This is a genomic window from Rhodococcus sp. ACPA1 (assembly GCF_002300195.1).
GTDB lineage: Bacteria > Actinomycetota > Actinomycetes > Mycobacteriales > Mycobacteriaceae > Rhodococcus_F > Rhodococcus_F opacus.
The window spans coordinates 1-55,639 of record NZ_NSDX01000002.1; the positions used below are offsets into that span (position 1 = coordinate 1).

58 protein-coding genes and 2 pseudogenes (1 of these 60 cut by a window edge) are annotated in these 55,639 nt (G+C 67.4%); 38 read left to right on the forward strand and 22 right to left on the reverse strand.

The features are described 5' to 3' along the window. From CJ177_RS06560 to CJ177_RS06575, 4 genes are all read right to left on the reverse strand, one after another. Nucleotides 1–1,370 (reverse strand): condensation domain-containing protein (locus tag CJ177_RS06560; protein WP_257014409.1); only part of this gene is annotated, 1,370 nt, incomplete at its 3' end. A 1-nt stretch (nt 1,371) separates the two neighbouring features. Continuing rightward, on the reverse strand, nt 1,372–4,254 hold the full coding sequence (gene pabB, locus CJ177_RS06565) for an aminodeoxychorismate synthase component I (RefSeq protein ID WP_095867462.1): 2,883 nt from the start codon (nt 4,252–4,254) through the stop codon (nt 1,372–1,374). A gap of 1,031 nt (nt 4,255–5,285) precedes the next feature. Continuing rightward, nucleotides 5,286–6,320 (reverse strand): LLM class flavin-dependent oxidoreductase, encoded by a 1,035-nt coding sequence (locus CJ177_RS06570; protein ID WP_095867463.1) that lies wholly within the window; start codon nt 6,318–6,320, stop codon nt 5,286–5,288. Then, the gene (locus CJ177_RS06575; RefSeq protein ID WP_095867464.1) at nt 6,317–6,955 is read right to left on the reverse strand and encodes a TetR/AcrR family transcriptional regulator; all 639 of its coding nucleotides are present in this window, start codon (nt 6,953–6,955) and stop codon (nt 6,317–6,319) included. The genes CJ177_RS06570 and CJ177_RS06575 overlap by 4 nt, the downstream gene beginning before the upstream one ends. A gap of 197 nt (nt 6,956–7,152) precedes the next feature. Between CJ177_RS06575 and CJ177_RS06580 the strand changes: the two genes are divergently transcribed. Then, nucleotides 7,153–8,355 carry an NAD(P)/FAD-dependent oxidoreductase gene (locus CJ177_RS06580; protein WP_095867465.1) on the forward strand — a complete coding sequence of 401 codons (1,203 nt, stop codon included), beginning with the start codon at nt 7,153–7,155 and terminating at the stop codon, nt 8,353–8,355. Nucleotides 8,356–8,940: 585 nt separating this feature from the next. On the opposite strand, the gene CJ177_RS06585 is transcribed toward CJ177_RS06580, so the two are convergent. The 3 genes and pseudogenes from CJ177_RS06585 to CJ177_RS47280 form a co-directional block, all read right to left on the reverse strand. Continuing rightward, the gene (locus CJ177_RS06585; RefSeq protein ID WP_095867466.1) at nt 8,941–10,023 is read right to left on the reverse strand and encodes an anti-sigma-D factor RsdA; all 1,083 of its coding nucleotides are present in this window, start codon (nt 10,021–10,023) and stop codon (nt 8,941–8,943) included. Next, a pseudogene (locus CJ177_RS48110) lies at nt 10,010–10,274 on the reverse strand (RNA polymerase subunit sigma); the annotation flags it as partial. The gene CJ177_RS06585 and the pseudogene CJ177_RS48110, both read right to left, overlap by 14 nt. A 213-nt stretch (nt 10,275–10,487) precedes the next feature. After that, nucleotides 10,488–10,652 carry a hypothetical protein gene (locus tag CJ177_RS47280; RefSeq protein WP_218835095.1) on the reverse strand — a complete coding sequence of 55 codons (165 nt, stop codon included), beginning with the start codon at nt 10,650–10,652 and terminating at the stop codon, nt 10,488–10,490. Nucleotides 10,653–11,338: 686 nt separating this feature from the next. Between CJ177_RS47280 and CJ177_RS06600 the strand changes: the two genes are divergently transcribed. Then, nucleotides 11,339–11,545 (forward strand): hypothetical protein, encoded by a 207-nt coding sequence (locus CJ177_RS06600; protein WP_025432377.1) that lies wholly within the window; start codon nt 11,339–11,341, stop codon nt 11,543–11,545. Here CJ177_RS06600 and CJ177_RS06605 read toward each other — a convergent pair. The 3 genes from CJ177_RS06605 to CJ177_RS06615 all read right to left on the reverse strand — a co-directional run bounded on the left by CJ177_RS06605 (nt 11,511) and on the right by CJ177_RS06615 (nt 13,773). After that, nucleotides 11,511–12,236 (reverse strand): class I SAM-dependent methyltransferase, encoded by a 726-nt coding sequence (locus tag CJ177_RS06605; RefSeq protein WP_005240704.1) that lies wholly within the window; start codon nt 12,234–12,236, stop codon nt 11,511–11,513. The genes CJ177_RS06600 and CJ177_RS06605 overlap by 35 nt on opposite strands. Nucleotides 12,237–12,367: 131 nt before the next feature. After that, a complete protein-coding gene (locus tag CJ177_RS06610) occupies nt 12,368–12,775 on the reverse strand; it encodes a hypothetical protein (protein WP_005240705.1) in 408 nt (135 codons plus the stop codon). Between the two features lie 23 nt (nt 12,776–12,798). Continuing rightward, nucleotides 12,799–13,773, reverse strand: a complete 975-nt coding sequence (locus CJ177_RS06615; protein WP_025432378.1) for a GlxA family transcriptional regulator — start codon at nt 13,771–13,773, stop codon at nt 12,799–12,801. 175 nt (nt 13,774–13,948) lie between these two features. On the opposite strand from CJ177_RS06615, the gene CJ177_RS06620 reads away from it, so the two are divergent. The 3 genes from CJ177_RS06620 to CJ177_RS06635 all read left to right on the forward strand — a co-directional run bounded on the left by CJ177_RS06620 (nt 13,949) and on the right by CJ177_RS06635 (nt 16,879). Beyond that, a complete protein-coding gene (locus CJ177_RS06620; protein ID WP_095867468.1) occupies nt 13,949–14,608 on the forward strand; it encodes a TetR/AcrR family transcriptional regulator in 660 nt (219 codons plus the stop codon). A 29-nt stretch (nt 14,609–14,637) separates the two neighbouring features. Next, entirely contained in the window at nt 14,638–15,831 is a 1,194-nt protein-coding gene (locus CJ177_RS06625) for a hemerythrin domain-containing protein (RefSeq protein ID WP_095867469.1), read from the forward strand. A 751-nt stretch (nt 15,832–16,582) separates the two neighbouring features. After that, nucleotides 16,583–16,879 carry an MTH1187 family thiamine-binding protein gene (locus tag CJ177_RS06635; protein WP_061042968.1) on the forward strand — a complete coding sequence of 99 codons (297 nt, stop codon included), beginning with the start codon at nt 16,583–16,585 and terminating at the stop codon, nt 16,877–16,879. Nucleotides 16,880–16,886: 7 nt separating this feature from the next. Here CJ177_RS06635 and CJ177_RS06640 read toward each other — a convergent pair whose 3' ends face one another. Further along, nucleotides 16,887–17,849, reverse strand: a complete 963-nt coding sequence (locus CJ177_RS06640) for a YafY family protein (protein ID WP_005240711.1) — start codon at nt 17,847–17,849, stop codon at nt 16,887–16,889. An 89-nt stretch (nt 17,850–17,938) separates the two neighbouring features. Here CJ177_RS06640 and CJ177_RS06645 point away from each other — a divergent pair. From CJ177_RS06645 to CJ177_RS06660, 4 genes and pseudogenes are all read left to right on the forward strand, one after another. Then, a pseudogene (locus CJ177_RS06645) lies at nt 17,939–18,354 on the forward strand (VOC family protein). Next, nucleotides 18,354–18,959: a YdeI family protein gene (locus tag CJ177_RS06650; RefSeq protein ID WP_005240713.1), complete on the forward strand. Its 606-nt coding sequence runs from the start codon at nt 18,354–18,356 to the stop codon at nt 18,957–18,959. Before CJ177_RS06645 ends, CJ177_RS06650 begins: the two are co-directional and overlap by 1 nt. A 51-nt stretch (nt 18,960–19,010) precedes the next feature. Beyond that, complete coding sequence (locus tag CJ177_RS06655) at nt 19,011–19,568, forward strand: DinB family protein (RefSeq protein ID WP_095867471.1); 558 nt, start codon at nt 19,011–19,013, stop codon at nt 19,566–19,568. Nucleotides 19,569–19,633: 65 nt separating this feature from the next. Then, a complete protein-coding gene (locus CJ177_RS06660) occupies nt 19,634–20,890 on the forward strand; it encodes a serine hydrolase (protein ID WP_005240715.1) in 1,257 nt (418 codons plus the stop codon). Here the strand turns inward: CJ177_RS06660 and CJ177_RS06665 are convergent. Beyond that, a complete protein-coding gene (locus tag CJ177_RS06665) occupies nt 20,887–21,282 on the reverse strand; it encodes an SRPBCC family protein (RefSeq protein WP_095867472.1) in 396 nt (131 codons plus the stop codon). The two genes, CJ177_RS06660 and CJ177_RS06665, sit on opposite strands and share 4 nt — an antisense overlap. A 156-nt stretch (nt 21,283–21,438) precedes the next feature. Here CJ177_RS06665 and CJ177_RS06670 point away from each other — a divergent pair, with 156 nt between their 5' ends. The 4 genes from CJ177_RS06670 (at nt 21,439) to CJ177_RS06685 (ending at nt 25,317) form a co-directional block, all read left to right on the forward strand. Further along, the gene (locus CJ177_RS06670) at nt 21,439–22,122 is read left to right on the forward strand and encodes a HemK2/MTQ2 family protein methyltransferase (protein ID WP_095867473.1); all 684 of its coding nucleotides are present in this window, start codon (nt 21,439–21,441) and stop codon (nt 22,120–22,122) included. Between the two features lie 232 nt (nt 22,123–22,354). After that, nucleotides 22,355–23,701 carry a pitrilysin family protein gene (locus CJ177_RS06675; protein ID WP_025432381.1) on the forward strand — a complete coding sequence of 449 codons (1,347 nt, stop codon included), beginning with the start codon at nt 22,355–22,357 and terminating at the stop codon, nt 23,699–23,701. A 35-nt stretch (nt 23,702–23,736) separates the two neighbouring features. Continuing rightward, on the forward strand, nt 23,737–24,843 hold the full coding sequence (locus CJ177_RS06680; protein WP_005240719.1) for an alcohol dehydrogenase catalytic domain-containing protein: 1,107 nt from the start codon (nt 23,737–23,739) through the stop codon (nt 24,841–24,843). A 33-nt stretch (nt 24,844–24,876) separates the two neighbouring features. Beyond that, on the forward strand, nt 24,877–25,317 hold the full coding sequence (locus CJ177_RS06685) for a YdeI/OmpD-associated family protein (protein WP_005240720.1): 441 nt from the start codon (nt 24,877–24,879) through the stop codon (nt 25,315–25,317). A gap of 21 nt (nt 25,318–25,338) precedes the next feature. Here the strand turns inward: CJ177_RS06685 and CJ177_RS06690 are convergent, their stop codons facing one another. Beyond that, on the reverse strand, nt 25,339–25,824 hold the full coding sequence (locus tag CJ177_RS06690; RefSeq protein WP_005240721.1) for a MarR family winged helix-turn-helix transcriptional regulator: 486 nt from the start codon (nt 25,822–25,824) through the stop codon (nt 25,339–25,341). A gap of 90 nt (nt 25,825–25,914) precedes the next feature. On the opposite strand from CJ177_RS06690, the gene CJ177_RS06695 reads away from it, so the two are divergent. The 5 genes from CJ177_RS06695 (at nt 25,915) to CJ177_RS06715 (ending at nt 29,634) form a co-directional block, all read left to right on the forward strand. Then, complete coding sequence (locus CJ177_RS06695) at nt 25,915–26,532, forward strand: TIGR03086 family metal-binding protein (RefSeq protein WP_095867683.1); 618 nt, start codon at nt 25,915–25,917, stop codon at nt 26,530–26,532. Between the two features lie 103 nt (nt 26,533–26,635). Next, nucleotides 26,636–27,394 carry a 4-hydroxy-tetrahydrodipicolinate reductase gene (dapB, locus tag CJ177_RS06700; protein WP_061701336.1) on the forward strand — a complete coding sequence of 253 codons (759 nt, stop codon included), beginning with the start codon at nt 26,636–26,638 and terminating at the stop codon, nt 27,392–27,394. Then, complete coding sequence (locus CJ177_RS06705) at nt 27,391–27,870, forward strand: hypothetical protein (RefSeq protein WP_005240724.1); 480 nt, start codon at nt 27,391–27,393, stop codon at nt 27,868–27,870. Before dapB ends, CJ177_RS06705 begins: the two co-directional genes overlap by 4 nt. 29 nt (nt 27,871–27,899) lie before the next feature. Next, on the forward strand, nt 27,900–28,358 hold the full coding sequence (locus CJ177_RS06710) for a flavodoxin family protein (RefSeq protein WP_005261169.1): 459 nt from the start codon (nt 27,900–27,902) through the stop codon (nt 28,356–28,358). A gap of 43 nt (nt 28,359–28,401) precedes the next feature. Further along, nucleotides 28,402–29,634, forward strand: a complete 1,233-nt coding sequence (locus CJ177_RS06715; protein WP_061701334.1) for a winged helix-turn-helix domain-containing protein — start codon at nt 28,402–28,404, stop codon at nt 29,632–29,634. Between the two features lie 4 nt (nt 29,635–29,638). Here CJ177_RS06715 and CJ177_RS06720 read toward each other — a convergent pair whose 3' ends face one another. From CJ177_RS06720 to CJ177_RS06730, 3 genes are all read right to left on the reverse strand, one after another. After that, nucleotides 29,639–30,073 (reverse strand): SRPBCC family protein, encoded by a 435-nt coding sequence (locus CJ177_RS06720; RefSeq protein ID WP_005240727.1) that lies wholly within the window; start codon nt 30,071–30,073, stop codon nt 29,639–29,641. A gap of 102 nt (nt 30,074–30,175) precedes the next feature. Further along, nucleotides 30,176–30,652, reverse strand: coding sequence for a toxin-antitoxin system HicB family antitoxin (locus tag CJ177_RS06725; protein ID WP_005240728.1), 477 nt, complete (start codon nt 30,650–30,652; stop codon nt 30,176–30,178). A gap of 27 nt (nt 30,653–30,679) precedes the next feature. Beyond that, nucleotides 30,680–31,492 (reverse strand): tyrosine-protein phosphatase, encoded by an 813-nt coding sequence (locus CJ177_RS06730; RefSeq protein ID WP_257014410.1) that lies wholly within the window; start codon nt 31,490–31,492, stop codon nt 30,680–30,682. A gap of 193 nt (nt 31,493–31,685) precedes the next feature. Here CJ177_RS06730 and thyX point away from each other — a divergent pair, with 193 nt between their 5' ends. The 6 genes from thyX (at nt 31,686) to CJ177_RS06760 (ending at nt 39,862) form a co-directional block, all read left to right on the forward strand. Further along, nucleotides 31,686–32,438, forward strand: coding sequence for an FAD-dependent thymidylate synthase (gene thyX / locus CJ177_RS06735; protein WP_005240730.1), 753 nt, complete (start codon nt 31,686–31,688; stop codon nt 32,436–32,438). Nucleotides 32,439–32,481: 43 nt separating this feature from the next. After that, a complete protein-coding gene (gene dapA, locus CJ177_RS06740) occupies nt 32,482–33,390 on the forward strand; it encodes a 4-hydroxy-tetrahydrodipicolinate synthase (protein WP_005240731.1) in 909 nt (302 codons plus the stop codon). Beyond that, complete coding sequence (locus CJ177_RS06745; protein ID WP_061042979.1) at nt 33,387–35,363, forward strand: ribonuclease J; 1,977 nt, start codon at nt 33,387–33,389, stop codon at nt 35,361–35,363. The genes dapA and CJ177_RS06745 overlap by 4 nt, the downstream gene beginning before the upstream one ends. A 25-nt stretch (nt 35,364–35,388) precedes the next feature. After that, a complete protein-coding gene (locus CJ177_RS06750) occupies nt 35,389–36,012 on the forward strand; it encodes a TIGR03085 family metal-binding protein (RefSeq protein WP_061042980.1) in 624 nt (207 codons plus the stop codon). A gap of 80 nt (nt 36,013–36,092) precedes the next feature. Beyond that, complete coding sequence (locus CJ177_RS06755; RefSeq protein WP_082764615.1) at nt 36,093–38,669, forward strand: DNA translocase FtsK; 2,577 nt, start codon at nt 36,093–36,095, stop codon at nt 38,667–38,669. A gap of 209 nt (nt 38,670–38,878) precedes the next feature. Next, nucleotides 38,879–39,862, forward strand: a complete 984-nt coding sequence (locus CJ177_RS06760) for a TerC family protein (protein WP_061043021.1) — start codon at nt 38,879–38,881, stop codon at nt 39,860–39,862. A 43-nt stretch (nt 39,863–39,905) separates the two neighbouring features. Here the strand turns inward: CJ177_RS06760 and CJ177_RS06765 are convergent, their stop codons facing one another. Both CJ177_RS06765 and CJ177_RS06770 read right to left on the reverse strand, forming a co-directional pair. Beyond that, nucleotides 39,906–40,190 carry a YciI family protein gene (locus CJ177_RS06765; protein ID WP_061701332.1) on the reverse strand — a complete coding sequence of 95 codons (285 nt, stop codon included), beginning with the start codon at nt 40,188–40,190 and terminating at the stop codon, nt 39,906–39,908. 73 nt (nt 40,191–40,263) lie between these two features. After that, the gene (locus tag CJ177_RS06770; protein ID WP_061701331.1) at nt 40,264–40,788 is read right to left on the reverse strand and encodes an amino-acid N-acetyltransferase; all 525 of its coding nucleotides are present in this window, start codon (nt 40,786–40,788) and stop codon (nt 40,264–40,266) included. A 117-nt stretch (nt 40,789–40,905) separates the two neighbouring features. Between CJ177_RS06770 and pgsA the strand changes: the two genes are divergently transcribed. From pgsA to recX, 13 genes are all read left to right on the forward strand, one after another. Then, complete coding sequence (pgsA, locus tag CJ177_RS06775) at nt 40,906–41,568, forward strand: CDP-diacylglycerol--glycerol-3-phosphate 3-phosphatidyltransferase (RefSeq protein WP_005240738.1); 663 nt, start codon at nt 40,906–40,908, stop codon at nt 41,566–41,568. Next, complete coding sequence (locus CJ177_RS06780) at nt 41,565–42,065, forward strand: CinA family protein (RefSeq protein WP_095867474.1); 501 nt, start codon at nt 41,565–41,567, stop codon at nt 42,063–42,065. Before pgsA ends, CJ177_RS06780 begins: the two co-directional genes overlap by 4 nt. A 71-nt stretch (nt 42,066–42,136) precedes the next feature. Further along, nucleotides 42,137–42,523 (forward strand): helix-turn-helix domain-containing protein, encoded by a 387-nt coding sequence (locus CJ177_RS06785; RefSeq protein WP_095867475.1) that lies wholly within the window; start codon nt 42,137–42,139, stop codon nt 42,521–42,523. Nucleotides 42,524–42,680: 157 nt separating this feature from the next. Continuing rightward, the gene (locus CJ177_RS06790) at nt 42,681–43,508 is read left to right on the forward strand and encodes a PspA/IM30 family protein (RefSeq protein ID WP_005240741.1); all 828 of its coding nucleotides are present in this window, start codon (nt 42,681–42,683) and stop codon (nt 43,506–43,508) included. An 18-nt stretch (nt 43,509–43,526) separates the two neighbouring features. After that, a complete protein-coding gene (locus CJ177_RS06795) occupies nt 43,527–44,357 on the forward strand; it encodes a hypothetical protein (protein ID WP_257014411.1) in 831 nt (276 codons plus the stop codon). Between the two features lie 191 nt (nt 44,358–44,548). After that, nucleotides 44,549–44,725, forward strand: coding sequence for a hypothetical protein (locus CJ177_RS47285; RefSeq protein WP_007296377.1), 177 nt, complete (start codon nt 44,549–44,551; stop codon nt 44,723–44,725). A gap of 16 nt (nt 44,726–44,741) precedes the next feature. After that, entirely contained in the window at nt 44,742–45,458 is a 717-nt protein-coding gene (locus CJ177_RS06805) for a PIG-L deacetylase family protein (RefSeq protein ID WP_005240744.1), read from the forward strand. A 278-nt stretch (nt 45,459–45,736) separates the two neighbouring features. After that, nucleotides 45,737–46,369: a TetR/AcrR family transcriptional regulator gene (locus CJ177_RS06810; RefSeq protein ID WP_095867477.1), complete on the forward strand. Its 633-nt coding sequence runs from the start codon at nt 45,737–45,739 to the stop codon at nt 46,367–46,369. Beyond that, nucleotides 46,366–47,910, forward strand: coding sequence for a glycerol-3-phosphate dehydrogenase/oxidase (locus tag CJ177_RS06815; RefSeq protein WP_095867478.1), 1,545 nt, complete (start codon nt 46,366–46,368; stop codon nt 47,908–47,910). Before CJ177_RS06810 ends, CJ177_RS06815 begins: the two co-directional genes overlap by 4 nt. 27 nt (nt 47,911–47,937) lie before the next feature. Beyond that, nucleotides 47,938–49,086, forward strand: a complete 1,149-nt coding sequence (locus CJ177_RS06820) for a glycosyltransferase (RefSeq protein ID WP_095867479.1) — start codon at nt 47,938–47,940, stop codon at nt 49,084–49,086. 33 nt (nt 49,087–49,119) lie between these two features. Beyond that, the gene (locus CJ177_RS06825) at nt 49,120–49,314 is read left to right on the forward strand and encodes a DUF3046 domain-containing protein (RefSeq protein WP_005240748.1); all 195 of its coding nucleotides are present in this window, start codon (nt 49,120–49,122) and stop codon (nt 49,312–49,314) included. A 145-nt stretch (nt 49,315–49,459) separates the two neighbouring features. Further along, a complete protein-coding gene (gene recA / locus CJ177_RS06830) occupies nt 49,460–50,503 on the forward strand; it encodes a recombinase RecA (protein ID WP_005240749.1) in 1,044 nt (347 codons plus the stop codon). Between the two features lie 9 nt (nt 50,504–50,512). Then, nucleotides 50,513–51,028 carry a recombination regulator RecX gene (recX, locus tag CJ177_RS06835; RefSeq protein ID WP_005240750.1) on the forward strand — a complete coding sequence of 172 codons (516 nt, stop codon included), beginning with the start codon at nt 50,513–50,515 and terminating at the stop codon, nt 51,026–51,028. A gap of 101 nt (nt 51,029–51,129) precedes the next feature. Here recX and CJ177_RS06840 read toward each other — a convergent pair whose 3' ends face one another. The 4 genes from CJ177_RS06840 to CJ177_RS06855 all read right to left on the reverse strand — a co-directional run bounded on the left by CJ177_RS06840 (nt 51,130) and on the right by CJ177_RS06855 (nt 54,442). Further along, nucleotides 51,130–52,029 (reverse strand): amino acid ABC transporter permease, encoded by a 900-nt coding sequence (locus tag CJ177_RS06840; RefSeq protein ID WP_005240751.1) that lies wholly within the window; start codon nt 52,027–52,029, stop codon nt 51,130–51,132. Further along, nucleotides 52,026–52,706 carry an amino acid ABC transporter permease gene (locus CJ177_RS06845; RefSeq protein WP_005240752.1) on the reverse strand — a complete coding sequence of 227 codons (681 nt, stop codon included), beginning with the start codon at nt 52,704–52,706 and terminating at the stop codon, nt 52,026–52,028. The genes CJ177_RS06840 and CJ177_RS06845 overlap by 4 nt, the downstream gene beginning before the upstream one ends. Before the next feature lie 92 nt (nt 52,707–52,798). After that, nucleotides 52,799–53,632, reverse strand: a complete 834-nt coding sequence (locus CJ177_RS06850) for a glutamate ABC transporter substrate-binding protein (RefSeq protein WP_005240753.1) — start codon at nt 53,630–53,632, stop codon at nt 52,799–52,801. Nucleotides 53,633–53,713: 81 nt separating this feature from the next. Further along, entirely contained in the window at nt 53,714–54,442 is a 729-nt protein-coding gene (locus CJ177_RS06855; protein ID WP_025432387.1) for an amino acid ABC transporter ATP-binding protein, read from the reverse strand. Nucleotides 54,443–54,652: 210 nt separating this feature from the next. On the opposite strand from CJ177_RS06855, the gene miaB reads away from it, so the two are divergent. Further along, on the forward strand, nt 54,653–55,639 hold the 5' portion of the coding sequence (gene miaB, locus CJ177_RS06860) for a tRNA (N6-isopentenyl adenosine(37)-C2)-methylthiotransferase MiaB (protein ID WP_095867480.1). Its footprint extends 531 nt past the window's final position; the window shows 987 of its 1,518 coding nt (coding positions 1–987); it begins with the start codon at nt 54,653–54,655; the stop codon falls past the right edge of the window.

Genomic DNA, 55,639 nt, shown 5'->3' on the forward strand with positions numbered 1-55,639 from the left:
GCGGGGTGTTCGGGGCCGCCGGTGCGGTCGAGCAGGTTCCGTCGTTCGTCGGCGTCGAGGAGGTCGAGGTCGCCGACCCGACTCCCCGCATCGGCAGAAAGGAAGCGGTCGAGAAAGGACAACAAGCGGTCGTGATGACATTTGAGAATGTCGTCGTCGTACAGGCTCGGGTTGGCTTGGAAGTCGATGTGCGTCGTGGTGCCGCCCACGCTCGGGTAGATGTTCACGAAAAGATCGTCGACGAGCCCGGAGGTCAACACGTGCAGCCGGCCGAGGTGCGGGCCGAGCCGGATCTCTCGGTCGGCCGGCATGATGTTGAGAGTCGGACCAAACGAGCGATTGCGGCTGATGTCCCTGCCGAGATCACGGCAGATGTCCTCACGGCGGTACCGCTGCCGCCGCAGCGCCCCGGTCAACTCGAGCTGGGCGGAGTGGATCAGCGCCCCGATCGTCACGTCCGCGCCCACCTCGAGTTGCAGCGGCACGACATTGGCCAACATCCCACCTGAGCGTCGCAGCGGCGCGGTCGTTCGGGCCGAAACCGGCAGACTGAGTACGATGTCCGATCTGCCTGTCATCCGGCACAGGAAGCCGGCAAGAGCAGCGACCAAGACCGTTGCCGCACTCGAGTTGTGCTTCGTTGCGGCCGAATCGAGCATTGAGGCTACGTCGTGTGACAAGGCCGCGCTGGCCACTCGCGGATGCGCCTCGACGGGCGCCGACCGCCCCGCCAGGCTCGCAGGTTCCGGCAGTCCCGAGGTCCGTTCCGCCCAGTACCGCCGATCCGCCTTGAACCGATCCGAGTTCCGGTAGGCAGCATCGATTTCAACGATCTGTGCGAGGTCCAGCACGCGGAGCGGCGGGGCCTCGACACGGGCAGCTGCGGCCGAGTACAACTCGGCAATACGCTGCATCAGCGTCATGGCGCCGTAGCCGTCGAGGGCGATGTGGTGAACGCGTGAGTACCAGTAGTAGTGCCGGTCGCCGACTCGGAGGATCGCCGAGACTGCGAGCGCATCGTGGAGGAGGTCTATCGGGGTGCTGAACTCGCTGCGCATCCACTGCTGCGCGGCGACGTTCGGGTCGTCCTCCGCGCGAAAGTCGATTCGCGGGATTCCGCTGTCGGAAGAATCGTCGACCAGTTGATACAGCTCACCGTCGTGATCGACCAGGCGTAAGAACCCGGAACCGAACTCCCTGGCCGCCACGCGACTCGTCGCCTCGAGCAAATCGATATCCAACTCGCCGAAGATCTCGACGTATTGCGCGATCGTGATCGGGAGCTCGCCGGCCAGTTGCTGGGCGAACCAGATTCCCTTTTGCGCGGCCGATAAACGGCATGCCTCGGACGGAAGGGCTCCCGAGCGCATTTCAATTCCTGGAGTCGGTGGTGGGACGGCGTCCACGACTCTTCTCCGATCTGCTCTTCGCACCAGGAGGCGTGCAAGGGTTGGGCTCGGGCCCGACCTCGGCGTGCTGGAGTTGCATGGATGTCCGCGCGCACGTGGTGTAGGCCGCGTCTCCTGCCTGATCGAAATGTGTTGCCACGTTGGCGAAGAACTTGTTCTCGTCGAGTAGTGCGAGCACTGTCGTGTAGCGGTCGGGACGGTGCTCGACGACGAGGCTGCCGCCCGCGTGCAGGAGCCGTGCGGCCGCAACAATCGTTTGCCGGGCGAGCTTCAGCCCATCTGTGTCGCTGACCAAGGCCCGTCGGCGGTACTCGCCGCACTGTGAGGGAAGGTCTTCGTCGTCGGGAATGCACGGTGGGCGGGCGAGGACCAGATCGGCCGTTCCGGCAAGGCCGGACAGTAGATTGGGCGTGCTGACGGCGCTTTCGTGAAGCACGATCGGGCTCTCGCCGAGGCGGATCTGACGTTCGATGTTGCGTCGCGCCACGTTCAGGGCTGTCGGATCCGCATCCACGGCATGTACACCGGCATCGGCTCGGGCATGCGCGATTGCCAGGGCGATTGCTCCCGAACCGGTGCACAGATCCACGACCACTGGAGTCGTGACATGTGAAATATCGGCGAGGGCCTCGGCAAGTACAAGTTCGGTGCTGGCCCTGGGTGCTGGCACACCGGGGCAGACCCACACTTCTACACCGCCCAGTTCGGCCCGCGAGAGTCGGCGCCTAGCTCGATCGATGGCGTCACTCGAGGTCTGCGGACCAACGCTGTGGGCGAGGGCGGGGGATCTGCCTGCGCTGATCGTGAGGGCCCTGCGCATGGCGGCCGCCTTGACCAGGGTCTCGGTGAACTCTTCGTCGGGGTCGGATAATGCGACGATGGCGCCCCCGATCCCGAAGCTCACTGTCCCGTTTCGGGACACCATGGTTCGGATGACGATGCTGAGGTCGGCGGTGCCGTTGATGGACAGCCAGCCGAGGGCGCCCGAGTACACACCTCGCGGCCCCTCCTCCAGCCGATCGATGATTTCCATGGTGCGTATCTTCGGTGCTCCGGTCATCGAGCCACCCGGGAAGCAGGCGCGCACACACGCGACTGCAGTCGCGTCGCTGCGCAGGGTCCCCCGCACCGTCGACACGAGTTGGTGGACCGGTGCGTAGGTTTCGACGTCGAACAATCGCGGTACGTGCACCGAACCGGGAGTGCAGACCCGTGAGAGATCGTTGCGCACGAGGTCGACGATCATGAGGTTCTCGGCCCGGTCCTTCTCGCTCGTCAGCAGGTCCTGGCGGAGCGCGTCGTCCGTCGCAGCGGTTGCTCCGCGCGGCCGGGTGCCCTTGATCGGCTTGGACTCCACTACCCGGTCGGCGTCCACGCGCAGAAACCTCTCGGGGGAGGCGCTGAGTATGTCCGCAGCCTCGAACCTCAGGAGTGCTGCGTAGGGCACTGGAGTGATCGATCGGAGGTAGGCGAAGGTTTCGACGGGGTCTATCTCGACATCGATCTGGGCGTGGTTCGTCAGGCACACTTCGTACGTTTCGCCGACCCGAATGTTCTCCAAACAGGTACGGATCTTGTCGAGGTAGGTTTCACGGTTGTGGCGCAGCGTCATGCGTGGGTCTGCCGCCGACCTGATGAGCGGCCGCGCGGGAAGCGCATCGTCGGTCGTGACGGGCAATCGGTTGATTACCTGGGCCGTACGGCGCATCCAGTCGCGGGTTTCGGGTTCGTGGGCGTGCCCGCTGAGCGCCAGCAGGTAGCAGCTGCCGTCGACGTGGTCGATCACGACTGCGCGGTCGGCGAAGACCAGGGCAGCGTCCGGTGTGTCCGCGGAGTGTTGCGCATTGCCGTCGGCTTCGGCCTTCAACTCGTAGCCCAGGTAGCCCACGTAACCCAGATTGAACGAGAACGGCAGGTCCGGCGATGGCGGCACAGCGCGGGCCCGCAACTGTTCGTCGAGATAGTCGAAGAATCGCACGCGTCGTGTGCCGGCAGGAACGCCGGAACGGTGCACCAGGACGGTGCCGTCCGCAACGTCGTACGTGATGTACTCGGCGCGTGGGCCAGATGCGTCGCCCATGATGGTGAAGCGGGCGTCCGACTCCACTGTGGAGCTGCCGTCGAGCCAAAAACTGTTGGGGCCGTCTGCGAACAGGCGCTCATACACCGTCTGTGGGTCGACTCGCCGATCTATCCGCCGTGTTTCCACCACGTATGGCGATAAGGTCCGCGGCCGACGTCGAGGCTTCGGTGCGGATCCCTTCCGGCGGGTCGGGGTGAGGTCACGGAAGTTGGCGAGGAGTTCATGTCCATGATCGGTGCAGACCGACTCCGGATGAAATTGCACCCCCCACAGCGGGCGCTGGCGGTGCCTTACCCCCATGAGGATACCGTCGGATGTCCACGCAGTTGGCTCCAGCTCGGCGGGGAGATCTTCGACGGCGAGAGAGTGGTACCGGACGACCGACAGGGGCGAGGGGAGGCCCGCGAACAATTCTCTTCCGTCGTGGAATACCTCTGAGTTGCGACCGTGCCTCGGCTCTGGTGCCAAGACGACATGCGCACCGAACAGTTGGCATAAACCCTGATGGCCGAGGCACACGCCTAGTGTCGGAAGCCCGCCCTGCAGAATGGCCCGCGAGCTGATGCCGAAGTCGCGTTCGCTTGCTGGGCGACCGGGCCCCGGAGAGATCACGATATTGTCGAACTCGGTCAGTTCGATCGCACGCCAGTCGACGTCGTTGCGCACCACCGTCGGCGGGCACCCGTTGACCTCGCTGAGAAAGCTGTAGAGGTTGTATGTGAAGGAGTCGTAATTGTCGATCAACAACGTCTTGGTGAACATCGTTTGCCCGGTTCTCGGCGTGTGAGGGATGCGACACTGCGGTGTCACTCGCCGGTGCACCGACGTGAAGAGGTCCCTCGAACTTATTGCAGGAGCTTCGTCTGAGCGCGCACCACCCGTGGCGCCTCCGGCACGGGGAAAGCTCGTGTGATTCATTGACTGGGGGCGTTGCCACCAAGACCTCTCGACGTGGCGGCCCCGTTGGGAGGCTCCGCCGACCTGAGGAAAACTGACCGGCTCCGCCTGAGTGCCGGCGATGCCCGCTCGTGCTTTCTTGGTGACGAGCCGGCCGGGGGACAACTGGGACCTTGTACCGTCGATCCGGTGGGCCTGGTGGACATGATCAATCCTTAGGAGGGCTATTTAGCCTGTCTATCAACGCAACCCGCCCAGGCCCCGACACGCCGCGCGATGCGCGCACTCCACCTTAAGTCACGAAAGTCTGTGGATACAAGGGCACCCATCCGGTCGTAATCCACAGAGCAAATGGTCGGTTCTATCCGCGGAGGGTGGCGGTGTGACCTGGAGCCTCCAGTCCACGAAAGTGATTGCGTCTCTTGGACTCAGCGTTGATGTGTCGAGTGTAATGATCATGAGGACGGAACGGCCGACCGCGACGATGGCGGGCGCGTTTCCCCGTTTCGCCGGTTGGGGACGGCGCAGCCGGGGATTGCATCGGCATGAAGCTTTCTGTACCTCGTGCGCGGTGGTATCGCCTGGCGGCAACTGCCGATCGAGTTCCCCCGGCCGGGACGGTGTACGCGGTCTTCGCCCGCTTCAGTCGAGCGGCGAGGACCTGGTGGGGGAGTGGGCGAGGTTGCGGGCACCAGCGGAGGTCGGGCGAGATCCGCAACAGTCACGTCGTCGAGGCGGAAGAGAGCGAAGAGACCGTGCAACCCTCGGGACCGTTGAGAGGCGAGATGTAGAGTCTTCCATAATTTGCCGATGACGATTGGTACGTCGATTACCTATCTGAACGCGAACTGTCCCAACAGCTTCCGTTCTCGGCGTTGCGCGAGCGGGCGGTAATGTCAGGGGTGTGGGCGCATGGTTTCGAGCATGTAGTCGAGTTCGGCGATGGTGCGGTGGGGTGGGAGGGTGAGGATGGGCATCTCGGCGCCTGCGGTGTACCAGTGCTGGAGCTGGTCTCGAGCGGTGTCGGGTGTGCCCCGGACGGTGAGCTCGTCGAGCAGATCCTGGGCTGCGGCTGGCACGTCGGTGGTGTCGTGGGTCGGGTTGCCGGCGAGCACGGCCTCGACCTGGCGGTGGTATCCCCGTTCGCTCAGCGAGCGGCGGTAGAGCGAGCCCATGCTGGTGAGGTAGAACGTGATCCACCAGGACGCGATCTCGCGGGCGGTTGCATGCTCGGCCGCGACGGCGGTGGGGATGGCCGGGCACACCAAGGGGCGTGTTGTGCGGCCGTTTCGGGCGCCCGCTTGCTGGAGCAGCTCGATTCCGTGGGGCAGCCACGACCGGGGGACCAAGAAGGGCGTCCAGCCGTCGGCCAGTTCGCCGGCGAGTTGGATGGATTTGTTGCCGAGTGCGGCGAGGTAGATCGGCAGGCCGGTGCGCGGGGCGACACCGAGTCGCAGGGGTCGTTGGTCGTGGGTTGCCGTCGGGCGAACCCGGTCGCCGTCGAGCAGTCGACGGACCTGTGCGGTGGCCGCGCGCAGCTTGGCGACCGGTGCGGTGAACGATTGGTCGTGCAGTCCTTCGACGAGCTGTGGACTGCTTGCGCCCAAGCCGAGGACGAACCGGCCGTGTGAGACCTGGTCGAGGCTGGTGGCGAGCATCGCGAGGGTGCCGGCGGTGCGGCCCCAGACGCTGAGCACACCGGTACCGATGGTGATTCGTTCGGTCTTGGTGGCGATTTCGGTGAGCAGGACGGCGGCATCCTGGCTCCACCCTTCGGCGAGGAAGAACCCGTCATAGCCGAGATCTTCGGCGCGGCGGGCGACGTGCAGTATCACCTCACGGCGCGTTTCGAGCGGGGTCACGCAGATACCGAGGCCGCGCCGGGTAACGCTGACGCCGGAGGCGAGGTTGTCGGCTGTGTGGGTGCTCATGCGCGGGTTGCCGTCCGTTCTGGTGTCGATGCTCCACTCGACAGGCGCGTGCGCACCGCGAGGCGGGCGCGGTCGAGATAGCGCGTGTCGGCGAAGAGATGGAAATATGAGTTGGCCGCCAGCAGTGTGCCTTCCAGCTCGAACGCGAGCTGGGCCGGATCGGTGTCGGTGCGCAACTCACCGGATTGCTGTGCGTCGCGTGCCGCCTGCGCGAGTGTCCCCATCCACTGGCGCTGGCACTCGGTGACGGCGTCGCGGACCGGGCCCGGCGTCTTGCCGTCGAACTCGGCCATCGCGGCGGCGAAGAAGCATCCCCCTGGAAAGACTCCCCGTTCGACATACGACAGGAACGACTCACAGAGGGCGGTGAGGCGTCGTATGCCCGGACCCGACCCGAGTGCCGGTGTGACCACCTCGCGCACGTAACGCCGGCGCGCGACCTCGATGGTGGCCAGCTGGAGGTCTTGCTTGGACCCGAAGTGGGCGAACAGCCCGCTCTTGCTCATCCCGGTCAGGCTCGCGAGATGCCCGATGGTGAGTCCGTCGAGACCGTCGACCGATGCGACGTCGGCGGCCGTGTCCAGCACGGTCTCCCGTGTCTTGGCCCCTGGGGTCGTGTTCCGCTTCTGTGCCATGAACTCATCCTAGTACAGCACGAACGATCGTGCTATCTTTGTTTTCAGTCGGCATTCGGGCCGGCCCGAAGAAGAAGGGGTCAGTGATGCCGTTCGTCAACATCAAGGTCGTCAAGGGAGTGTTCTCGCACTCGCTGCGGGGCAGCCAGTCGGCTAGCGATGCGCGAGATACGGGATTTCTGGTCGAGTGAGGCGTGATGTTCGACGTGATTGTGGTGGGCGCCCGGTGTGCAGGCGCGTCGTTGGCGATGCTTCTGGCGCGCGGCGGTCACCGTGTCGCGGTGGTCGATCGAGCGTCGTTTCCCAGCGACACCATGTCCACACATTTCCTGTGGCAACGTGCCGCGTTCCGACTGCGGGACTGGGGGTTGCTCGATCGGTTGCACGCCCGCGGCTGCGCACCGATCGAGCAGATCACCTTCGACGTCGGCCCGGTGCAGATGTCGGGTATCGGGCCGGGCGTCGAGGGGCAGACGGCCGCCTACTGCCCGCGGCGGACCGTTCTCGACACGGTGCTGGTCGAGGCAGCCGTCGAGGCGGGTGCCGAACTGATCGACGGCGTCGTCGTCGACGACGTGGTGTGGACGGATGGTCGCGTATCGGGCGTGCGCGGCCGTCGCAAAAGTGGCGGCGGCTCGTTGTCGTTGCGGGCACCGCTGGTCGTCGGGGCCGATGGTCTGCACTCGACCGTCGCGCGGCGAGTCGCTGCTCATGCCTACAACTACCATCCGCCGCTGACGTGCGTGTACTACTCCTATTGGAGTGGCCTCGGCGATGTGCGCGCGTCGTTCCACGCCAGAACCGGCCAGCTGATCCTGGTCTGGCCCACCAACGACGGGCTCACCTGCATCTACGTCGGTTGGCCCCGCCGGGAATTTGCGCGCGTCCGCACAGACCTCGACCGAAGCTTTCACGCCGCCCTCGATCTGGTGCCAGGACTGCGTGACACGGTCGCCTCCGGCCACCGCGAACAACGTTTCGTCGGTACCGCCGACCTACCCAACCAGTACCGAACGTCGGTCGGGCCGGGCTGGGCGCTGCTCGGCGATGCCGGCCACCACAAGGACCCCTCCACGGGGATGGGCATCGCCGATGCGTTCCTCAGCGCCGACCTGCTCGCGGAGGCCATCCACAGCGCGCGCGCCGGCCGTCCCGTCGACGACGCACTCGGCGACTACCAACGTCAGCGCGACCAGCTCACCGCCAACGGCTTCGAACTAGCGCTCAGCACGGCCCGCCTCGCGCCGCTCTCGAACGACCTCACGGCGTTCTACAGAGCGGCCGCGGCCCAACCGGAGGTCGTCGAACAGATCTTCGGCGTCCTCGGCGGATCGGTGCCCATCCGAGACGTCTACTCTGCGCCGAACATCGCGTCGGTCCTCGCGCAAACCAACGCATGAACGCACATTCCTCTCGCGTGGTCGATCGCGGAAACCGAGAGGCTGTGAAGAGGATCGGAAGCCGTCTCGGACTCCTGTGGTCGTCCATTCCGGGTGCGCTGATGCAGCGACACTCCGAGCGCTTCGTGGGCCGAGGCGAGGACCCGGGGCCGACCACTACCAGGCGCGGAGCTCACAAGCCGGTCCCGACGCTGTCCTCGACCGTGTTCCAGCCGAGGCGCCCACGACCGTGACCCTCGCCGGTGGGCAGCGCAGGGCGTCGGGGTCCTCGCCAGGCGGTGGCGGCGCCTCGAGCGCGTGCAGCCGGATCAACGCCTCGACCAGCGGCTTCGCACCCTTCCCAACGGACGCTCCGCAATGTATGTCTTACCTGTTCAGGGGCCTTGTGTCCGATGCCCTCGAAGATCAGCCTCAGTTCCAGAATCCATGTATCTCATGACATACGGATTCTGGAGAACATGGGCTTTCGAGATCCTGCAGGTGTTGAGATGGCGGGGCGAACGGGACGCCCGCGATGTTCACGAATCAGGAAGTGCACAGTGTTTTTGGGGTGTGCCGTGTCGCGCGTCGATCCGAAGGTGTTCCTCAGCTGGTCGGGAGCGGCGCCGAGGAAGGCTCCTGCGGTGGCTGGGTGGGCGGCTGTGTGGTCGGGTAGTCCGATGGCAGAGGCGGGGGCGGCTGTGTGGTCGGGTAGTCCGATGGCAGAGGCGGGGGCGGTTGTGTGGTCGGGTTGTCGGAAGGGACAGGCAGGGGCGGCTGCGGAGGCGGGACCATCGTGATGGTGGGTTCAGGGCTGGTGGACGGCAAGGTCTCGGGCGGGAGCGTGAGTGTCGTCGTGGGTAGCGGCGGCAGTGAAGTGGGCGGCAGTCCGGGAATCTGCAGGTCCGTGGGCAGGGTTCCCGGCAACTGCTCGACTCCCGGCGTCGTCGTGGAACCGGGTGTCCCCGGCGCGGTGGCCGGCAACTCGATGGTCTGCGTCGGCGTGTCGGTGGTGGTGGTACCGGGCGTCGTCGTCGCCGGCGGCGTGGTGGGAGCGATCTTCTCGACCTCCGCCGCGAGCTTCGCACGCCACACGTCGAGTTCGTTGCGCATGTCGGCGTCACGCACCCCGCCGGCACGGCCTGCGGCGCCCTCGAGCAGGTTCTTCGCCGCCTCCGCGTCGCCCGCGGCGATCAGCCGCTCGGCCTCCTGCAGCTGGGACGTGGTGTCGATCTGCGCGACGGTCGAATCGGCCTGCTGGCTGAACACGACCGACTTGACGCTCCACAGCGGATCGCCGGGTGCGGCGTTGTACGAGAAGATGGTGGCGCCACCCATGACGACCGCGATCGCGGCGGCAGCGCCTGCGATGGGTCGCAACAAGCGGAGCTTGCCGCGGGCAGCGCTGCGTGCGGAACGGGCGTCGGAGGCGTCGATCGCCGCGATCACGTCGTCGAGCAGCGGCCCGGTCGGCATCGGCGTCGCCACGATGTCGGCGCGCCAATTGGTCAGCAGAAGCGCGAGCTCGTACTGCTCCGGCGAATCCGTCGCGACGGGACCGCCACCGGCGATCGCGTCGATCAGCGCGTCGTCGCGGCGCACTGCCGCGACGTTCACCGGTGCGTCGTCTCCTGGGAGATCGGCATCGGGATTGCCGTTGCGCTTGTTGCCCCTGGCCAAACCTCTCACCTGCCCTCGTCACCCGCGAAGGCTCGTGTCGAGCCACGCGGACAGCTCCCGCTACTACCCACGGCCGCGGCCGTCTCCTCGGCTGACATACCGACCACGAGGCGGAGGATCGAGATCTCCCGGTGCTTTTCCGGCAGCGTGCTCAGCAGTTCGTTCATCTGCTTGCGCGCTTCCGAGTCCAGCGCCCTCTGTTCGGGTCCGTCATCGTCGGCTACGTCATCTAGTACGTCGGCGACGGGCTTCGACTTGTTACCGCATGTCAGAGAAGAGCGACAAGAAATCGGAGCCCTCCACGTCGATTGTGGGTTTCCCGGTGTCGGTCCGCACGCAGTCGGTTGCCGCACGACCACGCCCGTCGTATGTGGGCCGACCCCGGCGCACTCGGGCGGTCCTGAGGCCCTGGGCCGGGGTCGACGTTTTGCGAGGGCATTGCTTCTTGGGGGTGGAAGATCCTCCTGGTTGGATTATCCCACCAGCGGCCGGTACTCGGCGAGGCTCAACAGTTGCCACACCTCATGCGCTTCCCCACGCGCGGTCGCGTCGTCCGGCGTGGCCAGTTCGTGGTTCGCTGACCTCCCGGCCTGGCCGATGGTCCATGCGGCGACGACTGTGCTGGTGGCGGGCACCATCTCCGTCGCCTACACGTTCTTTCTGTCGACGTTCTCCGTCGTTCGCTGTGTCTATCCCATCTGTCTGCGCCACGGCCTCACGACTGCGTACGACACCGTCGTTCTTCGCGGGTTGCGCCGACGAACGACGGTATATCTGGCGGTGACCCCGTCCGTGCCGCTCGTCGGGGTGCTTGCCGGCTTCAGCACCTCGAGTCTGCGGAGCTTCCCCTCGTGCGCGATTCGGTCCTGGGCTTGTGCGCGGCCTCCGGGCTCGCGTTCGTCGCCGTGCAATGGTTGTACCGGAAGCTCGATGCCGACGTGCGCGTGCTGGAGCGGGTGGTCTAGCGCAGCCGTTCGATCCCGATGAGTGCCCTGGAGTTACGCTGGTGGTGCCCACATTCGTCTGCGCACGCAAGAAGCCGCCGGCACCTGACGGTGTCAGCGGCTTCGCTTCCTTTTCCAGGCGCGCTACGCAATGTAGGTCCGACCCGGTCGGGGGTGACGGTGCCCGCCAGTGCGCCTCTCGGCAAGTGGTCGCTCGAAGCGACAATTTTCAATGTGGTACCCGGGGCATCGGGTCGAACACCGTCGAGTGTGTCAACGGTTCGCGGTGCTGCGGTATTCCCTTCCCTGAAGGGCATCCTTCAGAGGTGCGCTTCGGCCCGTCGGCGCGCAGACTGGAACCAGGAGGTCAGGAGGTCGTCATGCGATTACTACGGGGCCTGCTCGACGTGGTGCTGGGCATCCTCACGGCCATTCTCGGCACGGTGCTGGGCATCGTCGCGGCGGTGGTATGGCTTGTCGGTGGGGTGCTCTGCGTGACAGTCATCCTGCTTCCTCTGGGCCTTCCCGTGGTGAGGCTGGCGCGCCGCCTCTTCACCCTCGCCAGGAAGCTGATGCATCTTCCCTGACGCGCAGTGTGAAGAAGATGAACGGCGCCTCACGGCTGAGCCGCTCGAAGTGTTCGGGGGAGCGATCGCGCACCGCCGCAGCGGGCCGCGGCTCCGAGATACGTTCGACGGTGAATCCCGCTGCGGTGAATGCGTCGAACATGGCGTGCAACGGCCTGTGCCAGAACTTCATGTGGAACGTCTCGCCGGACTTCACCCAGTCCTCGGTGAACTCGTACGTTCCGAGATAATCGCCCTGCCCGGCAAGCCTGAAGTCCACGAACGGGTGATGGGTCGAGATGACGACGTACCCGCCTGGCGCGAGTACCCGGCGGAACTCGGTCAACGGTCTCGACCAATCGTGGACGTAGTGCATCACCAACGACGCGACGACGACATCGAAGGTCGATGACCGGATGGGTAACTGCCGGTTGAGATCCGCCCGGATCAACGACACGTCGGGACCCAGGCGCGTTCGGGCGATCGCGAGCAGACCCGTGCTGAGATCGATGCCGGTGACGGCAGCACCGGCGGCGACGAGTGCGCGCGACAGCGCACCGCTGCCGCAGCCCGCATCCAGCACTTTCCGGCCTGCGACGTCGCCGACCAGCGCCAAGGTCGCGGGTCGCTCGTACAACGCGTTGTACACGTTGTTCCCGATGTCGGCGTCATACGCCGACGCGTACGTGTCGTAGTCGTTGAAGGTTGCCACGGTGTGATCATTGCGGATCGGCGCTACCGTTGTGCCCCGACCGCCGCGGTAGCCCTGGTGCCGCGCGGGGCATTCTGCAATGCGACCGGACTCATCAGCCGGTGGCGATGTCAGAGTTGCCAGGTGGGGAGTCAATGCGCCCCGACGTATTCCTCCCTGCGATGCAGCATGGCCACTGCCATCGCGGGGAGCATCAGCACATGGCCGGCGAGCATCAGGCCGTCGCCGGAGAGCAGGCCGAGCCAGAGCGGCGGGAACAGCACGACGAACGCGAGATACATCGCCAGCCCCATCTCGGCGATCGCCGGCCACGAATGCCGCCGCCAGGCCATCCATGCCGTCATCCCGGCGGTCATCGAGGTGGCCATCAGCAACGCATGCACTTCGACGTGCGCGTCGTCGCCGACAAGCATCGACAGGGGCGCGAACACGGCCATTCCGGCCAGCATCGCGAGAAGCATCTGCAGGTAGTGGACGACGAACGCGCGGTTGGTGAGGGCGGCACGCCACGTGGGGCGTGCCGAATCGACGGTGCTCACGACCTTCTCCTTGCACAGTGGGGTCAGGATGCGGTGGCGGCGAAGTGCCGCCGGTAGTGGTCGGGTGCGACACCGAGACGTCGCAGGAATGCCCGGCGCATCGTTTCGGGTGAGCCGAAGCCGCATCGGGTGGCGGCCTCGGTGACGAGGACGGGTTCGGACTCCAGAAGTCTCCGCGCTGCGTCGACCCGAACCTGCTCGACATACTCCGCGGGTGGTCGTCCGAGCTCACGGGTGAACTCGCGGGTGAAGTGACGCACGCTCATGTCGACCCGCCGAGCCAGCTCAGGCACCCGCAGGTCGGCGCCGGGTTCGGCGTGGATGAGGTCTTGCGCTGCCCGCACCGAGGGGCGTCGCGCCGGGGGATCCCATGTCGGCGCTGCGAATTGGCTCTGCCCGCCGGGGCGGCGCACGAACACCAGCAGCTCGCGGGCGATCCGCTGGGCGAGGTCGGGCCCGTGGTCGGCCTCGACGAGGGCGAGCGCGAGATCGATTCCGGCCGTCACCCCGCCGGAGGTCCACACCCGGCCCTGCCGCACGTACATTGCGTCCTCGTGGACGTCGACCGCCGGGTGCTCGGCGGCGAGCTGCCCGGCCCAGCGCCAATGCGTCGTGGCCGCAAGCCCGTCGAGCAGGCCTGCCGCCGCGAGGGGAAATGCCCCCGTGCACACCGACACCACGCGCTCGGCACGCGGTGCGGCACGTTGCAGCCAGGCGACGAACTCGGGGGCATCTCGCGCGGCCCGCCGCACGCCGAACCCACCGGGGACCAGCAGCGTGCCGATCGGCCCACGCTCGGGAAGGCATTCGGTGGCCACCAGGCCGAGGCCGCTGTCCGCGCGCACCGGACCGACCTCGGCGGCGGCGAGCCTGGTCGAATAGCCGCTCGCGCCACCGTCGCGGGTGAGCAGTGCGCCGGCAACGGAGAACACCTCGTGCGGTCCGACCACGTCGAGGGGCTGGTAGCCGGGGGTCAGGGCGACGAGCACGTCGTTCATGTATCCATCGTGCGCAGGCCGAAGCCATGGCGTCAATGACGGGTATCCCTCGGATTCGGCCATGGTGTGGTGTCCACGGATAGCCACTTCGGAGGAGCGAAGCGTGCTGACGTGCCCGCCCGGAAATCGCTTGAACAGTGTTGTATTGAAAACTTGTGCGTTCTAATATTGGGGTATGGCGACGGTCGAGTACGACTCTGCGGAGCCGGGCGGATCTGGGAGCCGGCGGTACCGCTCTCCGCTGCGTCGGATGCAGGCAGCTCAGACGCGGGCGGTCGTACTGGAGGCCGCCACCCGGCTGTTCGCCGAGCACGGCTGGGTCGCCACCGGGATGAGGGATGTCGCGCGGGCCGCGGCGGTTTCCGTCGAAACCGTCTACACGACGTTCGGATCCAAGGCGGACCTGTTGAAGTCGGCGCTCGAGGTCGCCATCGTCGGCGATGACGCACAGGTGCCGTTGGCCGACAGGCCCGTTTACACGGCGATCGGTACGGGGCGCACGACCGGCGACCGCATCGAGATGGGTGCGCGCATGATCGCCATGATCAACGAGCGCATCTACCGCCTGGCCATGGCAATCCGCCAGGGTGCGACGGCGGATGCCACGCTCGCAGCGGTGGCCGCCGACCTGGAGGGGCAGCGCAGGCGCTCGGTCGCCGACGTCGCAAACCTGATCATGGGCCACCACCCCGAGCCTGGTCAGGTCGACGAACTGTGGGTGCAAACCCACGATCAGGTCTATGCCCTGCTCGTGGACGAATGCGGTTGGAGTCGCGTCCGCTACGAGTCATGGCTGATCGACCGCATCGCAGAAATCTTCGACCGCCCGGTGTGACATACGGGCACCATTGTCTGGAGTAGGTCATGACAACCGATACTCGGCCTCCCGCCGACACTCGCATCATGCGCATCGTCCACAGCGCGCTGCGCCGCGATATTGCGCGCGCCGCGCAGGTGCTGCGCACAACACCTCCGCCCGCGCAGACTCAGCGGGTCGCCCTCGCCGATCATCTCGTGTGGATGATGCATTTCCTGCACCTGCACCACAGCGGCGAGGACCGTGGACTGTGGCCGCTGGTTCGCGAGTTGAACCCGGCCGCCGGAGCACTGCTCGACGCGATGGACGCCGACCACACGCGAATCGGCCCCGAGATGGAGCGGGTCACCGCTGCGGCAACCGAGTACCGTGTGCATCCGGCTGCCCGAGAAGACCTTTCGCGTTCCCTCGCCGCTCTCGAACAGGTTCTGCTGCCGCACCTGCAGCGCGAAGAGGACGAGATGATGCCGGTCGTCGCCCGCACCCTGACCTGTCGTCAGTGGGACGACGTGGAGCAGCAGGTCTTCATCGCCTCGAAGACCAAGCGGGAGCTGGGGATCGAAGCGCACTGGATCGTCGACGGTGTCGATCGGGAAGACTACGACGTCACCGTTCGCAAAGTGGATCCCGCCACCCGGTTCATGCTGCTCCATGCGTTCAAGCGACCCTATCGGCGGGCATGCGCCGCTCGGTGGGGCGCCGACCTCGACGTGAGCCCCCGGCTCCACCAGCCAGTCCGCACCGAGGGCTCGGCAGAACTGTGGATCGATATCCCGGCCCGGCAGCTGTACGACGCGGTCGCCGACGTCACCCGCATCAGCGAACGGAGCCCCGAGTGCCGCAGCTGCGCGTGGCTACCGGGACGGTCGCCGGGGACCGTGGGCGCCCGATTCCGGGGGCACAACCGCGCACATCACATGCGCTGGTCCCGGGTCTGCGAGGTGACCGCCGCCGATCCGGGGAGGAAGTTCGAGTTCCACACGGTGTCGGATCGGCGCAACCCGCTGTACCACGACTCGACCACCTGGTCATACACATTCAGAGCGGACGGCGACGGGACCCGGGTGACGCACGCGTATCGGATCGACGTACTGCCGTACCGCCCGCTGCTCTCGCTCTACTCACGCCTGCAGCCGCAGCACCGGGACATGCGGCCGCAGATGCAGCAGAATCTCGAGGCGCTGCGGCTGCAGGCGCGCGCCGGCACGCTTAGCGGGTCGTCCCTGCCCCGAACGGCCTAGTGCCCCTTACTCACTGCTATCTGCAGGTGGGGCGTCAGGGTTGCGGTGAGTCATGCTGTGGTCGGCCAGGGTCGGGCGCTTGTCGGCGGGTGCGGATTCTCTTGCTTCGCTACTGTCGCAGCCGCGCGCTTCGGCGGAGACCTGGTGCTCCCAGTACGCATCCGATCGTGCCCGTGGTGCCCACGGAACTCCCATGCGAAGTCCTCTCTGTGCGTGTGGCTGGAGGAGATCGCTCTTCCTGTCACGTAGATCGCGCGGGTGGCGGCTTGTCGCGCCACTGCCGAGCCTCCTGGGTGTCTTTCCTTTGTACGCCTCGGCAGTGAGTTCTGTCGTGCACAGCGGACCGGGTCGGTGACTTTGCGGCTCGGCTATTGGGCGAATTGGGCGTATCGGCCGGCGCGCTCGAGCTCGGGTTCATTGCCTTATCCGGATATGCGGGGTAGACCTGAGGTACGGATCCACGGCAGACCAAGGTCGAACCGGAAGAGAAGATTCCACCTCTCGGTCGTGGCACCCAGCACGAGTTGTAGGCACCCACGCAAAAAGCACAGCCCACTAACTGGGCTCAGCGCGGCGGGCTTGCGTCAGACGGGGGGATGTCCGACGCCGAGGCCACATTTCACCCCGCGCAACCATGCAGCTTGGTAACCAGACGTTCGTGCTCGCGGGCGGCGTCCCCTTGATCAGGGGCGCCGTCCGACGTGTGTCTGTGGAACGCCGCGAAGTTTCGATGCCCGGAGAAGGAGAGCGCATGCTGGTGGCATTCAGCGTCAGCCCGATGGGCGGGGACTCCGACAGCGTCGGTGCCGCGGTCGCCGCGGCCGTGCGGGTGGTCCGCGAATCCGGGCTGTCCAACGAGACCACGTCGATGTTCACCACCGTCGAGGGTGAGTGGGACGAGGTGATGGCCGTCGTGAAGCGTGCGACGGACGTTCTGCTGGAACAGTTTCCGCGGGTCAGTCTCGTTCTCAAAGCGGATATCCGGCCGGGTCGCAGAGATCAGCTGCGAACGAAGGTCGAGACGGTGGAGCGCTACCTGACCGACTGACGCTCAGTCAGGCTCCCCGACCGTGCTCGCCGGGATACCGGCGGGCGAGTTCCTCGCCGATCCGGGCGAGCTCGGCCCGGACCGATCGCGGTTCGAGCACCTCGACCGTCGAACCCCAGCCGGCGAGGTTCCGGGCGATATCCAATGGGGTCGGGGCGGCGAGGCGGATCCGGGCGCGACCGTCGTCGTCCTCACCGTCCGGGTGGCAGTGCCGCCCGAAGTGATCGCGCAGGATCGGCACGAATCTGGTGTCGATGAGCACGGTCGCCCAGGTCGTCGAGCGACGCTGTTCCACCTCGCCGACCACTTCGTCCCACGCCGCGGCGAGTGTGAAGTCGTCGGGGCGCTCGGCGGGCTGCTCGGTCGATTCGGCGTGGACGATCCGGTCGACTCGGAAGGTCCGCCGGCCCCGTTCGGTCCCGGCGAGGAGATACCAGATGTCGTCTTTGTCGACGAGACCCCACGGGTCGACCAGTCGCTCGGACCGTTGCCGGGCGCTGTTCGTGTAGGTCAGGCGAACTTTCCGCCGCCGGATCACGGCGGCCTGCAGCAGGTCGACCATCTCGGGCCTGCGGCGATCGCGTTCGCCCCAGCGGGTGGGATCGATCATGGTGGCGCTGGCGGCGGCCTCGGCGTCGGCCCGGAAGGTCTGCGGCAGCGCCCGCACGAGTTTGCGCAGCGCGGCCTTGGCCTCGCCCGAGACGGCGGCCGCCGGGCCGACCAGCAGGAACAGCGCCTGTGCCTCGGTCGCGGACAACCCGCTGAGGTCGGTGCGAGCGCCGCCCACGAGCGACCATCCTCCGCCGCGCCCGGACTGCGGATACACCGGGATGCCGGCGGCGGACAGCGCTTCCAGGTCACGGCGGGCGGTGGCGACGGACACCTCGAGTTCGTCGGCCACTTCGGCGGCGGTCACCCGACCTCGGGACTGCATCAGCAGGAGGGTGGCGACGAGTCGGTCAGCGCGCATGTCTCGAGTTTCCCTCGGAAAGTGCTCAATTGGTGAGCACTTTGGGTCGGAGGATGGGTGTTGTCACCGACCGAGGAGAGGAACCACCCATGTTGCGAGGACTCACCACCGTCAACTTCTACGCCGACGACCTCACGGCCGCCCAGGCCTGGTACACCGAACTGCTCGGAATCGAGCCGTACTTCGTGCGCTCGGTGGAGGGGGCGCCCGCCTACATCGAATTCCGGATCGGCGACTACCAGCACGAACTCGGCATCATCGACAGCCGTTTCGCGACGCCCGACCGGTCACGCGAAGCCGAGAACACGATGACCTACTGGCACGTCGACGATCTGGAGGCGAGCGTCGAGCGGCTGCTGTCCCTGGGGGCCGCCCTGCACGGAAAGCCAGTCGAACACGGGCCGGGATTCGTCACCGCGTCCGTGGCCGACCCGTTCGGGAACATCCTCGGCGTCATGTTCAACCAGCCTACCTGGACATTCTGGCTGCACAGGCAGGCGCGTGATGGACACCCACGACGTGAACACCGTCGTCGCTCGCACGACCGCGCAATGGCGTGCCTGGCTTTCGGAGAACTGCCGGACCGAGAAGGAGGTCTGGCTGATCATCCACCACAAGGACAGCGGAACGCCGAGCCTGCGATACCACGAGGCGATCGAGCAGGCCCTGTGCTTCGGGTGGATCGACGGCCTGCACCGCAGACGAGACGCCGGCAGTTCTCAACTGCGCTTCACGCCGCGCACCCCGCGCAGCACCTGGAGCGCGGTGAACCGGCGGCGCGCGGCGGACATGATCGAGCAGGGACTGATGACCGAGCACGGTTACGCCGCCATCGATCTGGCCAAGGCCAAGGGGACCTGGGAGAACACGGCGAACGGGGACAGCTCGGTCGTCCCCGGCGATCTGCGGGCAGCGTTCGGGCGAAACGACGCTGCACGCGCGAACTTCGACAAGTTTCCGCCGTCTTCGACACGGCTGATCCTGGAGTGGATAGCGTCAGCCAAGAAGCCGGACACGAGGCAGCGGCGGATCGAGCGGACGGTCGCGCTGGCGGCGATGAACCTCCGGGCCAATCATCCGGGGGTCCGGGTCCCGGACGGTGTGCGGTAGCCGTCCCGAAACCACTGTCCCGATCGGCGACAACGAGAGGGGAGTCAGGACATGGACTGGCCGCACGAACTTGCCGACCAGCTCAGCTGGCACTGGGAGCATCAGTTGCGTTCCCGGCTGGAGGGGTTGACCGACGAGGAGTATTTCTGGGAACCCGCGCCCGACGGCTGGAGTGTGCGCCCGCGCGGGGAGTCGCAGGCGCCGGTCCAGGCCGGAAGTGGCGCGTTCACCATCGACTTCGCCTTCCCCGAACCGGACCCGCCACCGGTCACCACCATCGCGTGGCGGCTCGGGCATGTGATCGTCGGCGTCTTCGGGGTGCGGATCGCCAGTCACTTCGGCGGGCCGCCGGTCGACTATCCGACGTTCGAGTACGCCGGCACCGCGGCTGAGGCGCTCGCGCAACTCGACGAGAACTATGCGGCCTGGTCTGCGGGTGTCCGAAACCTCGGAGTCGAGGGGTTCGCCCGGCCGTGCGGCCCCAACGAGGGGCCGTTCGCGGATTATCCGATGGCGGCGCTGGTGTTGCACATCAACCGGGAGGTCATCCATCACGGCGCCGAGGTGGCGCTGCTCCGCGATCTCTATCTGCGCCGGCCGGTAATCTGACCGGAATCCTGGCCGGCTCCACGGTTTTCACCCCCAGCGGCCGCCCGCATCTGCCAAGCTCGGGTATGACACCGAATCGGCGGGTTCTCCTGTTGACGTGCGTCCTCGCTCTCCTGGCCGCGTGCACGTCGAACACCTCGTCCTCCGATTCTTCCTCCTCGGACGCGAGCAACGGTTCTGCCGTCTCGTCGGCCGACCCGGCGCAGGCCGACGCGGTGATGAAGATCGTGCGCGACACCATGGCGGAGAGCCACCTGAAGGCGGTGATCGTGCGTGTCACGGTCGACGGCAAGGAGATCGTCACCCAGGCGCTCGGCGAGTCGATGACCGGGGTGCCCGCCACCACCGACATGCACTTCCGCAACGGAGCCGTCGCCATCTCCTACGTCTCCACGCTGCTGCTCCAGCTCGTCGACGAGAAGAAGGTGAGCCTCGACGACACGGTGTCGAAGTGGTTGCCCGACATTCCGCACGCCGACCGCGTGACGCTCCGTCAGCTCGCCCAGATGACCTCGGGCTACGTCGACTACGTCATCGGCAACACCGAATTCGCCGAGGCCCTCTACGCGGCGCCGTTCCGCAACTGGACGCCTGAGGAACTCTTGGCGTTCGCGACGTCGAAGCCGCTTCTGTACGAACCCGGGACCAACTGGAACTACGCCCACACCAACTACGTCATCCTCGGGTTGGCTCTCGAGAAGATCACCGGTCAGCCGGTGACGGAACTGATGCAGGACAAGGTGCTCGGTCCGCTCGGCCTCGACGACACCACGGATCCGGGGACGGCGGCGATCACCGAACCCGTCCTGCACGCGTTCTCGTCCGAGCGGCGCGAGGCCCTGCACATCCCGCCCGGTGCGCCGTTCTACGAGGAATCCACATACTGGAACCCGTCCTGGACCATCACCCACGGAGCCATCCAGACCACGAACATCTACGACCTCCACGACACGGCCGTTGCCATCGGCACGGGCGAACTTCTCACGCCCGAGTCCTACGAGGCCATGGTGTCGACCGACCTTCGCGGCAAGACGACCACCCTGCCCGGCTGCACCACCTGCTTTCCGCAGTCGGAGGACTACACCTACGGGCTCGGACTGCCGATCGTGGGCAACTGGCTGATGCAGAATCCGCTGTTCAGCGGATCCGCGGCGGCGGAGGCCTATCTGCCCTCGCAGAAGATCGCCATCGCCGTCGCCGTCACCTACGAGGAGGCCGCCTTCGACGACACGGGGGCCTACAAGAACGAGGCCGACAGGCTGTTCCGGAAGATCGGCGCTCAACTCGCTCCGGACGACGCGCCGCCGATGGCCGTCAGCTAGCGTTCGCCCGCGACGCGAGCGAGTCGACGGACGAGAGTCCGCACCACCGGGCCGTAGGTGACTCCGAGCAGAGAGTCGAGGGGGCCGGGAGCGGACATCGTCATCGTGATCCGCGAGCCGGCACCGCGGGCCTCGACGGCGTGATCGAGCGTCATCGGTCCCACCCGCCAGGTCCAGGAACGGCCCGGTGTCGTGGCCGAGATCGATGCGGGAACAGGCACGATCCAGAGCAGTCGCGCCGCTCCACGCCTCCCGGCTTGAACCTCGGGGGACCCGAGACCCCACGCGCCGCGCACGTGCGGCGCCCACTCGGGCCAGCGCGAGGGCCGAGCGACGAGGGCCCACGCGACGTCCACCGGCGCGTCGGAATCAGCTGAGAAGGAATGCGGCACGGCAAAGGAATACCCGGTTTCGCCCCCTGCAGACAGCGCAGATGCGGCTCGGGGAGGGGCCGGACGTGAACACCGGGTGAATTGGCCCGTGTCGAGTTGCGTGTAACTCGAGGTACTGGCCACGCTTGTAGGGAACGGCGAGGGAGGGAGCCGATCATGCTCGTTCGTCTGCCCGGGGTGTATCGCCCCCAGCGTGACACCTGGCTGCTCGCCGAGGTGCTGGCGGCCCGACATCTCGGACCGGGCACCCGAGTGCTCGATCTCTGCTGTGGCACAGGGGTGTTGAGCGTCGAGGCGTGTGCCGCGGGGGCGGGGTGGGTGACTGCGGTGGACGTGTCGCGCCGGGCCGCGATCAGTACCTGGCTCAACGCCAAACTGAACCGCCGGACGATCCGCGTCGTGCGAGGCGACCTGGTGGACTCCGTCCGGACTCTTCGCTTCGACGTGGTCGTGGCCAACCCGCCCTACGCGCCTGCGACGAACGACGACAGACCGGGCCGGGTACTCGCGCGGGCCTGGGATGCGGGCGTCGACGGGCGCGCCGTGCTCGATCGGATCTGCAGCGAAACCCCCGACCTTCTCGCTCCCGGCGGCACCCTGCTCCTCGTCCAGTCGACGCTCAACGGGGTGGACAAGACACGGGCGATGCTGGAGGAGCGGGGACTGCGGGTGGACGTGGTCGCGTCGGAGGACGTGCCGTTCGGTCCCGCCCTCTCGTCCCGCACGAGGATGCTGGAGGCGCGGGAGATGATCCGGCCGGGACAGCGCACCGAGCGCATCGCGGTGCTGACGGCGACCGACCTCCGGTCCGGCGACGCCCCACGCCGACCCGGACGCTGACTCCGGCGTCCGACTGTTCTCGCCACGGCACTGGTTGAGTGGTTCACGTGGTTCGTCGCAACCCGGGACACAATGCCGAGGATCGTGTCGTTCGCGCTGTGGCCGTCCTCGGGAACAGCGAGCTGATCGGGCTCGCAACCACATCGTCGACGCTCGTGAACGACGGCCGGGTGCCGCGTGTAAAGTTTGCCGTTCGACGACGCCCAGCTTTCGAGGACTGCTGAACCACTACATGGCCAAGATCGATCGCAGCCGCACTGCCGCACTGACCCAAGCGCCGACCCTCCACGAGCCGGATGCCGGCGTCCGGCGCACCGTGCTCCCCGGCGGGCTCCGGGTGGTCACCGAATACGTCCCCGGTGTCCGATCCGCGTCCGTGGGCGTCTGGGTGGGTGTCGGATCACGCGACGAGCAACCCACCGTCGCCGGGGCCGCGCACTTCCTCGAGCATCTCCTGTTCAAGGCCACGCCGTCGCGCAGCGCCCTCGACATCGCGCAGGTGATGGACGGCGTCGGCGGCGAGCTCAACGCGTTCACGTCCAAGGAACACACCTGTTTCTACGCGCACGTGCTCGACGACGACCTGCCCCTCGCCATCGACCTCGTCAGTGACGTCGTCCTGCGTGGCCGTTGCCGGTCCGCCGACGTCGACGTGGAACGCCAGGTGGTGCTCGAAGAGATCTCGATGCGCGACGACGACCCGGAAGACCTCCTCGGCGACGCGTTCCTGACCGCGCTCTACGGCGACCATCCCGTCGGCAGGCCCGTCATCGGCAGCGTCGAATCCATCGAATCGATGACCCGCACCCAACTCCACTCGTTCCACGTGCGGCGCTACACGCCGCCGCGCATGGTGGTGGCCGTCGCCGGCAACGTGGAGCACGAACCGACGGTCGAGCTGGTCCGGCGCGCGTTCGCCGGGCACCTCGAAGCGGCGTCCGAACCCGCCCCCCGACGCGCAGGCACCCTGCGCCTGCGGACGGAGCCGACGCTCAGCCTGACCAACAGGGACAGCGAACAGGTCCACCTCTCCCTCGGGGTGCGCGCGTTCGGGCGGCACGAGTCGCACCGCTGGGCGCTGTCGGTGCTCAACGCCGCGGTCGGTGGCGGACTCAGTTCCCGGCTCTTCCAGGAAGTGCGGGAGATCCGGGGCCTCGCGTATTCCGTGTACTCGGGCATCGACACGTTCTCCGACACGGGTGCGTTCTCGATCTACGCCGGGTGCCAGCCCGAGAACCTCGGCGAGGTCACTACGGTGATCCGGGAGGTGCTGTCGAACGTGGCCGCCGAAGGCATCACCGACGCCGAGTGCGCCCGCGCCAAGGGATCGCTGCGGGGCGGACTGGTTCTGGGACTGGAGGATTCGGGTTCCCGAATGCACCGCATCGGTCGCAGTGAGCTCAACTACGGCAATCACCGCAGCATCACCGAAACCCTGAGCAAGATCGACGCGGTCACCACCGACGAGGTGCGCGACGTCGCGCGAGTCCTGCTGCAGCGTCCGTTCGGCGCCGCCGTCGTCGGACCGTATCGTCGCAAGCGTGACCTGCCGGCCTCGGTGCGCGGCATCGTCCGGTAACGAGGATTCGCCGACAACAAGAGGAGAAGCCCGAGATGAAGATCCGTGGAGCGGTACTCGAGGAGATCGGGAGAACGCGCCCGTTCGCCGAGTCGGCACCGATCTCGATCTCCGAACTCGACCTCGACGCGCCCGGCGAGGGCGAGATCCTCGTCCGGATCGAAGCGGCGGGTCTGTGCCATTCCGACCTGTCCGTCGTCGACGGCAACCGGGTGCGCCCGGTCCCGATGCTGCTCGGGCACGAGGCCGCGGGGCGGATCACCCAGCTCGGAGCCGGGGTCGACGACGTCACGGTCGGACAGCGTGTGGTCATGACGTTCCTTCCCCGCTGCGGTGAGTGTGAGGGCTGCGCCACCGACGGCCGCATGCCGTGCGTGCCGGGGACCAGTGCGAACAACGACGGAACCCTGCTCGACGGGGGAGCGCGACTGCACCGCGGCGGCGACCCCGTGCACCACCACCTCGGGGTGTCCGGATTCGCGACGCACGCGGTCGTCAACCGCCGCTCGGTCGTTCCCGTCGGCGACGACGTCCCCGCCGATGTGGCGGCCGTGCTCGGATGCGCCGTCCTCACCGGCGGCGGTGCCGTCCTCAACGCGGGCGATCCGCAACCCGGCCAGGCCGTGATGGTCGTCGGGCTCGGTGGAGTGGGGATGGCCGCGATCCTGACGGCGGTCTCCCGGGGCGCCGGCGAGGTGATCGGCGTCGACGCCGTCCCCGAGAAGCTGCAGACCGCACGCGAACTCGGCGCGACGGCCGCCTACACCCCCGCGGAGCTCGAGGAAGCCGGTATCCGGGCGCCCATCGTCATCGAGGCCGCGGGGAACGCGCGCGCATTCGAATCGGCTGTTCGCGCAACCGCTCCCGGTGGCAAGACGATCACCGTCGGCTTGCCGTCGCCCGACGCGCGGTCGTCGATCTCCCCGCTCACCCTGGTGGCCGAGGCCCGCACGATCATCGGCAGCTACCTCGGGTCGGCGGTGCCGTCCCGGGACATCCCGATCTACGAGGACCTCTGGCGCGCCGGGAAGCTTCCCGTGGAGAAACTCATCTCCTCCCGCATCACCCTCGACGACATCAACCGCGGCATGGACGAACTCGCCGACGGAAAGGCGATCCGGCAGATCATCGTGTTCGACTGACCCGGCGGGCCGGTCGCGGGCAGAATTCTGCCCATGAGGTTTCGCACCACCATCGAGCTCGGCGGCAAGACCGCGACCGGTTTCCGGATACCCGAGAACGTCGTCGCGGACCTGGGGCCGGGTAAGCGCCCCGCGGTCCGGGTCACGATCGGCGGTCACACCTACCGCACCACGGTCGCGCCGATGGGTGGCGTGTTCATGATTCCGCTCAGCGCCGAGAACCGGGCAGGTGCGGGGGTCGCGGCAGGCGACGAGGTGGACGTCGACGTCGAGCTCGACACCGAACCCAGGGACGTCACGGTTCCGCCCGACTTCGCCGAGGCGCTCGACCGGCAGCCGGACGCGCGAAAGGCGTTCGACGCACTGTCGTACAGCAACCGGCGGCGGCACGTGCTGTCGATCGAGGGGGCCAAGACGGACGAGACGCGGCAGCGCCGGATCGGCAAGGCCGTGGACGCGCTGCTGCAGGGCTGAAGGGCGCCGGCGCGAATTCCGTCAGGTGGAGTCGCCCGGGCGCCCGGTGACGTCTTCGACCGGCAGTGCCGACAGCGCGATCAGGGCGGACACGAAACCCGCGCGCTCGCGCTCCGGCAACCTGGCCAAGAGCCGCTCCTCGCCCCGCCGGATCGCCGCCTGCGCCGAGTCGCGCACGTCGTGCCCGTCCGCGGTGAGCGACAGCAGGCGGGCCCGGCGGTCCGCGGGATCGCGCTGACGGTCGATCAGGCCACGGTCCTGCAGGTCGTCGAGCACGCCGATGATCCGCGTCTTGTCGGCGCCGATCGCCTCCGCGAGCGCGGCCTGGGTGCGCAGCGGGTGCTCGTCGAGTGCCAGGAGCACGACGTATCCCCACATGGTCAGCCCGTGCTCCGCGAGCACGGGGAGTTCCGCCGCCACCAGCGAGCGGTTCAGGGCGGTCGTCATCGCCGCGAGGTCGGGGCGGGTGCGTTCGTGCTGTCCGTGCGTCGGGTCGCGGCTGGGCATATCGCAGAAAATACACCTTGACCGATCATCTACTGAGGTAGATGATAAGCGAACGCGTATCAATTCGATTCGAGTGGCGAGGTGTCGACGATGGATGTGGACGAGGTCCGGCGCTGGGATATCCGCGCCGTGCAATCGAGTGTGGAGTTCGTGTCGCAGGTGACGCGCGACGATCTGCAGCGCGCGACACCGTGTGCGCAGTGGACTCTCGGGGAACTGCTGGGCCACATGACCGTGCAGCACCGGGGATTCGCTGCAGCGGCCGCGGGCGGAGGTCCCGACCCGTCGAACTGGCGGCCCCACGCGTCGGCGGATCCCGTTGCCGCGTACCGCTCGGCGGCCGACACCGTCATCGAGGCCTTCGCAAGGGACGGCGTAGGGGCGCGGCAGTTCTGGTTGCCGGAGATCAGCACCGAGTTTCCGTTCCCCGCACCCATGGCCGTCGGATTCCACTTCCTCGACTACGTCGTCCATTCGTGGGACGTCGCCCGGTCACTCGGGCTCGACTTCACGCCCGAATCCGACATGGTGGCCGCGGTTCTCCCGATCGCACGACTCGTCCCGGACGGTGCGGACCGGATGCGAGAGGGGGCCGCGTTCGCGCCCGGCCTGCCGACCGACCCCCACTCCGCCGATTTCGACACGGTGCTGTCGCTGCTCGGCCGATCACCGCACTGGCACCCCGAGTACGAGGCCGGGCGCGTCTGACAACGAGACGCAGGTCTCCCGCCCCGCCCCTGCGCACCGGTCGGCACCCGGCGATTGCGTAGGCTTTCGGGCGAATCGTTGTGACTGGACGGAGCGTGGAGAAGTGAGCGCAGCAGCACCCATCAGGGTCGGGGTTCTCGGGGCCAAGGGCAAGGTCGGCCGAGCGATCTGCGAGGCGGTGGAGCAGGCACCGGATCTCGAACTCGTCGCGGAGGTCGATCACGGCGACCGGCTGGAGACGTTCGTCGAGGCCGGCACGCAGGTCGTCGTCGACTTCACCCACCCCGACGTCGTGATGGACAACCTGAAGTTCCTCGTGTCCAACGGTATTCACGCGGTCGTGGGCACGACGGGATTCGACGACGCGCGGCTCGACACGGTGCGGTCGTGGGTGTCGGAGCGGCCCGAGGTCGGTGTCCTGATCGCCCCGAACTTCGCGATCGGTGCCGTTCTCTCCATGCGCTTCGCCGAGGCGGCGGCACGATTCTTCGATTCCGTCGAGGTCATCGAGTTGCACCACCCCAACAAGGCGGACGCGCCGTCCGGCACCGCCTACCGGACCGCCGCACTCATCTCGGAGGCACGCCGTAAGGCGGGCGTCGGACCGAGCCCCGACGCCACGACCACCGAACTGGACGGTGCGCGCGGCGCCGACGTGGACGGCGTGCGGGTGCATTCCGTGCGGCTGGCAGGTCTCGTCGCCCACCAGGAGGTCATCCTCGGCACGCAGGGCGAGACGCTGACCATCCGGCACGATTCGATCGACCGCAATTCCTTCGCCCCCGGCGTCCTGCTCGGGGTGCGGGAGATCGGCTCCCGTCCCGGCCTGACCGTCGGTATCGACCCCCTTCTCGACCTGTGAAGGACGGCTCGGCCAAGACCGTTGTCACGATCGGACTGCTGGTCGCGGCGCTGGCGTTCTACTTCGTCCTTCTCGGCCAACGCGGGATCCAGTTGATCCAGGACGGCGGAGCAGCCGCGATCGGCCTGGGTGCCGGCGTCCTGATCCTGCCGTTCCTGGGCGCCTGGATCGTCTACGCCACGCTGCGTGCCGGATTCCAGCATCAGCATCTGTCCCGCCGCATCGCCGACGAGGGGCTCGAACTGGACGTCAGCGATCTGCCGAAGCGCCCCTCGGGCCGCATCGACCGGGACGCCGCGGACGCACTGTTCCAGCAGGTCAAATCCGAATGGGAAGCAGACCCGGACAACTGGCGGAACTCGTACCGTCTCGCCCGCGCCTACGACTACGCCGGCGACCGCGGCAGGGCCCGGGAGACGATGAAACGGGCCGTGGAACTCGAACGCGTCGAACGGGAAGGCGAGCCCGGCCGATAGGAAACGGGACCGGTCGTACGCTGACGACTGTGAAGTCACTACTCGTCGTCCACCACACGCCGTCGCCGGTGACCCGTGAGTGCCTCGAAGCCGTGCTGAAAGGCGCGCGGGACCCCGATATCGACGGGGTCGACGTGAAGTCGATTCCCGCTCTCGGAGCGACCGTGCCCGACGTCCTGGCAGCCGACGGGTTCCTGTTCGGGACGTCCGCCAACTTCGGCTACATGTCGGGTGCGCTGAAGCACTTCTTCGACACCGTCTACTACCCGTGCCTCGACGCGGTCGCCGGCCGTCCCTACGGGCTCTGGGTGCACGGCAACAACGACACCGCCGGGGCCGTCAAATCGGTGCAGAAGATCGTGACCGGGCTGGCGCTCACCCAGGTGGCCGAGATCCTGGAACTGACCGGATCGCTCGACGCGAGCGCACGGGAGCGGTGCTACGAACTCGGTGCGACGGTCGCGGTGACGCTGGCCGAGGACGTCTGACGTCGCGGCGGAACGTGTCGGTGGTTGATGGCAGGCTGCGGGCATGCGTGAGATGACCGCAGCCGCGGCCCGGAGATCGGCGCTCTGGGCGCAGGGGTTCGCCGACCGGAAACCGGCCGGGGCGCCGACGCGCCGGCACGTCCGTTCGGTTCTCGACCGGGTGCGGCTGTTCCAGATCGACTCGGTGTCGGTGGCCGTGCGCGCCCATTACGTCCCTTTGTTCAGCCGTCTCGGCGTCTACGACCGCGGGCTCGTCGATTCGGCGGCGTGGTCGCATTCCGCCCGCGCACCCCGGATGCTGGCGGAGTACTGGGCGCACGAGGCGGCGTTCATCCCCGTCGAGGACTGGCCGCTGCTGCGCTGGCGGATGCACCGGTACCGGCACGGTCGCTGGTCCGGCGAATCCCGCGTACTCGATCGCAATCCCACGCTCGCCGCCGACGTGCTCGACGTGATCGGCGCCGTCGGTGCGTGCAGCGCGAGCGACGTGGAGAAACACCTCGAAGTCGACCGGCCGGACCGCAAGGGGCCGTGGTGGGATCGCAGCGACACCAAAGTGGTGTGCGAGCAACTGTTCGCGTCCGGCGCGCTCGCGGTGGACAAACGGGTCGCATTCACCCGTCATTACGACCTGAGCGAACGTGTGCTGCCGAAAGCGATACTCGCCGAGGAAGTCTCGGAGGAGGACGCCGTCCGTGGCCTCGTCCGGCGGTCCGCGAGGGCCCTCGGTGTGGCCACCGAACCCGATCTGCGTGACTACTACCGACTGTCCCCGGCGCAGACCGTCTCGGCCATCGAGGAACTCGTCGAGGACGGGGTGCTCGAACGGGTGGGGGTCCGCGGCTGGGATGCGCCGGCATTCGTCCACCGCGACGTCCGGGCTCCCCGGAAGGTGGAGGGGGCGGCGCTGTTGTGCCCGTTCGATCCGCTGGTTTTCTGCCGTCCCCGGACCGAGCGGGTATTCGACTTCCGGTACCGCCTCGAGATCTACACCCCCGCGCACAAACGTGTCCACGGGTACTACGTCTTTCCGTTCCTGCTGAACGGTGAACTGGTCGCGAGGGTCGATCTCAAGGCCGACCGCGCGTCGGGAACGCTCGAGGTGCGATCCGCGTTCGTGGAACCCGACCGGAATACGGGGCGTGTGGTGGAGGCGCTGCTCCCGGAACTGCGAAGAATGGCAACGTGGTTGGGTCTGAACGACATCCGGGTGGACGATCGCGGCAACCTCGGTGCCCTCCTCGCGGCCGCGGCGGCGCGGCCGCGAGGAGAGTGAGGAACTACAGGCTCTCGACGAACTTCGTCAGGCCCTTGCTCGCCGTCTCGAGTGCCGTCTTCTGCGCCTTCTTCACGAGGAACCCGGGCAGCGGAATCTTCGGGTCGACCGTCAACTCGAACGTGACCTTGGTGCCTGCGCCGGACTCGGTGAGGACGTACGAGCCGTCCTGGGCGTTCTGCTGGCCGCTCTCGACGAGGTGCCACGACACGGTGTCGTCGCCCTCGAACGTGTAGTCGACGACCTGCTCGTCGCTGATCCCGAGGATGGAGACGCTCATCCGGACTCGATGGGGGCGGCCGTCGTCGTGTGTGCTCTCGATGGTGACCGACTTATGGGCCGAGGACCACTCGGGCAGGCGATCCACCGCAGCGATCGCGGCCATCACCGTGGCCGGATCGGCCTTGATCTCGAATTCCTTGACGCCGGAAACGGCCATGTTCTTCGCTCCTTCGAGCCCGTGGCGACTCTCACCGTGTGGCTGATGCGACGTAATTACATCACCGCCGCCGACCGGGGCGTGGAGTGAGTGCGCCGGTGCTCAGAAATTGTCTCTCCCGTTGCGGCGCATCTGGTCCTTGAGTGCGCCCTGGACCGCCTGCGACACCCAGGAATTGAGCGACACCCCGTTCTGGGAGGCGGCTTCCTCGGCCTTCGACTTGATCTGATCCATCAGACGCAGAGTGACGCGGCTGATGTCACCGGTGACGTCATCGAAGGCGGCACCGAGGTCCTCGGCCGTCGTGGTCCCTTCCCCCTCCGATCCGGGTGCGGTGGGGGTGCGATGCACGTCGACCGCCACCTCGCTGCCGTCGAGTCGCACACCGACGGTGCGATTGCCGAGTTCGGACGACACCTCACCTGCAAAATCGGTGAGCGCCGAGAGTAGGAGCAGCCGGGCGGCGGGTTCGACCGCGGCGGCGAGCGCCGCTGCCGTCGCCCGCGTCTGCTCGTCGCCGAGTGCGGCTGCTGCGTTCAGGTCGTCTCGCAGCCGGGAGACGTAGATGCCGAGGTCCATGACGCCAGCATGGCGTCATCGATGGCGTCAGTCAAGGAGTCTCGTCTTCAGCTGGCTGATGTCGCCCTCGGACAACTTCAGCCCCTCCGACACATAGGCGTCGAAGCTGCCGTAGGTGGCGACGGCCGTGTCGAACGCGATGTCGAGCCACGCCGGGTCGACGCCGTCCAGTCCGGGATGTTCCGGGTCGGCGCCGCGGTAGGTGTTGCTGAGCAGATAGTCCGCCGTCACCGTGTCGCGCGGGACCCCCAGGATGGTGAGCAGCACGGCCGTCGCCCACCCGGTGCGGTCCTTACCGGCGCTGCAGTGGTAGAGCACGGCGCCGTCGGACGCCGCGATGTCGTGCAGAACCGCCGAGAACGCCTCGTTCGCGCCTGGGCCCGTCACGAAGGCGCGATAGGCGGCGGGCATGTCGACCAGAGTGGTGATCGGTGACTGCCCGAGCACGTCGTACCAGTTCCCGGCTGCTCCGGCCGGAAGCCGGTCCGGCGCGAGCGCCCGCTCGTACGTCGTGCGGAGGTCGTCGACGACCGTCACGTTCGAGGATTCGAGTTGCGCGAGGTCGCGCGGGGTCAGCCTGTCCAGCGCGTCCGTGCGGAACACCAGACCGGAACGGACGACGGCACCGTCGGCCGTCGGGTATCCGCCGAGGTCACGAGCATTTCGGGCACCCTCGAGCCCTAGCGAGCGCTGCACGGCCGCGGGCTGCGCCGGACTCTCGGCAACCGACGGGCCCGTCGCGGGCGGTCCGGCGAATGCCGGGGGAGCGGCCCCGAGAACTGCTGTCCCGAGAACTGCGATCACGACGGCGCGGCGCGCGCGGCCAGTCCGGTACTGCACAGGAAGTCTCCCTCGCGAATCTGCGGCACCACGGAAAGTGTGGGCGAGACGAGACTGACACGCGCGGGTGAACACACGGGAACCGGGCCGCTGCCGGGACGGGGCACACCGAGACCCCGATCAACGCTGCGACTAGGGTCGATGCATTCAGGAGGGACTCCCGACCAGGGAGTTCGGTAGGAGGAACAGCGCAGTGCCGCAGACCGTGCCGCTCAGGGTGCAACTCGTCGCGAAGACGGAGTTCTTTCCGCCGGCGGACATTCCGTGGGAGACCGACGCCGACGGCGGCGAAGCGCTGGCGGAGTTCGCGGGCCGGGCGTGCTATCAGAGCTGGTCCAAACCCAACCCCCGCACCGCGACCAACGCCGGATATCTGCGCCATCTGCTCGAGGTCGGGCACGAGTCGGTCCTCGAACACGGGACCGTCAGCTTCTACATCACCGGCATCTCACGGTCCTGCACCCACGAGTTGATCCGGCACCGCCACTTCTCCTACTCGCAGCTGTCGCAGCGCTTCGTGCGCGAGAACGACGGCAATGTCGTCGTTCCGCCCGCGATCGCGGGCGACCCCGAACTCGAGGAACTGTTCGCGAAGGCTACCGACGCGAGCCGGGCGGCGTACGGCGAACTCCTCCAGGCCCTCGAAACGAAACTGGCGGACACCTCCAGCGTGCCGCTGCGCAACAAGCAGGCGAGGCAGGCCGCGAGGGCCGTCCTGCCCAACGCTACGGAGACCCGCGTGGTGGTCACCGGTAACTACCGGGCGTGGCGGCACTTCGTCTCGATGCGGGCCACCGAGCACGCCGACGTGGAGATTCGCCGCGTCGCGGTCGAGTGCCTGAGGCAACTGCAGGCGGCCGCGCCGAATGTCTTCGGCGACTTCGAGGTACTGGACTGGGGCGACGGCACGGAGGTGGCGCGGAGCACGTTTTCCACCGACGCGTGACTGGTGTGCAAAAGTACCTGGGTCACCGGGTAGCCTTCTGACCATGACCTACGGTGATTCCGCTTCTCCCGTCGAGCGTCCGTTCGGCACCGTGTCCACAGCGATGGTGACGCCGTTCACCTCGGACGGAAAGCTGGACGTCGACGCCGGTGTCCGCCTCGCGGCGTACCTCGTCGACAACGGGTGCGACTCCCTTGTCCTCGCCGGTACGACCGGTGAGTCGCCGACGACCACCGAGAACGAGAAGCTCGAGCTGCTCCGGGCAGTGATCGACGCGGTGGGCAACCGCGCGAAGATCATCGCCGGCGCAGGCAGCAACGACACCGCGCACAGCGTCGAACTCGCCCGTGACGCCGCCCGCGCGGGCGCGCAGGGCCTTCTCGTCGTCACCCCCTACTACTCGCGTCCGCCGCAGGCCGGACTGTTCGCGCATTTCACCGCCGTCGCCAACGCCACCGACCTTCCGGTCATGCTCTACGACATTCCACCCCGCTCCGTGGTCCCCATCGAGACGGAGACCATCCGGCGCCTCGCCGAGCACCCGCGCATCGTCGCGGTCAAGGACGCCAAGGGCGACCTCAACGCGGGCGCCGAGCTGATCGGCACCACGGACCTCCAGTTCTACTCGGGTGACGATCCGCTCAATCTGCCGTGGCTGTCGGTGGGCGCGACGGGATTCGTCAGCGTCATCGGGCACCTCGTGCCCGGCCGGTTGCGCGAGCTGCATACGGCATTCGCGGCGGGTGACATCGCCCGCGCCCGCGCGATCAACCTCAGCCTGATCCCGGTCATCCGCTCGGTGGCGCGTCTCGGCGGCGTCAGCGCGTCGAAGGCGGGTCTGCGCCTGATCGGCCTGGACGTCGGTGAACCCCGGTTGCCGCAGGTGGCACCGACCCACGATCAACTCGACCTCCTGGCCGCCGATCTGCACGCTGCGGGGGTGCTCGCGTGACCCGACCGCCTCGTCGTCGCAGCGCCAGCCGTCAGGCCGGTCCCCCTTCTCCCACAGCGAGCGAGCCTCCCAAGGCGGCGCCCGTCGTCGCCGAGCCGCCGAAGTCGGCGCCCGTCGTCGCCGACCAGCCGTCGGCTCCGAAGTCGGAGCAGGCCAAGTCCGCGCCCGTGAAGACCTCCTCCACGAAGGGCGGCGCCGCCAACAAGTCGTCGTCCCGCTCCGGCCGGCGCGGCGGCGGCAACAAGCGTCAGGACACACGGCCCGCTTCGGTCGATCCGACGGCCCGGCTCGGCGCTCCGCCGAAGGCTCCGTTCAAGGGTCTGCGGGTGGTGGCGCTCGGTGGTATCGGCGAGATCGGTCGCAACATGACCGTCTTCGAGCACCAGGGCAAGCTGCTCATCGTCGACTGCGGTGTGCTGTTCCCGGAAGACCAGCAGCCGGGTGTCGACCTGATCCTCCCGGACTTCCGGCACATCGAGGACCGGATGGGCGACGTCGAGGCCGTGGTCCTCACGCACGGCCACGAGGACCACATCGGCGCCATCCCGTTCCTGCTGCGCCTGCGGCCGGATCTGCCCGTGGTGGGTTCGCGGTTCACGCTCGCGCTCGTCGCGGCCAAGTGCCGTGAGCACCGCCAGCGCCCCAACCTCGTCGAGGTCGTCGAGGGGCAGCGCACCGATCACGGCCCGTTCGAGTGCGAGTATTTCGCCGTCAACCACTCGATCCCCGACGCCATCGCCGTCGCGATCCGGACCGACGCCGGAGTCGTGCTGCACACCGGTGACATCAAGCTCGACCAGCTGCCGCTCGACGGCAGGCTCACCGACCTCGCGGGCTTCTCCCGGCTCGGCGACGAGGGTGTCGACCTGTTCCTCGTCGACTCCACCAACGCCGAGGTGCCAGGCTTCGTCACCCCCGAACGTGAGATCGGGGGAGTGCTCGACAACGTCATCGGCAAGGCCAAACAGCGCGTGATCGTGGCGTCCTTCGCCAGCCACGTGCACCGCATCCAGCAGGTGGTCGACGTCGCCCACCGGTACAACCGGCGGGTCGCGTTCGTGGGCCGGTCGATGGTCCGCAACATGCAGATCGCGCAGGATCTCGGATATCTGAGCGTGCCGGACGGCCTGGTGGTCGACATCGACACCGCGGCCAACCTGCCTGACGACCGGCTCGTCCTGATCTCCACCGGCTCGCAGGGTGAACCGCTGTCGGCGTTGTCGCGGATGGCCCGCGGTGAGCATCGGCAGATCAACATCCGGGCCAACGATCTCGTCGTGCTGGCGTCCTCGCTGATCCCCGGCAACGAGAACTCCGTGTTCGCCGTCGTCAACGGACTCGCCAAGCGCGGCGCCACCGTCGTCACCCAGCAGAGCGCGAAGGTGCACGTCTCCGGTCACGCGTCGGCGGGCGAGCTCCTGTACCTGTACAACGCGGTCCGGCCCACCAACGCCATGCCGGTCCACGGCGAATGGCGTCACCTGCGCGCCAACGCCGCCCTCGCGAAGGCCACCGGCGTGCCGGAGGACCGGATCGTGCTCGCCGAGGACGGCGTGGTGGTCGACATGGTCGACGGTCTCGCCGAGATCGTCGGGCAGGTTCCCGTCGGACACGTCTACGTCGACGGACTGTCCGTCGGCGACGTCGGCGACTCCACGCTGTCGGACCGGCTGGTCCTCGGTGAGGGCGGGTTCATCGCCATCAACGTCGTCATCGACGACCACACGGGTCGCGCGGTCAGCACCCCCGAGGTGTCCGGACGCGGATTCTCCGACGACCCCACGGCCCTCAAGGATGCGGCTCAGCTGGTCGAGGCGGAACTCCTGCGCCTGGCCACCGAGGGCATCAACGACGCGCACCGCATCGCCCAAGCGATCCGGCGCGTGGTCGGTAAATGGGTAGCGGACAAGTACCGTCGCCGGCCGATGATCGTCCCGACCGTCATCGCGGTTCCATCGGCCGAGGGCAAGTAGTTCTCCGGCAGGTAGATTCGGTCGGGTGACCTTCGCCCGAGATGAACGCCTCGCCCTCGTCGACTCGATGGCCGAATTCGGTCCCGACGCCCCGACCCTCTGCGGGACGTGGACCAACCGGGACCTGGCCGCCCACCTGATCGTGCGCGAACGACGCCTCGACGCTGCCCCCGGCATCGTCGTGGGTCGGCTCGCCGGCTACACGGAGCGCGTCCAGAACGACACGGCGACGCGTCCGTGGAGCCGACTGCTGGACGAGGTCCGGTCGGGTCCACCGATATGGTCGCCGATGTACTGGGTGGACGCACAGGTGAACCTGGGGGAGATGTTCGTCCACCACGAGGACGTGCGCCGCGCCCACGACGGATGGGAGCCGCGGGTCCTGCCCGACGAGCGCCAGGACGCGCTGTGGGGTCTCGCACGCAAGGTCGGAAAGCTCGGCTACCGGCACGCCCCGGTGACGGTCGTGCTCGAGCGGCCGTCCGGAGAGCAGGCCACCGTCCGCAAAGCGGGTGCCGGCCGGGTGATCCTGCGCGGTGAACCGTCGGAACTCGCCCTGCATGCGTTCGGCCGGGACCAGGTGCGGATCGAGACCGACGGTGAGGCTGCCGACATCGAAGCCGTGACCTCCCTCGACCGAGGGTTCTAAGGGCATTTCACCGCAGGTCTCGCCGTGTTACGGGTGTTGCGGATGGTCCGGAAGGTGCCGTAGCGACTAATCTGGGAGCCATGGCAGGTAAGGCGAGCGCCCGCGGTTCGAGCACGACGACGTCCACGGCGAGGACGGGCGTGCGAGGCGGCTCGACCTCGTCTAAGCCCAAGTCACGCACGACCCGGACAGTGAGCACTCCGCGTAAGTCCACGAAGAAATCGTCTACATCCAGCCCCCTCAAGTCGGTGGGCCGGGGAATCGGTGCCGGCTGGTCGCTGATGGCCAAGGGCGTCGGGGCCACCACCCGCACCGTCGGCAAGGCAGCCGAGATCGAACAGGGACACCGGCGCGACGGCATCGCGCTCGGGCTGATCGCGATCAGCGTCGTGGTCGCCGGCGGAATCTGGTTCTCCGCGGGCGGTCCGGTAGGCGAGTGGCTCGAGACCGGAGTCCGGGCTGCGTTCGGCGGCGCGTCCGGCGTCCTGCCCCTGATCGGCGTCGCCGTCGCGGTGATCCTGATAAGGACCGAGCCGAAACCCGAGATCCAGCCGAGGCTGGTCCTGGGATCGCTGCTGGTCGGTCTGCCCGCCCTGGGGCTCTGGCACATCGCGACCGGTTCGCCCACCGACGCCGAGGCCAGGACCCGCGGCGCAGGCTTCGTCGGGTACGCGGCGGGAGGTCCACTGACGGACGGCCTGACCGTGTGGCTCGCCGCACCGCTGCTGCTAATGGCGGCACTGTTCGGTGTCCTGCTGCTGACCGGAACCACGGTCCGCGAGGTGCCCGGCAAACTGCAGTCGTACTTCGGAACGTCGTTCGGCCGCGACCACTACGCCGACTACGACAGCGAGTACTACGAGGACGGCGAATACGACCCCACGCTGTTCGACGCCGACGGCTACCCGGTCGACGACTACAAGACCGGCGCCCGGGGTGTTCCGGCCGACAACTATCCGACGAACGAATACGACGTCAGCGATACCGCGAAGACGGAGGTGCTCGGGTTGTGGGAGACCGAGCCCGCCACGGAACCCGTGCCTGCGCCGGCGCCGAAACCGGCGCGTGCCAAGGCCAAGCCGGTCGTCGCCCCGAAGCCGGAACCCGAACCGGAACCGCTGTCTGACGTCGACAAGTTCGTGACCGACCGGGTCGTCGAGGGCGACTACACGCTGCCCCCGACGTCGCTGCTCATCGAGGGCGATCCGCCGAAGAAGCGCAGTTCCGCCAACGACGCGATGATCGAGGCCATCACCGAGGTGCTCGAGCAGTTCAAGATCGACGCGGCCGTCACCGGATTCACTCGCGGCCCGACCGTCACCCGCTACGAGGTGGAACTCGGACCGGGCGTGAAGGTCGAGAAGATCACCGCGCTCGCCCGCAACATCGCATACGCGGTCGCCACCGACAACGTGCGCCTGCTGGCACCGATCCCCGGCAAGTCCGCGGTCGGCATCGAGGTCCCCAACTCCGACCGCGAGATGGTGCGCCTCGCCGACGTGCTCACGGCCCCGAGCACCCGCAAGGACCACCACCCGCTGGTGATCGGTCTCGGCAAGGACATCGAGGGCAACTTCGTCAGCGCCAACCTCGCGAAGATGCCGCACCTGCTCGTGGCGGGTTCCACCGGTTCCGGTAAGTCGAGCTTCGTGAACTCGATGCTGGTGTCGCTGTTGTCCCGTGCGACACCCGACGAAGTGCGGATGATCCTCATCGATCCCAAGATGGTGGAGTTGACGCCCTACGAGGGCATACCGCATCTCATCACGCCCATCATCACCCAGCCGAAGAAGGCCGCGGCCGCCCTGGCCTGGCTGGTGGAGGAGATGGAACAGCGTTACCAGGACATGCAGGCCAACCGGGTGCGCCACATCGACGACTTCAATGCCAAGGTGAAGTCGGGGGAGATCACCGCGCCGCTCGGCAGCGAACGGGTCTACCGGCCGTACCCGTACATCCTCGCCATCGTCGACGAACTCGCGGACCTCATGATGACCGCGCCGCGTGACGTCGAGGACGCGATCGTGCGGATCACCCAGAAGGCGCGCGCCGCCGGTATCCACCTCGTGCTGGCCACCCAGCGGCCGTCGGTGGACGTCGTGACGGGTCTGATCAAGACCAACGTGCCGTCACGGCTCGCCTTCGCGACGTCGTCCCTGACCGACTCGCGGGTCATCCTGGACCAGCCCGGCGCCGAGAAGCTGATCGGTATGGGTGACGGGCTGTTCCTGCCGATGGGCGCAGGCAAGCCGACGCGCCTGCAGGGTGCGTTCATCACCGACGAAGAGATCTCCGCGGTCGTCGATTTCAGCAAGAACCAGGCGGAGCCGGAGTACACCGACGGCGTCACCGCCGCCAAGGTCGGGGAGAAGAAGGACGTCGATCCCGACATCGGCGACGACATGGACGTGCTGTTGCAGGCGGTGGAACTCGTCGTCTCCAGCCAGTTCGGGTCCACGTCGATGCTGCAGCGCAAACTGCGTGTCGGATTCGCGAAGGCAGGCCGCCTGATGGACTTGATGGAGACCAGGGGAGTGGTGGGCCCCAGCGAGGGCTCGAAAGCCCGTGAGGTGCTCATCAAGCCCGAGGAACTCGACGGTCTGCTGTGGTCGATCCGCGGCGGCGACCCGAACGAGGCCCCGTCCGACCAGGAGTAGCCCGCGTGCGCGTGTCCGAAATGGGCGATTCTCGCGCAGTGTGGTTGAATGGGCACCGAATTGGAGGGGAGTATCCCCACCTCTGTGACAGCATCGTCAACACGATCGGCACCATTGCCGATCCGGTGCTGTCAGTCGCGCGGACAAGAGATTCCGGCGCGGCGGGAGAGACCTCCGGTACCCGCTAGGTCTACCGGAGGTCTGTGTTCATGCATGTGTCACCGCTGGTCTGGGTCATCACCTGTGTGGTGATTCTCGGACTGTTCGTCTTCGACTTCTTCGCGCACGTGCGCACCCCGCACGCCCCCACCTTCCGTGAGTCGGCGTTCTGGTCGTCGGTCTACATCGGCGTCGCGATCCTGTTCGGCCTGGTCGTGATGTGGTTGTGGGGAAGTCAGTACGGCGGCGAGTATTTCGCCGGTTACGTCACCGAGAAGGCGTTGTCGGTCGACAACCTCTTCGTGTTCGTCATCATCATGGGAACATTCGCGGTGCCGCGGGAGTACCAGCAGAAGGTACTGCTGATCGGCATCGTGATGGCGCTGGTGATGCGCGGCATCTTCATCGGGGTCGGTGCCGCGGCGATCAACGCCTACAGCTGGGTGTTCTACCTGTTCGGTGCGTTCCTCATCTACACCGCGTACACGCTGGTACGTGATCACGGGCACGAGAAAGAGGTGGAGGAGGAGCGCGACAGCAAGATCGTCGCCGTCGCGAAGAAGATCCTCCCCACCACGGACACCTACGACGGCGACAAGCTCGTCACGCGGATCAACGGCAAGCGCGTCGTGACGCCGCTGCTGCTCGCGCTGGTCGCCATCGGATTCACCGACGTGCTGTTCGCACTCGACTCGATTCCCGCGATCTATGGACTCACTCAGGAGCCGTACCTGGTCTTCACGGCCAACGCGTTCGCGTTGATGGGTCTGCGTCAGCTGTACTTCCTCATCGGCGGCCTGCTGGACCGCCTGGTGTACCTGTCGTACGGCCTGTCGATCATTCTCGCGTTCATCGGCGTCAAGCTCGTGCTGCACGCCCTGCACGAGAACACGCTGGGCTTCATCAACGGCGGCGAGCACGTGGCCGTACCGGAGGTGTCGACGGTGTTCTCGCTCGCCGTCATCATCGGTGTGCTGGCAGTGACCACCGTCGCCAGCCTTCTCAAGACGCGGAACACGACGCCGGCGAAGTAGTTCCGCCGGGCGTCGTGCTCGAGGGTGTCCGGTGCTCGGCGAGTCAGGAACTGAATTCGCCGAGCACCGGAACCCATTCCACGATCCGCGAGGCCGCCACGAGTCCGTTGCGGGCGAACGGGTCGTGGGTGAAGAGCAGTTCCACGGTCTCCGCGTCGGAGGCGTCGACGATGATGAATGCGCCGCTGCCGTCGGCGAACGGGCCGGACGACACGACGGTCTTCCGCTCGGCGAGCTCACCGAGCCACTCGCGGTGGGCGGGGCGATGCTCGTCGCGTCCTGCGACGGTATCGGCCGAATACGTGTACTCCACTACGAACAGGGACATGTTCTCGCTCTCTCGGGACGGGTTCGTCGAACAAAAATGGGATCACGGCACTTCTGTCTCACACACTGGGATTTCAGAGGGTGAGAAGCATTCGGGTATTGCCGAGGGTGTTCGGCTTGACGTAGCTCAGATCGAGGAATTCGGCGACACCGGTGTCGTACGAGCGGCACATCTCGGCGTAGACCTCGGCGGTCACGGGTGTGCCGTCGATTTCGACGAATCCGTGCTTACCGAAGAAGTCGACCTCGAACGTGAGAACGAAGAGACGCTCGAGTTCGAGTTCCCGCGCCACCTCGATCAGCTTGGCCACCACGTGGTGTCCTGCACCCTGGCCCTTTGCCGACGGATCGACCGCGATCGTGCGTACCTCGCCGAGATCGGCCCACAGCACGTGCATTGCGCCACAACCGATCACGTTGCCGGCGCGTTCGGCCACCCAGAACTCCTGGACGGATTCGTACAGGGTCACGAGGTTCTTCTCGAGCAGGATCTTGCCGGAGTAGATGTCGATCAGGCGCTTGATCTCGGGAACGTCGGAGGTTCGTGCTCGCCGCACGATCAGCTGATTGTCGGCGGTGTCCGGCGTCCGAGAAGTCATGTCGTGAACATTAGCCAACGGCCGTACCGATATTCTTAGGCACGTGCCGGTACGACCTACGATTCCTCCCCACTCCCCGCTGCGTCCCGGGGTGCAGTTCGACGCTGCGGTGCTCCGATGAGCACGCAGCGCGAGGATTGGACGGCCGCCGACCAACCGGCGGCCCCGGACCCGTCGGTGGGGCCTGCGAGTGAGACGGCCGTACCGCTTCTGAACATCGCGAACATCCTGACGATTCTCCGGATCCTCCTGGTCCCGGTCTTCCTGGTCGTGCTGTTCGTCGGAGACGGACACTCGACGACGTGGCGCCTGATCGCGACCGGTGTGTTCGCCGTCGCGGCCATCACCGACCGGATCGACGGGCAACTCGCCCGCAAGTACGGCCTCGTCACCGATTTCGGCAAACTCGCCGATCCCATCGCGGACAAGGCGCTGATCGGAGCGGCCCTCGTGGGGCTGTCGATTCTCGGAGACCTGCCCTGGTGGGTCACGGCGGTGATCGCGGTCCGGGAACTGGGCATCACGCTGCTCCGATTCGCGGTCCTGCGACACGCCGTCATTCCCGCGGGCCGGGGCGGCAAGCTCAAGACTCTCGTCCAGACGATCGCGATCGGCTACTACCTGCTGCCGCTGCCCGACGGGTTCGAGGTCGCCGGCTGGGTTCTGATGGGCGCCGCCGTGCTGCTGACGGTGGTGACCGGGCTGGACTACGTCGTGCAGGCGGTCCGCCTGCGAGCCGGCGTGCACAAGGTCGAGGCGAACGCGAGCACCGGGGCGTGACCGACCCGCTGGTCGACGGCACGCGGGCCGGTGACCTGGTTGCCGTGCTCACCGCCCGCGGCGAGACGGTGGCCACCGCGGAATCGCTCACCGCGGGACTGCTCACCGCGACGATCGCCGGAGTGCCCGGCGCCAGTAACGTGCTCCGCGGCGGGCTCGTCGTCTACGCCACCGACCTGAAGGCGACCCTCGCCGGGGTCGATCCCACCCGGCTGGCCGCGGACGGGCCCGTGGCGGCATCCACGGCACGCGCACTCGCGGACGGGGCCCGCACCCGCTGCGGCGCCGACTGGGGCGTCGGACTGACCGGTGTCGCCGGCCCCGACATGCAGGACGGACATCCGGTCGGCACCGTGTTCCTGAGTATTTCCGGGGCATCCGGGACGGCCGTCCGCGAGCTCGGATTGACCGGTGACCGGTGGCAGATCCGTAAATCTGCGGTTTCCGCCGCCGTGTCGGGACTCCTCGATCGTGTGCAGGAAACATCCGCAGGCTAAGGTCGGGAACCAATCGGTCCTGTTCGCGCGTTGAGATAGGCGAGACAGGTGACGGATGAAGGAGGAGCGAGATGGCGCTGCTATTGCGTGAGGCAATCGGTGACAGTCTTCGGCGTACGCGCGTTTCGCAGAGCCGGACCCTGCGTGAGGTCTCCAACAGTGCTCGTGTGAGCCTCGGGTACTTGTCTGAGGTCGAACGAGGGCGCAAGGAAGCCTCGAGTGAGCTCCTGGCGGCGATCTGCGACGCCCTGGAGGTCCCACTCTCCGATGTGCTCGTCGACGTCAGCGAATCGCTGTCCGACGGTTCTTCGGCCAAGCGTGCGGACACCGAGCGGCGCGCCGTCGAATCCGCGCCCGCCGAGGCTCCCGCCGCGAGCGCACGACCGGGTTCGACGACCATCGCCCGCGACACCCGGGTGGTCATCCCTGCACCCGCGCAGGCGCTGGCTGCCGCGTAGCAACACCCGTGCCGAACCGATAGATTTCAGTTAACCGCCGGTCTCGTTGCCGGCGGGTCAGACAGGCAGTCGGGGCGCAGCCCTTGTTCCGGTGCGTGACGGTCGCGTATCGGGTCGCGCATCGCGCGGCGCAACAGATGGAGGCAGGATCAAACCCATGGCTAATCCTTTCGTCAAGGGATGGAAGTACCTGATGGCGCTCTTCAATTCCAAGATCGATGAGAAGGCTGACCCCAAGGTTCAGATTCAGCAGGCGATCGAGGATGCGCAGCGCCAGCACCAGGCCCTGTCGCAGCAGGCCGCGTCTGTCATCGGCAACCAGCGCCAACTCGAGATGAAGCTCAGCCGGCAGCTCGACGAGGTGGAGAAGCTCAACGCCAACGCCCGTCAGGCCGTCAACCTGGCCGACCAGGCCCAGGCAGCGGGCGACACCGAGAAAGCCATCCAGTACACCAACGCCGCCGAGGCGTTCGCCGCGCAGCTCGTCACCGCCGAGCAGGGCGTCGAGGACCTCAAGGCACTGCACGACCAGTCGCTGCAGGCGGCCGCACAGGCGAAGAAGGCCGTGGAGCAGAACGCGATGGCTCTGCAGGCCAAGGTCGCGGAGCGCACCAAACTGCTCAGCCAGCTCGAGCAGGCCAAGATGCAGGAACGGGTCAGCGAGTCGCTGCGCTCCATGGACAGCACCCTCTCGGCTCCCGGCAACACGCCCAGTCTCGACGCCGTGCGCGACAAGATCGAGCGCCGCTACGCCGACGCCCTCGGTTCCGCCGAGCTGGCACAGAACTCGGTGTCGGGTCGCATGATGGAGGTGCAGCAGGCGAGCATCCAGATGGCCGGACACAGCAGGCTCGAGCAGATCCGGGCCTCGATGAAGGGCGACGCCCTGCCGTCCGGCGGTGCCGCCAATGCGCCGGCGACCCCGGCAGCGAACCCGAACCTCGACAAGCAGCCGCCGGCAGCGGGCCAGGCCGGCACTGCGTAGTAGCAGAACAGAATTCGCATGAGTTCCACCCGACGTGGCCGACCTGGACGCGCAGTCCGGTCGGCCACTGTCGTGTCCGGGCTCGCCGGGATCCAGGGCGCGCTGCGTGAGGCCGGCGAGTCCGTCGCGGACGCGGCGCAGAAGTGGCGCGACCCCCGGGAACGTCTGCTCCGGAAGAAGAGGCGGGCCCGGCGTCGCGCGAAGCGCTACGGCATCGTGTCCGGGTCCTCGGCCACCGGTGCCGCCGGTCTCGCTCTGATGGCCGCGCCGGAGTGGTCGATGCTGATGGCCGGCGGCGGCGCCGTCGTGTTCGCGGTTCCCGCCGTGCTGGCCGTCAGCCGATACCGCAAGCTCGACGCCGTGACGTTGCCACCGGGCCTGCCTGCCCGCCGGGTCCTTCCGGCGCTGTCCTCGGCGGCCCGCGAGCCGATGGAACGACTCGTGCACAGTGAGCGCGCACTGCACGGCATCCTCGGCGTGCTGTCCCGGTCCGGGACAATCAGCGGCGAGGACATCGAGGACACCCACTCCACGGCCCGCTCCGCGGCAGCCGCCCTGCAGGCGGTCGCCCTAGACATCACGTCCATGGAGGACGCCGCCCAGGGCAGCCGGGCCGCTGCCGCACCGCTCCACCGGGCGATCACCTCCGCCGCCGCGCAACTCGACGACGGCGTCGACCAGTTCGAAGAACTGGTGGCTGCTGCCGCCGAGGTCGCCGTTCCCGGGACCACGAGTGCCGTCGGCGAACTGGCGTACGAACGTGCCGAACTGGTGTCGGCGACGGAAAAATTGGCCGGCCTCGCGGCGGCTCTCGGCGAGATCGACGACATCGTTCGCCGCTACCGCTGATGTCGTCGATCGACCGGTCCGGTGACTTCCGGGAAGTCGTGTGGGGGAGAACCCTGATCTTTCCCTGATCTTTACGCTGACCTGGTGATTTACCCGCTCCGCCGTGCCACGCTGGTGTGCGTACCCGATAAGTGGGGTCGACCAGATGTCGGGCGCAGAAATCGATCGGGGAGACGTGAGTGGAGGAAATCATGTTCTGGAAGATTGTTCTGGCGGTCGCGGCGATCTGGATCGCATTGGCGGTCGTCGGTGCCCTCGTCAAGGGTCTGTTCTGGATTCTCGTGGTCAGCGCCGTGGTGTTCGGCGTGTACCTGTTGATCAAGGCGATGTCCGGATCCGGCGAGAAATCGGACATCACGCGGAGCTGACAGGCATGCTCTACCCATGGAACCGGTACCCGAGGACTGGCATCGTGGGCTCGTCGTCGTCGCGCACCCCGACGACATCGAATACGGCGCAGCGGCGGCCGTAGCGCGCTGGACCGAGCAGGGCAAGGACATCCGCTACGTGCTCGCCACCAGCGGGGAGGCGGGGATCGCGGGACTGCACCCCACGGAGTCGGGCCCGCTGCGGGAGGCGGAGGAGCGGCGTTCCGCAGCCGTGGTGGGAGTGACCGACGTCGAGTTCCTCGGGTACCCCGACGGCACTCTCGTGGAGAGTCTCGCGCTCCGCCGCGACCTCGCGACGGCGATCCGGCGTCATCGCCCGGATCTCGTGGTGACAGCGAACTTCGCGGACACGTGGGGGCCCGGCCAGTTGAACAGCGCGGACCACCGCGCACTCGGCCGTTCCGTTCTCGACGCCACCGCGGATGCCGCGAACGAATGGATCTTTCCTGAGCTGGGGGAGTCGGGGCTGCCGCCGTGGCGCGGTGTCCGCTGGGTCGCCGTCAACACGATGACTCCCACCCACGCGGTGGATGTCACCCACACGGTGGATCGGGCGGTGCTCTCGCTGGCCGAGCACGCCCGCTACCTCGAAGCGCTCAGCGACGTCCCGGTGGGGCAGCAGGCGAGGGCCCAGGTCGAGATGGTGACCGGGCCGCAACCGGGATTCGACGCCGAACGCGCGGTGGGATTCGAGCTCTACTTCTTCGGCTGAGGCCGTGAGCGAGAACAATCGCGGCGGCGCTCAGGTCTGTCGCATGAGAATCCGACCCGGACGGAAAGCGAGAATTATCCGAATCGTTGAGTGGTTGCCCTCGGCTTTTCTCCGACGTGCACCCTCTCCTGTCGCCTCGCCCTCCGATCGCGTCGGCGCTGCTCGCATCCCCGAGGTCGGGGTGGGGTGGGGGTGGGGGCATCGTGTGGACCTGGTGATGTGTTTCGCGTGCAGGTTCGATGCCGGCGGGGGATTCATGCGTTACGGTGTTACATACAATGTCTATTCGTAATTCTCCGTCGCGTGACGACACCGCAGCGAGCGTCGAGGACTCCATTCTCGACGCCGCACGCTCGTGCATCCTCGATTTCGGACTGCGCCGCACCACGCTGGCGGAGGTCGCCCGGCGTGCCGGCGTCAGCAGGCCGACCGTCTACCGGCGCTGGTCCGACACCAGGGCCGTCGTCGCCGATCTCATGACCCGCGAGATCGCTGCGGTGATGCCCGAATTCTCCGCCGAGGAATCGGTCCACCGCCAGCTGGTCGACGCCGTGGTCCACGTGTCCACCGAGGTGCGCGACCATCCGCTGTTCGTGAAGATCCTGCGTTCGGATCAGGAACTGTTCACCACCTACATCCTCGAGCGGCTGGGTACGAGCCAGCGGGCGATCATCGACCAAGTCGCGTTCGCGGTGTCGACGGGTCAGGACCAGGGCTCGATCCGCGCGGGGGACAGCCGTCAGATCGCCACGATGGTGCTGCTCCTCGCACAGTCCGCGGTCCAGTCTGCCGTGATGGTGGCCGAGGAACTTCCGGGCGACGCCCTGACGGAACAACTCCGGCACGCGGTCGGCGCCTACCTGGCACCGGACGCCGCCGACAACCATCCGACAGAACGAGGAGACCGGTGAACCACCCGAACACGCCGCCCGTGAGCCGCTCGTCGGCTCTGAACGCCGCGCGAAGGGCGCGCGAACTCGACCAGCTGTCGGACGGTGCACTCGTCGACGTCCTGGTGATCGGCGGCGGAGTGACCGGCGTCGGTGTCGCGCTCGACGCGGCGTCACGCGGCCTCGACGTCGTGCTCGTGGAGAAGCGGGATCTCGCGTTCGGGACCAGCCGGTGGAGTTCGAAACTCGCCCACGGAGGGCTGCGGTACCTGGCATCGGGCAATGTCGGCATCGCCCGCGAGAGCGCGGTCGAACGCGGAATCCTCATGACCCGCACCGCCCCCCATCTCGTCCGGGCACTCCCGCAGCTCGTGCCCGTCCTCAATTCGACGACGCTGTTCGGCAAGTCCCTCGTCCGCACGGGCTTCCTGGCCGGTGACCTGCTGCGTGCAAGTGCCCGCACACCGGCGTCGGTCCTGCCGCGATCACGGACGGTCCGGGCCGACCGGGTGGTCCAACTCGCCCCCGCGGTGCGGCGGGAAGGCCTGCGCGGCGGCCTGATGGCATACGACGGCCAGCTCATCGACGACGCCAGACTCGTGGTGTCCCTCGCACGCACCGCCGCGCTCCACGGTGCGAAGGTGCTCACCCGGACGGGCGCGTACGACGTGACCGGGACGTCCGCGACCCTGCGCGACGAGCTGACCGGCTCGGAACTGCCGATCAGGGCGCGCGCCGTGGTCAACGCGGCGGGCGTGTGGTCGGGTGAGATCGATCCCGGGATCACGTTGCGGCCCAGTCGCGGCACACATCTGGTGCTCCCGGCCGAGCGGCTCGGGAACCCGACCGCGGCGCTCACGGTTCCGATCCCCGGTGAGACCAATCGCTTCGTCTTCGCGCTGCCCGCACAGCTCGGCCGCGTGTATCTCGGCTTGACCGACGAGGCGGCGCCGGGACCCGTTCCGGACGTCCCGGTGGCGTCGGAGCAGGAGATCGATTTCCTTCTCGACACGGTCAACACCGCGCTCGAGGTTCCGTTGCAGCGCTCGGACGTCCTCGGGACCTTCGCCGGGCTGCGCCCTCTGCTCGACACCGGGGACGGATCCACCGCGGACCTCTCGCGCAATCACGCCATCCTGCGCTCGGACACGGGTCTCGTCAGTGTGGTCGGCGGCAAGCTCACCACCTACCGCAAGATGGCGGAGGACGCCGTCGACGCCGCGGTCGAGGTGGCAGGACTCGACGCGGGCCCGTGCCGGACTCGGGCCCTGCCGCTCGTCGGTGCCGCGACACCCGAAGCGCTGCGGAAGGTCTCGGCCCCACCGGCGCTGCTCGCCCGCTACGGAACGGAGGCGACGTTGATCGCCGCCGCCGACCCCGAACTGCTGGCGCCGATCGCCGAGGGCGTGGACGTGAGCCGCGCCGAGCTCGAGTTCGCGGTGACCCACGAGGGGGCACTCGACGTCGACGACCTGCTCGACCGGCGCACCCGGATCGGACTCGTCCCCGCCGACCGTGCCCGGTCCCTCGGCGCCGCCGAAGCCGTGTTCGAGAAACGGTGACGCCGGCCGTGTGACACTCTGTGGTTCGTGCGAGTCGCCGTGGTCGCCGGGCCTGATCCCGGACATGCCTTCCCTGCCCTTGCGTTGTGCCTCGCCTTCATCGAGGCCGGAGACGATCCGGTCCTGTTCACAGGCACACGGTGGGTCGAGCCCGCACGGGCGGCCGGTGTGCCGGCCGAGTTGCTGAAAGGCCTCGCGCCCCGCCCGACGGACGACGACCTCGATGCGGGCGCGCGCATTCACGCCCGCGCCGCGCACATTTCCACCGAGTTGCTCCCCGGCCTGCGCGCGATGGGACCCGACCTCGTCGTCTCGGACATCCTCACCGCCGGCGGGGGTATGGCCGCGGAGCGGCTGGGGATCCCGTGGATCGAGCTGTCCCCGCACCCGCTGTACGCCGCGTCCAAGGGGTTGCCGCCCATCGGAAGCGGTTTGGCCCCGGGCGTGGGAATTCGGGGCAGGCTCCGCGACACGCTCATGCGTACCGCGACGGCGCGGTCGATCCGGCAGGGTGAGCGGCAACGCTCCGACGCCCGGGTCGGCGTCGGACTGCCTGCGAAGGACCCGGGGCCGGTACGGCGGCTGATCGCGACGCTCCCCGCGCTCGAGGTGCCGCGACCGGACTGGCCCGCCGAGGCGCACGTGGTCGGGCCCCTGCTGTGGGAACCGACGAACGAGGTGCTCGAACCGCCGGACGGCGCCGATCCTCTGGTCATGGTGGCTCCGTCGACTGCATTCACCGGCGCCGAGGGCATGCTCGAGACGACGCTCGCGGGGCTCGACGGGGCAGGCGTTCGTGTGATCGCGTCGATACTCGACGGTTCGCCGGCCATGGTTCCGCCCTGGGCGCGAGCAGGTCTCGGCCGTCAGGACACGATGCTGCGCGAGGCCTCGGCCGTCGTCTGCGGCGGCGGACACGGAATGCTGGCCAAGGCCCTGCTCGCAGGGGTTCCGGCGGTGGTGGTTCCCGGCGGCGGCGATCAGTGGGAGCTCGCGAACCGGGCCGCGCGGCAGGGGAGCGCCGTGGTGGTGCGTCCCCCCGGCGCGGACGCCCTCCGCGCGGCGGTCGAACAGGTGCTCTCCAACGGTGCCCACGCGGACGCCGCGCAGCGGGCCGCGCGGAGCATCGCGGATGTCGCCGATCCGGTGGAGGTGTGCCGCGACGCGCTGCGGTGAGAGCCCGGCACGAGGTTCGGCTAGCGTGGATGTGTGCGACTGACCGAATTTCACCAACTCGTCCGCGAAGAGTTCGGGCAGATGCGCGGCGACGCACTGCTCGTCGACCACGTGCTGCTCAGTCTCGGGGGCAAGACCGCCGCCGAAGCCATCGAGGACGGCCGCGAACCCCGCGAGGTGTGGCGTGAACTCTGCGTCGAGTTCGACGTCCCGCCGCAGCGCCGGTAGAAATCCGGCGTGTCGAACGGACCGACCGCACATATCGAACACACGTTCCCCTATGCTGGGGATGTTCGGTGGTCACGGTTCTTGTCGGTACCTGGATCTAACCTGACCGCAGATCACTGATGAGACTCGAGGAATGGGGACGACGATGGCACCACAGGCACACGATCGAGACAAGGCGCTCGACCTCGCGCTGGCGCAGATCGACAAGAACTTCGGCAAGGGCTCGGTGATGCGCCTGGGCGAAGGTGTCCGTCAGCCCATCGCCGTCATCCCGACCGGCTCCATCGCGCTGGACGTCGCCCTCGGCATCGGCGGGCTGCCCCGCGGCCGTGTCGTCGAGATCTACGGCCCGGAGTCCTCGGGTAAGACCACCGTGGCCCTGCACGCGGTCGCCAACGCCCAGGCGGCCGGCGGCATCGCCGCGTTCATCGACGCCGAGCACGCGCTCGACCCCGACTACGCCCAGAAGCTCGGCGTCGACACCGACGCGCTGCTGGTGTCACAGCCCGACACCGGTGAGCAGGCGCTGGAGATCGCAGACATGCTGATCCGCTCCGGCGCCCTCGACATCCTCGTGGTCGACTCCGTGGCCGCCCTGGTCCCGCGCGCCGAGATCGAGGGTGAGATGGGCGACAGCCACGTGGGTCTGCAGGCGCGTCTGATGAGCCAGGCGCTCCGTAAGATGACCGGTGCGCTCAGCAATTCCGGCACCACCGCGATCTTCATCAACCAGCTGCGCGAGAAGATCGGCGTCATGTTCGGTTCCCCCGAAACCACCACCGGTGGTAAGGCATTGAAGTTCTACTCGTCGGTGCGCCTCGACGTGCGGCGGATCGAGACCCTGAAGGACGGCACCGACGCGGTGGGTAACCGTACCCGCGTCAAGGTGGTCAAGAACAAGGTCGCGCCGCCGTTCAAGCAGGCCGAGTTCGACATTCTCTACGGCCTGGGAATCAGCAAGGAAGGTTCGCTGATCGACATGGGTGTCGAGCACGGGTTCATCCGCAAGTCGGGCTCCTGGTACACCTACGAAGGCGACCAGCTGGGACAGGGCAAGGAGAACGCCCGCAAGTTCCTGTTGGAGAACACCGACATCCGGGACGAGATCGAGAAGAAGATCAAGGAAAAGCTCGGAATCGGCGCGGACGTCACTGCTGCCACGGATGACGCCGCCCCGGTCGAATTCTAAGGCGCCGCCGTGCGTCCGACGGGCGAAGGTGGAACGGAGACGCAGGCCAAGGATTTGTGCCTGCGTCTCTTGACGGACCGTGCCCGGAGTCGAGCGGAGTTGGCCGAGCGTCTGGCGAAAAAGGGCTACTCGCCCGAGATCGCTGAGCGTGTGCTGGATCGTCTCACCGAGGTCGGACTCGTCAACGACGCCGACTTCGCCCAGCAATGGGTGCATTCGCGGCACACGTACTCCGGCAAGGGGAAACGTGCGCTCGCACTGGAACTGCGCCGCAAGGGCATCGGTCAGGAAGACGCCACCGAGGCGCTCGCTCAGATCGACAGCGAAGACGAACGAGCGCGAGCCACCGAACTGGTCGCGAAGAAACTGCGGACGGTGTCCGCGGACGATCGGGACCGTGCGGTCCGCCGCCTGGTGTCGATGCTCGCGCGCCGCGGATTCCCCCAGGGCATGGCGTTCGAGGTGGTCAAGGAACAACTCGATCGCGCGGGTGCGGAAACCGATGGCCTGTTCGATGAGACCTGACCACGACGAGACGACAACAACACTGGCGAGGCGACGACACTGCGGTCGGACGGAACAGGGTTCCCGTCCGGCCGCAGTGCTATTTCGGAGCGACTGTCACATCACAACCGCTTGTCGGTGATGTCCATACCCGGAACCGACACCGCCGGAAGCTCGGGAACGGCCCCCTTGGGGCCTCCGCCCTTGCGGCTGGCCCGGAGTCGCTTCTCCACCTTGGTCGCCACCACGGTGAGCGTGTAGTTGAGGACGATCATGATGATCGCCACCACGATCAGGGCGGGCAGGTAGTTGCCGTAGAACGCACCGAGCTGCTGACCGGACCGCACCACTTCGACGTAGCCGATGAGGTAACCGAGCGCGGAGTCCTTCAAGGCCACCACCATCTGCGAGATGATCGCGGGGAGCATCGCCGTGACGGCCTGCGGAAGCAGGATGGTGCGCATGACCTGGCCCTTGCGCATACCGAGCGCCATGGCGGCCTCGCTTTGCCCCTTGGGGAGCGAATTGATGCCTGCCCTGACGATTTCGGCGATCACCGAGCCGTTGTACAGCGTGAGGCCCACGATGACTGCGGCGAGCGCAAGGTATTTCGATTTGAAGACCTCGTACTCGGCGAACAGCTGGTACGAGAAGATCATCAGGATCAGCACCGGGATGGCGCGGAACAATTCGACGATCCCGCCGGCGACCCATCGCACCGGCCGGTGGTTCGACAAGCGTCCGATGCCGAGGATCGCGCCGAGGATCAACGCGAACAGGATCGATACTGCGGCCGCCACGAGGGTGCCGCGGATACCCGGGATCAGATATGTCGTCCACGACGTCGATTCGAGGAACGGATCCCATTTCGCCGCCGTCAGCTGACCTTTGTCGTCGAGCGCGGCGTAGACGAGGTAGCCGATTCCCAGTAGCGCGACAGCGACCGCGACTGAGATCAGGCGATAGATGTTCTTCGCCTTCGGGCCCGGTGCGTCGTAGAGGACGGTGGCGGAATTGCTCATCGTGCAACCTCGAATCGCTTGCTCAGGTATCCGAAGAGAAGCCCCATCGGCAGGGTCAGGATCACGAAGCCGAGCGCGAAGATGCCACCGACGACGAAGATGGCGGCCTCGTTCTCGATCATTTCCTTCATCAGGAGCGACGCCTCCGCCACACCGATCACCGAGGCGATCGTCGTGTTCTTGGTCAAGGCGATCAGCACACTGCCGAGTGGGGCGGTGACCGCGCGGAATGCCTGCGGCAGCACGATCAACCGCAGATTCTGGGAGAACGTGAGGCCGAGCGACCGGCCCGCCTCCGCCTGTCCGACGTGCACCGTGTTTATACCGGACCGCAGCGACTCGCAGACGAAGGCCGCGGTGTAGACGCTGAGGCCGAGCACTGCGAGCCGGAAGTTGTTCTCCTCGAAGAACGTCGGCGACTCCTCGGGGGCGAGCTTGACGCCCATCGTCTGGAAGAGCCCGAAGGAACAGAAGATGATGATGAGCGTCAGGGGAGTGTTGCGGAAGATCGTCACGTACGCCGTGCCGACGCCACGCGCGACCGGGATCGGTGACACCCGCATCGCCGCGAGGATGGTGCCGAGTATCAGAGCACCGACAGCCGAGAACGCGGTGAGTTGCACCGTCGTCCAAAATGCGTCGATCAGCTGATCGCTGTATTTGCTCAGTAGGTCCACTTACCGTCTCCCCAGGTCACCGGTGGTTGGTGTCGAACCGGGCCGGACGACTCCACGAATGGGAAGTCGTCCGACCCGGATGAGTGAGTTGCTCAGTACCGATCGACGGTCGGCGGGGCGGGGATCGGGTAACCCGACGCGCCGACGGTCTCGTTGAACGCGCGCTCCCACGAGCCGTCCGCGATCATCGCGTCGATGGCGTCGTTGATCTTGGCGCGGGTCTCGTCGTCGCCCTTGGCCAGGCCGATGCCGTAGCGCTCTTCGGTGAACGGCGCGCCGACCACCTTCAGCTCGCCTGGGTACTGCGCCGCGTAGCCGGCGAGGATGATGTCGTCGGTGGTGACGGCGTCCACCGCACCGTTACGCAGTGCCTCGACGCACGCCGAGTACGTGTCGAATTCCTGCAGCTGCACGTCCTGCGCGTACGTGTCCTTGACCTTCTGCGCCGGGGTGGACCCGGTGACGGAGCACAGCTTCTTTCCGCCGTTGAGCGAATCTGGGCCGGTGATGTCGGTGTTGTCGGACTTCACCAGGAGCGATTGTCCGGCGATGAAGTACGGCCCGGCGAAGTCGACCTTCTCCTTGCGGGCGTCGGTGATCGAGTAGGTGGCGACGATGTAGTCGACCTCACCGTTCTGGATCAACGTCTCGCGCTGAGCCGACGGGGACTCCTTGAACTCGATGTTCTCGGGCGCGACACCCAGCTTGCCGGCCACGTATTCGGCCACCTCGACGTCGAAGCCGCTGAAGGAACCGTCGGGGTTGCGCAATCCGAGGCCGGGCTGGTCGTACTTGATTCCGACCGTGAGCTTGCCCTCCGACGCGCTCTGGGATGCGCTCTTCTCTTCACCTCCACCACAGGCAGATGCGACGACGGCGAGCGCCATGACGCCGATTCCCACGCGAATCGAGCGATTGATCCTCATCGAGTTCCTCCAATTGAAATGACGGGTGTTGCGTGTGGAGCACGGTCGACCGAGAGAGCACCGCAGCGGCGCTCCTTCGGATCAGTGGCTGAGAATCTTGCCGAGAAAGTCCTTCGCGCGCTCGGATTTGGGAGCGGTGAAGAACGTGGTGGGCTCGGCGTCCTCGACGATCTGGCCGTCCGCCATGAAGAGAACACGGTGGCCGACCTTGCGGGCGAAGCCCATCTCGTGGGTCACCACGAGCATGGTCATGCCTTCCTTGGCGAGCGAGGTCATGACGTCCAGGACCTCGTTGACCATTTCCGGGTCGAGAGCGGACGTCGGCTCGTCGAACAGCATGACCTTGGGGTTCATGGCGAGTGCGCGTGCGATTGCGACTCGTTGCTGCTGACCGCCCGACAACTGCGCCGGGTACTTGTCCGCCTGATTGGCGATGCCGACCCGCTCGAGAAGCTCGTAGGCCTTCGCCTTCGCGTCGGCGCTGCTCTTCTTCCGCACCTTGACCGGTGCGAGCATCACGTTCTCGAGGATCGTCTTGTGGGCGAACAGGTTGAACGACTGGAACACCATGCCCACGTCGGCGCGCAGCGCCGCCAGGGCCTTGCCCTCGGCCGGTAGTACCTTGCCGTCCACCGCGATCTCACCGGAGTCGATGGGCTCGAGGCGATTGATGGTGCGGCACAGCGTCGACTTACCCGAGCCGGACGGTCCGAGGACGATCACGACCTGTCCGCGAGGGACTTCGAGGTCGATCTCCTGGAGGACGTGGAGGGCGCCGAAGTGTTTGTTCACCGATTTCATCGAGATCATGGACGGGGCCGCGCCCGTGGAGGGTGTCGGCGTCGCGTCGTCGGCTTGCGTCATAGTCGATGACCCTATGTGTTGGGAGCGGGAGCACCTGCCATTTGCTCCGAGAATCCTCGGGATGTCACGGAAACTTTACTGTCCGGCTTCGGGCGTGTGTCCGGGCGCACACCGGCCGCGACGAGGCGATTTGGCGCGGGCCGTACCCTGGCATACGTGGACACGATCGACCAGACCCCTCACCGCAGCTACGAGGTGCGCACGTACGGCTGCCAGATGAACGTGCACGACTCCGAGCGGCTGTCGGGGCTCCTCGAGGACGCCGGCTACACGAAGGCGGCCGCGGGGCAGGCTCCCGACCTCGTCGTCTTCAACACCTGCGCGGTGCGGGAGAACGCCGACAACAAGTTGTACGGCAACCTGAGCCACCTCGCGCCTGCGAAGGAACAGAACCCCGACATGCAGATCGCGGTCGGCGGGTGCCTGGCGCAGAAGGACCGCGACGTCGTCGTGAAGAAGGCGCCGTGGGTGGACGTCGTGTTCGGCACCCACAACATCGGTTCGCTCCCCGCATTGCTGGACCGGGCCCGCCACAACCAGCGGGCAGAGGTCGAGATCCTCGACGCGCTGGAGGCGTTCCCGTCGACGCTGCCCGCCAAGCGGGAGTCGGCGTACGCGGGCTGGGTGTCCATCTCGGTGGGATGCAACAACACCTGCACGTTCTGCATCGTGCCCGCGCTGCGCGGCAAGGAGGTCGACCGGCGCCCCGGCGACATCCTGGCCGAGGTACAGGCCCTGGTGAACGAGGGCGTCGTCGAGGTCACCCTGCTCGGGCAGAACGTCAACGCCTACGGCGTGTCCTTCGCCGATCCCGACCAGCCCCGCGACCGCGGCGCGTTCGCCGCGCTGCTGCGCGCGTGCGGAGAGATCGACGGGCTGGAGCGGGTGCGCTTCACGTCTCCGCACCCGGCCGAATTCACCGACGACGTCATCGAGGCGATGGCCGAGACCCCCAACGTGTGTCCCCAGCTGCACATGCCGCTGCAGTCCGGATCGGACCGCGTGCTGAAGGCGATGCGCCGCTCCTACCGGAAGTCGCGGTTCCTGGGGATCATCGACAAGGTCCGCACCGCGATGCCGCACGCGGCGATCACCACCGACATCATCGTGGGCTTCCCGGGTGAGACCGAGGAAGACTTCCAA

What these genes read in the sequence shown, in the direction of transcription:
- CJ177_RS06805 (WP_005240744.1), top strand. Translation starts at nt 44,742, where the DNA reads ATGGAACCGGTACCCGAGGACTGGCATCGTGGGCTCGTCGTCGTCGCG.
- CJ177_RS06575 (WP_095867464.1), bottom strand. Translation starts at nt 6,955, where the DNA reads ATGGCACAGAAGCGGAACACGACCCCAGGGGCCAAGACACGGGAGACC.
- CJ177_RS06790 (WP_005240741.1), top strand. Translation starts at nt 42,681, where the DNA reads ATGGCTAATCCTTTCGTCAAGGGATGGAAGTACCTGATGGCGCTCTTC.
- CJ177_RS06810 (WP_095867477.1), top strand. Translation starts at nt 45,737, where the DNA reads ATGTCTATTCGTAATTCTCCGTCGCGTGACGACACCGCAGCGAGCGTC.
- CJ177_RS47285 (WP_007296377.1), top strand. Translation starts at nt 44,549, where the DNA reads ATGTTCTGGAAGATTGTTCTGGCGGTCGCGGCGATCTGGATCGCATTG.
- CJ177_RS47280 (WP_218835095.1), bottom strand. Translation starts at nt 10,652, where the DNA reads ATGGTGCCCGCCACCAGCACAGTCGTCGCCGCATGGACCATCGGCCAG.
- CJ177_RS06690 (WP_005240721.1), bottom strand. Translation starts at nt 25,824, where the DNA reads ATGCCCAGCCGCGACCCGACGCACGGACAGCACGAACGCACCCGCCCC.
- recA (WP_005240749.1), top strand. Translation starts at nt 49,460, where the DNA reads ATGGCACCACAGGCACACGATCGAGACAAGGCGCTCGACCTCGCGCTG.
- CJ177_RS06675 (WP_025432381.1), top strand. Translation starts at nt 22,355, where the DNA reads ATGGCCAAGATCGATCGCAGCCGCACTGCCGCACTGACCCAAGCGCCG.
- CJ177_RS06580 (WP_095867465.1), top strand. Translation starts at nt 7,153, where the DNA reads ATGTTCGACGTGATTGTGGTGGGCGCCCGGTGTGCAGGCGCGTCGTTG.
- CJ177_RS06670 (WP_095867473.1), top strand. Translation starts at nt 21,439, where the DNA reads ATGCTCGTTCGTCTGCCCGGGGTGTATCGCCCCCAGCGTGACACCTGG.
- CJ177_RS06660 (WP_005240715.1), top strand. Translation starts at nt 19,634, where the DNA reads ATGACACCGAATCGGCGGGTTCTCCTGTTGACGTGCGTCCTCGCTCTC.
- CJ177_RS06840 (WP_005240751.1), bottom strand. Translation starts at nt 52,029, where the DNA reads ATGAGCAATTCCGCCACCGTCCTCTACGACGCACCGGGCCCGAAGGCG.
- CJ177_RS06765 (WP_061701332.1), bottom strand. Translation starts at nt 40,190, where the DNA reads ATGTCCCTGTTCGTAGTGGAGTACACGTATTCGGCCGATACCGTCGCA.
- CJ177_RS06770 (WP_061701331.1), bottom strand. Translation starts at nt 40,788, where the DNA reads ATGACTTCTCGGACGCCGGACACCGCCGACAATCAGCTGATCGTGCGG.
- CJ177_RS06795 (WP_257014411.1), top strand. Translation starts at nt 43,527, where the DNA reads ATGAGTTCCACCCGACGTGGCCGACCTGGACGCGCAGTCCGGTCGGCC.
- CJ177_RS06570 (WP_095867463.1), bottom strand. Translation starts at nt 6,320, where the DNA reads ATGAGCACCCACACAGCCGACAACCTCGCCTCCGGCGTCAGCGTTACC.
- CJ177_RS06755 (WP_082764615.1), top strand. Translation starts at nt 36,093, where the DNA reads ATGGCAGGTAAGGCGAGCGCCCGCGGTTCGAGCACGACGACGTCCACG.
- pabB (WP_095867462.1), bottom strand. Translation starts at nt 4,254, where the DNA reads ATGTTCACCAAGACGTTGTTGATCGACAATTACGACTCCTTCACATAC.
- CJ177_RS06850 (WP_005240753.1), bottom strand. Translation starts at nt 53,632, where the DNA reads ATGAGGATCAATCGCTCGATTCGCGTGGGAATCGGCGTCATGGCGCTC.
- CJ177_RS06760 (WP_061043021.1), top strand. Translation starts at nt 38,879, where the DNA reads ATGCATGTGTCACCGCTGGTCTGGGTCATCACCTGTGTGGTGATTCTC.
- CJ177_RS06715 (WP_061701334.1), top strand. Translation starts at nt 28,402, where the DNA reads ATGCGTGAGATGACCGCAGCCGCGGCCCGGAGATCGGCGCTCTGGGCG.
- CJ177_RS06720 (WP_005240727.1), bottom strand. Translation starts at nt 30,073, where the DNA reads ATGGCCGTTTCCGGCGTCAAGGAATTCGAGATCAAGGCCGATCCGGCC.
- CJ177_RS06725 (WP_005240728.1), bottom strand. Translation starts at nt 30,652, where the DNA reads ATGGACCTCGGCATCTACGTCTCCCGGCTGCGAGACGACCTGAACGCA.
- CJ177_RS06650 (WP_005240713.1), top strand. Translation starts at nt 18,354, where the DNA reads ATGGACACCCACGACGTGAACACCGTCGTCGCTCGCACGACCGCGCAA.
- pgsA (WP_005240738.1), top strand. Translation starts at nt 40,906, where the DNA reads ATGAGCACGCAGCGCGAGGATTGGACGGCCGCCGACCAACCGGCGGCC.
- CJ177_RS06855 (WP_025432387.1), bottom strand. Translation starts at nt 54,442, where the DNA reads ATGATCTCGATGAAATCGGTGAACAAACACTTCGGCGCCCTCCACGTC.
- CJ177_RS06625 (WP_095867469.1), top strand. Translation starts at nt 14,638, where the DNA reads ATGACAACCGATACTCGGCCTCCCGCCGACACTCGCATCATGCGCATC.
- CJ177_RS06620 (WP_095867468.1), top strand. Translation starts at nt 13,949, where the DNA reads ATGGCGACGGTCGAGTACGACTCTGCGGAGCCGGGCGGATCTGGGAGC.
- CJ177_RS06680 (WP_005240719.1), top strand. Translation starts at nt 23,737, where the DNA reads ATGAAGATCCGTGGAGCGGTACTCGAGGAGATCGGGAGAACGCGCCCG.
- CJ177_RS06615 (WP_025432378.1), bottom strand. Translation starts at nt 13,773, where the DNA reads ATGAACGACGTGCTCGTCGCCCTGACCCCCGGCTACCAGCCCCTCGAC.
- CJ177_RS06640 (WP_005240711.1), bottom strand. Translation starts at nt 17,849, where the DNA reads ATGCGCGCTGACCGACTCGTCGCCACCCTCCTGCTGATGCAGTCCCGA.
- CJ177_RS06655 (WP_095867471.1), top strand. Translation starts at nt 19,011, where the DNA reads ATGGACTGGCCGCACGAACTTGCCGACCAGCTCAGCTGGCACTGGGAG.
- CJ177_RS06785 (WP_095867475.1), top strand. Translation starts at nt 42,137, where the DNA reads ATGGCGCTGCTATTGCGTGAGGCAATCGGTGACAGTCTTCGGCGTACG.
- CJ177_RS06635 (WP_061042968.1), top strand. Translation starts at nt 16,583, where the DNA reads ATGCTGGTGGCATTCAGCGTCAGCCCGATGGGCGGGGACTCCGACAGC.
- CJ177_RS06695 (WP_095867683.1), top strand. Translation starts at nt 25,915, where the DNA reads ATGGATGTGGACGAGGTCCGGCGCTGGGATATCCGCGCCGTGCAATCG.
- dapA (WP_005240731.1), top strand. Translation starts at nt 32,482, where the DNA reads ATGACCTACGGTGATTCCGCTTCTCCCGTCGAGCGTCCGTTCGGCACC.
- CJ177_RS06685 (WP_005240720.1), top strand. Translation starts at nt 24,877, where the DNA reads ATGAGGTTTCGCACCACCATCGAGCTCGGCGGCAAGACCGCGACCGGT.
- CJ177_RS06600 (WP_025432377.1), top strand. Translation starts at nt 11,339, where the DNA reads ATGCGATTACTACGGGGCCTGCTCGACGTGGTGCTGGGCATCCTCACG.